Source organism: Tissierella simiarum (assembly GCF_018917865.1).
GTDB classification, from domain to species: domain Bacteria; phylum Bacillota; class Clostridia; order Tissierellales; family Tissierellaceae; genus Tissierella_C; species Tissierella_C simiarum.
This window is the reverse complement of the sequence record NZ_JAHLPM010000001.1, coordinates 57,672-115,342: the sequence shown is the minus strand read 5'-3', so window position 1 is coordinate 115,342 and position 57,671 is coordinate 57,672. Positions and strand designations below refer to the sequence as shown.

Sequence of the window (57,671 nt, the reverse complement as noted above, 5' to 3'; positions counted from 1 at the left end):
ATAGAAGAAAAGCTATTAGCTGAATTAATTCCGTATTATAGAGTTTATGTAAATAATATTAAAAAGACATCAATGGAAATAAATTCGATAAAACAATTAGGGGCTTTTAGTTTTGATAGTTTTTTACAAACGACATTGAGGATTAATAAAAATCTTTTTGTTATAAGCAGTACAGATAGTAAGGTTCAATTTTTTTATATAGATATTCCAGATAATTTTTCTGATTATAATCAACTTGAATTAGAGTGGAGTCCTCCTATTAAAGAAATAAAAGAGACAATTTCATTTATATATAAGTTGAATGATAAAGAAATTTTACTTTTAGGAGTAAGAGGAGGATGCTACCTACTCTCAAGCGATAATTTTAATAAGCTACCTAATGTTAATGAACAGATTAAAATAAAAAATATTAAAAAGAATTATGATTTTAATGGATTTGGAAGTTGCATAACAATTAATGATAATTTATTTGTAGTAGAAAAAGATGAAAACACCTTAACTCTGTTTGAAATAATAAAAGAAAATGATGAATATCGCTTGGTTTTTCATAAAGATATATATTGCACTATTCCAAATTGGACTGTATTGGAAAAAATAAATGATGATTATTTTGTAGTTGGAACAAAGATGGGAGAGTTATATTTTATTAAATATGAGAACAGACAATTTACTATTACAGAAAAATTTGATTTTCTAAATAATGAAATAAGACAAATTAGATGTTTAGAGGATGAAGATGGTAGTGAAAATTCCCTTATAGTAATAGGAAATAAAGGACAGCTTAAGATAATTTCTCTATATGAAGATATAAAAACAACAAAAATAGAATTGAATGAATTAAAAGGTAATTTATTTGACCTTCAGTCTAAAAAAGGCACAGCTATAGTTTTAAGTGAAGATGGAATTATATACTTACTTGAAGAAAATTTTGGAGATTGGTATCTAAATGAAGAGACGGTGATCAAAGATGTCTTTTTTACAAATATCTTGAAATTAGATATTTCAAAATATTTGATTATGGATATAGACGGTAAATTAAATCTGTTAGACATTGATCGAATTGATACACCAAAAGATTTATGGGATTTGCCATTGTATCAATAGGAGGGGATGAGTATATTTGACTTCGATGAACAAACTCTAATTGAAGAATCTAAAAAACATTGCGAAAAATTTTTGCAAAGAGAACAACGCTCATTAGCCACATTTACAGGAGATTCTAGTTTGATGTATATTCCTGATTCAAAATTACAAAGATTTCTATTAGATCCCTCCACAGGAGTTTTATACTTGCCCTTGGAAAGTTTTTTAGATAGAAAATTAGATGACAATCAAATCCTGTGGCATATCTACTATGAGCTTGCCTTATATCCTGATTGGAAGAAGCAAACTAAAAAATATCTGAACAGAAAAAAAGATTGGCAGAAAGAAATTGATCCCATGACGAGCTATATTCTAGCTAGGATAAAAAAAGAAGGACTGGAAAAAGACCCTGCATATCAGCTTAAAATTATTTCGAATTATGTAAGAAAAGAAGTTCTTGATTTGTTATATCTATTGGATAAGTATACATCTTTTCTGAGAGTTTTGCAGATGTGCCCCATATATAGAGATGAAGAAAATTTCGAGAGAATTGTTTCATATATGAAACAAACAGGTAAGACCATGGAGTCAATTTCTCAAATGCCTAGACATAGAGCTTTTGCAAACAGCTTTTTAATTATTGAATTATATAAAATTGAGCCTAAAATCGAAGAATGTGTTGAAAATCCCTTTGATAGAAAAATTTTCAATCAGCCTTTTTTTGACTTTATTCATTATCAATTAGTTAGACAGATAAATAATAATCAAGGAATTATAGAAAGAGATCCATTCATTCGTTCTTTCATCTTTCCAGTTTTTGAGGAATTGTGGAAAGAAGAAATTGATGAAATGGAGTTTTACAAATCAACAAAACAGAAGAAAGAGCAAGTCAAAGGAAGTGAAAATCCTTTTGAACAATCTAAAGGAGATGAAATACCAGATTCACTAGAATCTACTCAGGAAGAAGTGGAAAAAATTCTGGAAGAAATGCTAGATCAACAAGACCAAATAAGTACCAGCGTACAAAACATTATGCAAGGTAAGGTAGATTTAGAGCCTTATGGGATTAGCCAAACAGATCAACAATTGTTTCTATTTTATTCAAATAAAATGAAATCGGAAAGAGAACAAATGCGTCAATTTTGGAAAAAGTTGATAGGGGACGCAAAAAAAGAAGTAAGTGTAAAAAAAGATGGTCAGGTAAAGGGAAAACTAGATGTCGATAGCTTTATTAACTCTTATCCGGATTTTGTAGAAGCTGAAAAAAAGGGGAATTATAAGAATCTTCCAATCTTTAATAGATATTTATTAGATCCTCAGACAGATATATTGCCTGAAAGAATAGAGATTTCTTTTGTAATAGACAATTCAGGATCAATGAATGCATCAAAAATTGAGGCGGCAAGAAAAGCTTTGGCTGTGACCTTGCTCTCAATAGATGATTTTAATCGATATTTGAAAAGCAATGCAGAACAATTGAATCAAAAAGTAGAAGTTTTAAGCGAAACCTGGTTTTTTGGCAGTAAGTATTATAATGTTAAAGAATTTAACGATAAAAATGTGAAGGAAAAAGAAAAAAGCGACATAATTCGTTCAATTGTAAAGCTAGATGCAACAGATGGAGCAACTGACGATGCAAGTTGCCTTAGAGAAATATCTGATAGAATTACGTCCCTACAGGAAAGAGAACTCAAAAAAGGAAAACAAATAAAGATAGTCTTCGAAATTACAGACGGTGCATCAAGTTTTCCAGGATTAGCAAAAGAAGCTGTGCAAGAATTATTATCTAAAAATGTTGAAGTTTATGCATTTCAAATAGGAAAAAATAGCGAAACAAATGAAAAAATTTTTAACTTCGTATGGAATGAAGGATACAAACAACCACACGGAGTAATGATTGGTGAACAAGTAGAAAAACTACCAAAAGAACTGCTAAAAGCAGTAAGAAAAAATATGCAGTCTATTTTTAATAATTAACGAAATGAAGATCGGCATGGGTTTTAGTATAATCCAAATACTACAACCATTGAAAAATACACATTATAAAATAGGATAAATGTATAAAAGTCAAGTGGGAGTAAAAATCAGAAACCCTATAAGTCTTGAAATAACAAGGTTTATGGGGGTGATTCATTATTCGATATTTCTAAGTATAATAAAATCTATAAAACTTATTTTAAATCCGTAATCATTTCTCTTAATACTTTTTTGGTAATGTTGACATAAAAAACTCTCTTTTCTGGTTTTCATTTTATTTTGATTCTTGCCAGAAAAGAGAATTCTATTTTACAAAAGCACAGATTATTTTACACTACCTATTTATAAATTAAAATGAAATATAAATAGAATAAATATTTTCCTTGTATATGAAGAAAGATATTTAATAAATGTTTTTAGCCATCTTTATCCATTCATCACCACATTATTTTATAGTCTATGAACACAATAGTGCAATATATCCATATATTAAAACACTAATTTTTTCATTTTATTAATAAAATCCATATTAATAGTGTTTCTATTACGTTTATCAAACTTTTCCCCGATACTTAGTGATTGTCCTTTACAATAACTGATAATATCATCAACTAAATAGATACCGTCGTCTTTATAAAATGGAGTATCTCCTGGTAATATAAGTTTACATCTATCTCTTTTTTCCTTGTATTTAAAACTTTCCCATAACATCCATGCCCCTGTATAAAACATAAATTTATCGTTTCCATTATTTGAAGATAATGCCCATTTTAAATGCTTAGTAAAAATTTTCACTCCCTTTTTAGGATCAGTTATTGCAAAATATAATAATTGAATCCTCATGCTACTAAGATAAAAATCATCCTTATTTATAAGTCTATACATCTTTTCTCTATACTCTTTTGCTTCTTCCAACATATTATGATTGATATAATATTCAATAAAAAGTCCGTAAGTAAGCGGAAGAGCAGTAGTGCATTTTTTTTCACCTTTAAATATAGGATCAGCTAACTCTAATGCCTTCTCATAATTATTTAAAAACAATTCATATTCCACTTCAAACTTTATTTCACAAACCTCACAATCACTAATGTTATCTCGAGAACAGGATTTGAATTTTTTAAATGACTCTTTTACTCCTTCTACGTCTTCTAATTCCATATAATCACGGGTTATATATTGATAATATACTCTCAATGAATATCCATATTCTATACACCTTTTTTTGTACTCCTTTATTATTTCATTTAATTTTTCATACTCAACTTGATAGTAGTCATCACATACATACATCATTCTTTCTAATATACATATTATACAATATTGTACAAAATCTTTATTAAACTCTGAGTTCTTAAGATGTTCATCTCCTGTCCATAAAAACTTTGGAAATGTTAGTATAGCCTTAAGTCCATCACCATTAAATGTATCTATACGCATAATTTCCTTTCTTCCTATAAAAGAATAGAACATATTATTCTCCGAATCTGCTACCTTTGCTAATTCTTCACAAACTAAAAGCCTTTCTTTAGAATCTTCTGGTGATTTTTTCATCATGTCTATTAGTTTATCTAACTTTTCGCTCATTTGCTAAGTCCCCATTCTATCAAAGATTCTATGCCATTATTTAAAGTTTTCATTTCATTGTTTCTAAGAGGAAAGTGTCCTATTAAAAGGGCTTGTACATATATTAATTTTATACAGTTACTAAGAGCTATTTTATCTTCTAAAGATATAAGTTTATTTATTAAAGGATTATTTATATTAAAATATAGTTTAGCATAAGAGTTGTCTTCAAATTCTTCTATAAATCCATCTAAGATGCTTACAAAGCTGTTATCTACCTCTTCCTTGTCTTTTAATATATTTCTATATATCATAGCATCTTCGTCTATTGTATATAAAACTGGCAATTCTTGTGGGCTGAATTTTTTTATATCAACTTCACATTTAAATTCATTAAGGGTAATATTTGCAATCTTTAAAAGCATATATGCTCTTTCTTGTTCTTCAAAAGTTACATCTTCCATGATTTCATATAAATCCATACCTGTTATAAGTTCTACAGATACATCTTTAAATAAAATAGGCATCTTTTCTAGAAGTTCTTTATCATATATATATCCTGCATTTACAAGTAATTTATCCTGTGCTACAAATATACTAGACATCTGCCTAAATTCGTCAACAGAATAAGTATATATTACCTTTTCATAGGATGTCCTTAGTTCATATCCCGTTTTATTTCCTTTAGATGTAGGAAAAGTTAAGTAGTCTATAAACTCTTTATATACATTATCCTCCTCTACAGCCAAAGATTTAATAGCCAAACTATGTATATCTATAATATATGAAAGTTTTTTAGGTGCTATTTTAGATAATCTCGATAAATAATTAATTATACATTTTCCTAATTCTTCTTTAGTCTTTTCTAGAGTTTCATCTTCACAAAAACTCTCTCTAGAAGCTGTAGGGGTTAATTCATTTGCATTTAAAATACATTTAACAAAAAATGCCCAATTTGGAAGTAAATCTTGACCTTTTTCTGTAAGTAACATATTTTTCAAATATATTCTATGAGCTCTATTTTCACTACTCACTACTTTATGAGGTATAATATAAGCAAATCCCTTAACTCCTCCAGTCTTTGAGTATATTGGAATATAATCTAAAAATTCTTCTAAAAATATATCCTCTCCGAATTCTAGTATTTCTTGAGGTGATAAGGTCATATCATCCCAAGGGGGGATTTCAAGATTTAACTTTATATCTTTATCGTCTACATTTAAATAGATAGGTACTGGTAAAAGAAGTCCATAATATTTTACTAAACCAATAAGCTTATCCCTCGTGAAATATTTTTCACTTCCTTTCTTACATTTAAGATAAATTGTAGTTCCAGCTTCTATATTGGCCTCTAATTTATTTAAAGTATAAGTTCCATCTGGCTTTCCTTTCCAATGATATGAAATATTATCCTTTATAGACCTAGTTACAACATCTATTTCATCAGATACCATAAAACAAGATAATAGGCCTATTCCAAAACGCCCTATATAACTTTCATCTACTATACCATCCATTATATCTTTCTTGGAGGATTCTCCTATTATAGCAAGAAACTTATGTATCTCAGCTTCTGTAAGCCCTGTCCCGTTATCTTCAAATACAATAGTATTTGTATCCTTACCTTGTAGTAAACTAATACATACCTTTCCTTCAGTCCAATTTTTCTCTATTTGTTTTCTTTTGTTTATTGCATCTACACTATTTTGAAGTAATTCTCGAATAAATACATCTTGGCTACTATACAAATGGTTTCCTAATATATCAATCATTCCACCTAAGTTTACTTTAAAACGAAATATGTCTTCCATAATTCACCTCTGTCTTCTATGATTATAAATATAAGAGACAGTCTTATATTTATAATATTATTTCATATTTGTCACTGAAATCAATCTTTAATAATAAATTGATATTTTATCCAATATAATATATATCGGCATAGCCATCTATAATTACAGTCTAATACCATCCAAAAGATAGATATTTAAGATTGAAATAATATTCCTTCTGTAGTATAGATATTTTCCAGAAGTTTAGCACTTAAAAAAATTTTAAGAGCGATAGCTCATGAATTTATAGGAATTTGAAGGTAAGGGTTAGAGATATTATAAATTCCGATCTTTATTGGAAACTATAGAGAAAAAGTTTGCAAAATCATAACCATCCGTTTTGATCTGACCCCAGAAAGTTGGACACATTAAACTAAGCTAATAATAGGGATTGAGTTCTGTACTCTATAGGACTCAATCCTTTTAATTTGCTCTTAATTCTATATTGATTATACCATTCGATATAATCAATTAACTCTCTTTTAAAGTGATTAATATCATCAAAATTTTGAAGATATAGTAATTCTGATTTTAATAGACCGAAGAAATTTTTGGTTATATTCTTTAAAATACTTGATAATGATAATCATTATCTGTATAATAAAGAGAAAAGTTTTAATAGTATTTTAGTCGGTATATTAGAATAAGTAAATTTTTATATGAAAACAGTTAAGAGGATATTTTAAAATGTAAAAATAAGGAACAGTAATATGATTTAATAACAGATAAATTAACTCATAAATCGTAAATTGCAAATATTAATGGTAATTCTTATAAATTAAAAGAGGCTAAGTGCGACTAGAGAATTAATAAAAATTGATGAAATAGCAAAATGAAAGGATGCATGTGATATGGAAATACAACTCAATAGGCTAGTGGAGCATTTTGCAAGAACTTCTTTTCAAGTAAAAAATGTTTATCACTATAAGATAGAGCCAGGAACGACTGGATGTCAGAAATCAGCGCCGTTCCCCGGTTTTATCTTTCCATTGAGAGGAAAGGCACAGTTCCATTTTAACGGTACACCGTATCTGGCAGGCGTGGGTAATGTAATCCACGGCGGTGCAAATATGAGTCTTGATAAGCGTGTAGTAGGGAATTCGAAATGGGAATACATCACTGTATTGTATGACATTCACGGCCTTGAATCAGATGATATTTACATGCCTGATACACATTTTGAACTTACCGTCGGGCAAAGCCCACGTTTGATAGAGTTATTGCAACGTTTATTTAAGGCTTTTAATCAACCAGGTGCACTACCTGTGTTTCAAACGGAAACTCTGTTCCGCTGTATTTTAGAGGAAGTTTTTGTCTGCGGCTGTAATCAAGGGAATAATAGTACACAGGCTTTATTTGAGCATGTATCGTCCTATATTCATGATAACTATATGGACACGCTGACGATACGTGAATTGGCCGAGCAAAATGGCGTCAATGAAAATCGATTATACTATGTTTTCAACAAATATGCGGGCATGGGACCTGGTGATTACCTGATGGCGTATCGACTCAATCGGGCGAAAAAGTTGATAATTACTGGTGATGCACCAGTATATGAAGTGGCAAAAAACGTAGGTTATACCGATGCATTATATTTTAGTAGGATATTCAAGAAACGGTTTGGTCTTCCCCCAAGCACGTTTCGGGAAAAATTCAGGAATAATCCATATGGAGTTCAAGATTATTCTATTCCAATGTAGAAATTGTTTTGCTATACTAACTTTTATAAAGTTAGTCAAGGCAAACTATAATTTTAAACTATAATCTTAATTGGAGGAATGAATAATGAAAAAACTCATGGGACTAATTGTTTCTCTGGCACTTTTTATGGGATTGCTTGTCGGTTGCACCAATAGTACAAACACTCCGGAAAGTACGTCTACTGTAGGGGACACAAGCACGTCAGAGACAGTGCAGCCAAGTGGAACTTCGGAAGAAGAAGTTGGATGGCCGAGGACTATTAGGGATGCGGTGGGAAATGAAGTTCTTTTAGAAGAGCGACCTCAAAGAGTAGCGATTCTTCACTCATTGTATTTAGAATATTTCTTTGCTTTAGAAACGCCTCCTATTGCATCTACAGGTTCTTCAACGGGAAATGCTATGAAGGCTTTGGAAGAATGGGAGACGCTTAAACCATATGAAGGAACAGCCGATATTATAGACTTAGGTAGTTCTCGTGATTTGAATTTAGAGGCAATTTTAGAAGCAAATCCAGATGTTATTGTTACGTTCAAAGGACATGTAGATAAAATTTATGACCAGCTGGTTCAAATTGCTCCTGTAATCCAAGTGGATTTCGATGCCCCTTGGCAGGAACAGACAATATCTTGTGCTGAAATTATTGGGAAAGAAGCTTTTGCTCGAGACTTTATTGAAGAAACTGAGACAATTATTTCTTCAGCAAAGGATAAGTTAGGTAAATACAGTGATAAAACAATTGCACTTTTCCGTACAGACGGAAAATCATTTTTCTCACGTGGTAACAAGGGTTATTACGAAACATTTGGAATATCTAAGCCTAAAGGCTATCCGGATGATTATGGAACCATGTCCTTGGAGGCTGTTGCTGATATGAATCCAGATTATATAATTTTTCAGAACTTCATTGAAAATACACAAACGTTAGTGAAATCTCAGGAAGATTCTTTAGTATGGCAAAAACTTAATGCTGTAAAAAATGGACATATTTTTTATTTTGATGATTCTCTCAATACATTTGGGCCTCTTGCCATGCGACTTACGGCTGATAAACTAGTACAGATATTTTCAGAATGATGGCGTTGGTAAATGGCATTGCCTCCATATGGCTTAGGGATTTTTGAGGATTCGAGCCACATGGAGGCTTCTTGTATTTGAGATTCCCATTGGTATTATGTGGTGATTATCAATATACCGTATTTCTTATATATTTTGATAAAAAGCAAAGGATAATGAAAGGATGATGAATATGAACAGTATTGTGTACTTGAACCAATACGATATTCAGTACTTAACGATTGAGGAAAAGAAGCAGAAGGATGCATTAGGGGGGATGTACCAATGAAGAAAATTGCGATTTATGGCAAGGGTGGAATTGGTAAATCTACCACCGTATCCAATGTGTCGGCGGCCATGGCCGCTATGGGGATGACAGTTCTGCAAATTGGATGTGATCCCAAGGCTGATTCCACCCGCAACCTAACAGGAGGGAAAAATATTCCTACTGTGTTAGATACATTAAGAGAAAATGGAGATGCAGAACTTGAAGATCTTGTGGTGAAAAGTAGTACTGGTGTGCTATGTGTGGAATCCGGAGGACCTGTACCAGGGATAGGGTGTGCTGGACGTGGAATTATTACGGCTTTTGAAAAACTAGAGGAATTGGAAGCCTATGAAATTTACAAGCCGGACGTGGTGCTTTACGATGTATTGGGAGATGTAGTATGTGGAGGATTTGCAATGCCCATCCGAGGTGGATATGCTGATGAAGTATGTATTGTCACTTCTGGTGAGATGATGTCCCTCTATGCAGCGACAAATATTTCTTATGCAGTCAAGAGTTTTGGAAAACGTGGATATGCTTCACTGAGGGGACTGATTCTCAATGCAAAAAACATCGAGGGAGAAAACGAGCTTGTAGATAAGGCGGCAACGGAGATTGAAACAAGGGTCATTTATCGACTGCCTCGTGATCCGTTTGTACAACAAGCCGAGGCACAGGGTAAAACTGTGGTAGAAGCTTTCCCAGATTCTGATATGGCAATGCATTATAAGGCACTTGCAAAACTATTGATGGAGGGAGGAAAATGTCTTGAATGAGCTTAAACATTTGAAGCGACTGTCAATGGTTAAATCTAACACTGGCATAAAGTTTCTGACACCTGCTGTTTCTCCTGGTAATCATTGTCCTATGCGTATTGCGTCGGTGATTGTGGAGGATATCGAGGGGCTTTCATCCTTACTTGTGGGAATGCAGGAATGTACTACCCATTCGCGACTTTTCAGCCCTAAGCCAGAAGGAGAGCATGGTGAGCTACATTGGTTATATGTATTGGACTCCCATGAGGTAGTGTTTGGATGTCGAGATGGTCTAATAGACGCCCTCAGAAAAATGGATAAAGCTGGAGCAAAGGCAATCTTGTTGATTGTAACTTGCGTTCCAGAGTTGATTGGAGAGGACATTGAGGGGATTATCCATGAAGTGCAGCCTGAATTGTCTGCACCCATTACCTTCGTGATGCTAGGGCAGTTCAAGAATATTAGCTATCCTCCTGGTTCATGGAAAACCATGGAGGCGTTAGGTAGGTTGATGGATGTGAAGGAAAGGGATTCTAACTGTGTTAATGTGTTGGGGCGTGCACCAGAAGAAGAACATATCTCTATGCCATCTTTGTTACCTGCACTTGCAGAGAAAGGCATTTCTTTGCGTTATATTGCACCAGGTGCTTCTCTAACTGATTTTCAAAGTGCACCAGATGCCGCACTAAATTTGGTGGTGTCACCCTATACTCAGCCCCTTGCCGTTAAAATGGAGCGGGAATTTGACATACCGTATACTGCTCTGCATAATCTATATGATGTAGAGAGCATTGACAAAGCCTATGCAGGTCTTGCAGAACGTTTTGGATTTTCCTGGGATGATATATTTGAAGAAGAACGTCAGGAAGCTATTGCTTTGCAGAATCAAGTAAAGGAAATGGTAAATGGACTTCGATTTGTGTTATCTACTAGAATTGACATGCCTATTCCATTGTCCATCTATCTTTCCAAGCTTGGTATGGAGCCTCTGCTTTTGCATTTAGAGGAATATTATCCGGAGGACAGGATCAATGCTAAAGAACTTATTGCTATGGGTCATAATCCGTGGATTTGTAGAATGGTAAATGCTGAAGTTGATTTATCAGTTTTGGAAAAGTTAGCTCCAGATATATGTTTTGGGTATTTGTGGAGTACTAACAAGACCATTCCTTGTGTATCAGATATGTTTGATTTTTATGGACAAGTAGGTTATGGAAGAACAATTAGTTTATTAAGAAGAATTTTAGGCGTGTTAGATGAAATAGACGCGTCAAGGAAAGGAGGGATTGAACATGGGGCTACATCGATTTAAGCCGCTGCCTTCAGGACGCATGGGTATTTTTTGGACACTTGCTACAATCCGTGAAGCCGCTCTTGTAGAATTCGGATGCATGGGGCACATGTTATATAGCGGTGTAACGCTAAAACGTGCAGGTGTACATGATGCTTGCAAGCTTTACTCCACCCATATAGATGAAACGGATATCGCTCTTGGCGGCACAAGTAGACTTAATCATACTATTGCCAATGTAGTAAAGAATGATAATCCACGAGTGATTTTTCTGCTTCCTTCCTCTATCCCTGAGATGATCGGGACGGATATTCCAGCTCTCTGTGAGGAATTACAGCCGAAATATCCTGGAGTTCGCTTACTGCCTTTTGGGTATGGAGGTTTTGATGTTATTCAGCATCGTGGTGTACAGGAGGCTCTTTTACTGCTAGCAAAAACTTTACCGGTGGATACTGAAAAGACACCTCAACCAACCTTTAATATCATAGGCTCCTGTGCCGATCTATTCCGCTTTCAGTCCGATGCCAATGAACTAGTTCGTATTATGGAAGGTACCTTCGGCATGAAGCCACTGTGCGTAATGACTTCGGATACATCTGTTGAAGAAATTGAGAACATGGGAGGCGCACATATCAACCTTGTTATACGGCAAGAGGGCGAAGCTACAGCAAAGCATCTGCAAGAACGGTTTGGTACGCCTTATCTTTTGGGGAGGCCTTACGGTATTGAAGGAACTATACGATGGATTGAGGAAATTGCGGAAATATCCGGCATGACTGCCAATGTCGATTTCATCAAGGTAGAGCGGAGAATCTCTAGGAAACGGATTGCACCCGTAATGCCAAATTTCCAACATATTGTAAGATCACACGCGGATGAAGCCATATTATCTTTGGGAGGACATGCGGATGTGGTCAGGGGTATTCTTTCTTTTGGATGCAATGAACTTTCTCTTTTCAAAGGAACCTGTTGGTGTGACTGCCCTCATATGGGAAGTGAAGACATACCCTATTTTTCAGAAGACCAGTGGGTACCTGTAGTACAGGAACATAAGAAGGGCTATCTCATGGCCAGTGGTGAGGTACTGGAGTGGGCGGGACTCAATAGAGAACTTCAAATTTCAAATCCCGATACAAAATGGCACTTGCATCCCTATGAACCGCCTTTTATGGGATTTCGCGGTGCTGTTCACCTAGTAAATCTGTGGATCAACGAAGAGATTGATGATTGATAACAGGAGGACAGGTATTTTAAAAGAAAGAGCTAGTAAAGAGGGATAGAGGACAATTAAGAGATTGGATAAATTTACTATAACAATACCATCTTTAGTAGACATGCTGTGTAACCCCAAAAACTGCCGCTAATTTAGCATCCTAATTTTGTATTAACCTACAATATATTATATAATAAAAGTGTAAGAATATATTAAGCCTAATAATAAATCTATTGGGGGTACTCACTATGACTGAAGATAATATTATGAATATTGTGGATATGAGTCCAGATATTGCAAAACTTATTATAGATCATTTAGATGGTGTTGTTATAACTGATCCACAAGGTCGGTATGTATATGTAAATGAAGCCTGGTCTGAGATGATGGGTGGGATAAGGTTGGAAGATATAAAAGGTAAATTTGTTCGTGATATGATTCCTGAAACAAAGATTGATTTTGTACTTCAGTCAAAGAAACCAGTTACAGGACATGTTGTTATCTCAAAAGGACCTACTAAAACAGAATTATTTTCAACTTATATACCTATAATCAAGGATGGAGAATTAGTTGCAGGATTTATTCACGTTATCATAAGGGGTATGAAAGGTGCCGTAGATTTTTCTTCAAAAGTTAATAGCATGCTTAATCAGATTGAATATTACCAGGAAGAATTAAGAAAAATTAGGGGTGCAAAGTATTCAATAGACAATATTATTGGGAATAGTTTAGAGATTAAACAAATGAAAGATATTATAATCAATGCTGCAAGATCAAACTCTACTGTATTAATTGAAGGTGAAACAGGTAGTGGAAAAGAACTTGTTGCTCATTCTATACATGATTTGAGCATGAGATCTTCTGGACCTTTTGTGAAAGTAAACTGTGCAGCTATACCAATAGAGTTACTAGAATCTGAATTTTTCGGATATGATGATGGTGCTTTTACTGGAGCTAAAAAAGGTGGTAAAGAAGGTAGGTTTGAAATGGCAAATGGAGGAAGTTTATTTTTTGATGAAATTAATCAGATGCCATTAGTATTGCAGCCAAAGCTTCTGAGAGCTTTACAAGAAAGGGAAATAGAAAGAGTAGGAGGAAGAGGAAGTATTCCAATTAATGTTAGAATTATTGCAGCTTCCAATGTTCCTTTAGATAAAATGGTTAAAGAAGATAAATTTAGAAGTGATTTATTTTATAGACTAAATGTTATAAAAATAGTTATACCACCTCTTAGAAAGCGAAAAGAAGATATTCCATTAATAGTAGATAATTTATTGGATAAGTTAAATTTTGAATTAGGTATGAGTGTACCTAGCATATCTGATGAAGCTAAGAGTAAACTTATGGAGTATAATTGGCCAGGTAATATTAGAGAACTACAGAATGTAGTAGAAAGAGCTATGAATATGTCCTGGGGGGAGGCTTTAGAATGGAAACATTTTAGTGATTATTTTGAAAATAAGAAGCTTCATAAATATTCTAAAATAGAACAAAATACTGGATTTCTAATTAAAGATATGAAAGAAAAATTAGAAAAAGAAACGATAATTAAAGCTCTTAGTAGCTGTAAAAATAATAAGACTCAGGCAGCTAACATTCTTGGAATATCTAGAACTTTACTGTATAAGAAAATGGAAAAATACGACATATATAAAGGATAAGATGTAAACAATTATTTACGTAAACTTATGTTTACACATATATTAAACTTATGCTATTACAGTGATTGATAGATAAAAAATTAACAATCGTAAACAATTGTTTACAAATCGAAAATATGAAGTTTGGAATTATAGAGGTGAAGCCTTGTAATTCCAAGCTTCTTTTTTTATGAACAAATTGGCATGGTATTTGCAAACTTTATATTTGAGTAAATAATTCTAGCAAGGAGGAAAATATGAAAAATGCAGTTATAGTTTCTGCTGTCCGTACTCCAGTAGGAAAGTGTAGAGGAGTATTATCATCAGTAGAACCGTATAAAATGGGGGCAGAGGTAGTCAAAGAAGCTGTTAAAAGAGTTGGAATAAGTGTTGACTCAATAGACGAAGTTATATTTGGAAATCTAATGGGACACGATGTAAACAACATGGCGAGAATGGTTGCTCTTGAAGCAGGTATACCTATTGAAAAACCCGCTCTAACAGTAGATAGACAATGTGGTACTTCTCTTAATGCTATTGCATTAGGTGCAATGATGATTCAATTAGGAGAAGCAAAAGTAATACTTGCGGGAGGTGTTGAAAGCGATTCACGTAGACCTTATGTGATGTTAAAACCTGAAGTGGGATATTCTACAACTCCACCAAAGTTTTCTGAAGAATTAAGGCTTTCACCTGAGCATATTGGAAATCCTAATATGGGTATTACAGCAGAAAATCTTGCCCAAATGTATGATATTACAAGAGAAGAGCTGGATATGTTTTCTATTAATAGTCATAAAAAGGCTTCTGAAGCAGCTTCAGAAGGACGATTTGTAGAGCAGATATTACCTCTTGAAGTTGATTTAGGAAAGGGAAAGAAAATTATTGTATCAGAGGACGAGTCTATAAGAAAAAATGCTAATCTAGGATCTATGGCTAAATTGAAACCAGTGTTTAAGAAAGATGGAGTAGTAACAGCAGGCAATAGTTCTCCAATGAGTGATGGAGCTGGAGCGGTAGTTATTATGGAGGAAGAAATGGCAAAATCTCTTGGACTGGAGATCTTAGCTAGATACAAAGCTTTTACTGCCGTAGGTTGTGATCCAAATATTATGGGAATTGGTCCAGTACCTGCTACAAGAAAAATTCTTGAGAAAACCAATCTTAAATTAGAAGATATTGATTTAATTGAACTAAATGAAGCTTTTGCTGCACAAACTTTAGCCTGTGTAAAAGAACTAGGAATTGATGAAGATAAGTTAAATGTTAACGGAGGCGCTATAGCTCTTGGACATCCTTTGGCAGGAACAGGCGCTATATTGGTAACTAAAATGGTTTATGAAATGAAGCGTAGAGATGCTCATTTAGGATTAGTAACCTTCTGTTGTGGAGGTGGACAAGGAGTAGCTATGCTGCTAGAAAGAGATTAAAGTTTATAAAAGGAGGAGTAAAAATGGCAAAAACTATTATTACTGTTGCACCAACTGGTGCATGGCCTACAAAGAAAGATAACCCTAACGTTCCTATGACACCTAAAGAGATTGCAGAGGATGTATATGAATGTTATAAAGCGGGGGCTGCAATTGCACATCTTCATATGAGAGATGATGAAGGCAATGGCACTATGGATAAAGCAAAATTTGAGGAAACAGTAGCACTTATTAAAGAAAAATGTGATATTGTGATTAACTGCACAACTTCTGGTGATTTAAATGCTACAGATGAAACAAGACAAGCTCATTTAAAAACTATTAGACCAGAAATGGCATCGTATGATTGTGGATCTATGAATTGGCAACATAGTTCAGTATTTTTAAACACACCGAAGTTCCTAGAAGAATTAGGACTAACTATGCAAGAATACGGAGTTAAACCAGAAATTGAAATTTTTGATGCAGGTATGATTTATAATGCAGAGTACTATGTGAAAAAAGGTATATTAAAGGCACCTGTCCATTATCAGTTTGTTTTAGGAGCAGCGGGGGGAACGGCTGCCACTGTAGAAAATTTAGTTTATTTAAAGAGTTTAATACCAGAAGGATCAACTTGGTCTGCATTAGGTATTGGTAGGGGACATATGCCAATTATATTAGCTGCCATAGCGATGGGTGGACATATAAGAGTAGGTATGGAAGATAACATAATGTTTGCAAAAGGTCAATTAGCAGAATCAAATAAACAATTTGTTCTTCGTGCAGCAAATATCATAAGAGAAAGTGGCAATGAAGTAGCTACTCCAGATGAAGCAAGAGAAATATTAGGATTAAAAAAATAACTTTACAGAAGGAGAATGAATAATGAAAAAGATTATTGATTTAAGCATTTCACTAGAAAGTGATTTACCAAGTGATCCACCAAATCAAAGACCTCAAATAGTATATAATAATCATAAAGATACTGCTGAAGAAATGGCAAGTTTCTTTGGAAATGCGACAGTAGACGATTTGCCAGATGGAAATGGATGGGCAATTGAATTTGTAACATTATCAACTCACACTGGAACTCATATTGATGCACCATATCATTTTTATCCAACCATGAATAAAGGGGAAAGGGCATGGACCATTGATGAAGTACCTTTAGATTGGTTTTTTGGACATGGGGTTGTAGTAGACTTTAGGGATAAGCCAGATGGATATAAAGTAATGAGCAAAGATTTTATTGATTATTTTGCAAAGATTAATTATAAGTTAAAAAAAGGAGATATCGTTCTAATAATGACAGGTGCACCTCAATATTGGGGAACAGAAAGATTTTTAACTGCTGGTTGCGGAATGAGTAAGGAAGCTACTTTGTGGTTAATTGATCAAGGTGTCAGAGTTATGGGAACGGATGGATGGAGCTGGGATAGACCATTACCTCTAATTGGAGAGGAGTTTAATCGTACAGGAGACAGTTCAATTATTTGGGAAGGACATAGGGCTGGTATGGATGAAGCTTATCTTCATATAGAGAAACTTACAAATCTTGATAAACTACCAGTAACTGGATCTGAAATAATTTGTCTTCCAATAAAAATTAAGGATGCTAGTGCAGGGTGGATTAGGGCTGTTGGTATAGTAGAAGAATAATAAGGATATATAACACTTCAAATTTATACAATTAGTATTTAAAATAAAATCTAAGAGGTGGAATAAAAATGGATGTGCAAGTTATTTTTAGTATTTTATTTGTTATTTTTGCTCTAATAATGATTGGAGCAGGAGTTATTAGTAAAAAGTGGGTATCCGATGCTTCAGACTATATATTAGCAGGTAGGGAAGTAAGCCTATTAATAAATATTATGGGAGTAGCAGCTATAGGATTTGCTGGTACAACTGTATCTTTAGCACCAGGATACTCTGTTTTATATGGGATTAAAGGTTCTCTTACATGGGGAATTATATATTCTGCATTAGGTCTTATATTCTATGGATTAGTATTCTCTAAATTTATTAGAGTAAATGGAGCCCAAACACTTCCAGAGTACTTGGAAATGAGGTATGACAGTAAAGTAAGAAATGTAGTCGCTACTGGTACTATTATAGGCCTATGTGGAATCTTGGCTAATAATATTATGTCTGTAGTTGGTATAGTTTCTGGATTTGTAGGTTGGTCACAAGGAGTTGTTCTTGCAATAATCTTTGCTATAATTCTTGCATTTACCTATATTAGTGGCTTGTGGGCAGCAACAATAACAGACTTTTTCCAAGTATCCGTTGGTATAATAGTCGTTCCTTTATTCTTAACAATGGCTGTAAAAAAATATGGGGGAATAGAATTTCTACAATCTCATTGGGGAGGAGCCAATGTATTTACAGAAGGAATTACAGGTGGAAGTATGGAAATTATGTCTTTACAGTATCCCAGTGCATTGACTTTTATCTTACTTTTCGGAGCTGCTTTAGTTTGGGGTAATAACTACTACTGGATGAAAATTGCTTCTTGTAGAAATGAAAAGATTGCAAAGAGATCATTTGCTATAGCAGGGGTATTGTTAATTACAGTATTTATGATTCCTCTTGCTTTCATAGGTGCATATGCTGGAGCAGTAATGCCTGAATCCTTTACTCTTGGTGGAGGAAAAATGTTACCTACAGCAGCATATGGAGTATTTGCAAGTTTATTTCCACCCTTTATTTCATCATTTTTTATTATTGGTTCTGTAGCTGCATCTATCTCTACAGCATCCACAGCTGCAATAGGAGCATCATCAACTGCTACTAGAGATATTTATCAAAGGATGATTAATCCTAAAGCAGATGCTAAGACAACATTAAGGGCAAGCAAGATAATAATGTTACTTGTTGGAATATTAACATGGGCATTATGTTACTTCCCGGGAGGACCAACTTATTTATTTGCATTTGCCAATGCTTGGTTAGTACCACCTGCAGTATTACTTTGTTTCGGAGCTATTTGGCCTAAATTTAATTCAAATGGAGCATTATGGGGTGTTTTAGTAGGAATGTTAACAATGGCAGCTTTAACACTTACAGAATTATTAGGAATTTTTAGTGTTGGTAAATGGACTCACCTTGCAATTATAGGATTTGTAGTAACTGTTATAGTGGGTGTAATAGCTTCTGGAATGAAGCCTTCTAAGTATTATGGTCAAGCAGATTGGAATTTCAAGGTAAATAAAGGTAAGAGAGAAAAAGTTACATTAAATGAAACTGATATTTCTGTATTAGAGTTAATAAGAAATGGACATAAATATATGGCAGATATTACAGATGCATTAGGAGTAGATTCAAAGACTTCCAATTCATCTATTGAAAAATTAGACCGTGGTGGTTATATTGAAAGAGCTGGTCTTATAGGTAGTAAGTTTTATGAGTTTAATGTAACAGAAAAATCAAAGGATGTACTGCCACAATTAGATAAAAAAGAAGCAGAAATGAACGAAGATGGATTAAATAAGTTATATGTTGGGCTATTAAAGACAGCTGATGAATCATCAAAAAATGTAGGTCAATATATTAAAGATCAAAAATGGAAATCTTTAAAGGTATCAAGTGTTACTTCACATTTGACAAGACAAGGTTACATTATTGAAAAAGGATTGTTTAAGAGAAAAATTGTTGTAACACAAAAAGGTAGAGAAGCCATAAAAAAATATGCTTAATTTTATAATATTGAATAATTAAAATTACCAATAAAAAAAGTCGTCTATTTTCTAAGATTGTGTTAAGTATAACTAAAACGATCCCTGGAAAGGACGACTTTAATCATTAAGACTATAAAATTAATCTATTGAATGCTATAATCAATATGGATTAATTATTAAAATAATCTAGGCAAATTGTAAATTATAACTTCCTATACTATTATAATAAATAAGACAATACTGTTTGAGTTATATGTTAGATGTGAGTCTACTAAGAACAGCAATATATTTAGATATCTATATAAATGGGAAAGTAAGAGGGTTGGATTTTGCTAAATTGCTTAGAATTCTTATTGATACTTAAAAAAGGGGGGAGACTTAATTGTTAAATACATATGGTTTAGATCCTAATTTTCTTATATTTTAGGAGTTCCATAGCAACATTTATTAGATTTATATATTTATAATTTGTTTTTCTATAAAGTTATTTTCAATATTTTTTCTACTTTATTTTTTGTTCATAATACGGTATCTTCCAATGACCTTTCTATTTTTTTAGTAAAACTTGTAGATTATATTTCCACTATATATAAATTAATTTTATAATTTCTAAAATCATTATTTTCCTACGGTTATTTGAATTTTTATATAAATCATAAATATATTATTGAGTTAGACCAATATATAGTTGCTAGAATTATAGGCTTCAATGAAGCTGGAAAAGCACATTTATAAAAAGCTTTGTAAGATAACTTCTACTTATAAGAAGAAGTTTAGAATAATTTTAATAAGTCAAAGATAACTATTTGAGCAGATTTAAATTTACTATATTACATTAAATTTTATATTTCAAGATTATAGTTATCATTATAAAAAAATTACAGATTTAATTTTCAAGTTTAAATGTATTTTAACTTTAATGACTAGGTTTATAAGTATAAAATTATTTTATGTTATGATATAACTCCAAAGAAAAAGACTTAGGTTTGTAATAAGAAATTGGAAGAATTTGATAAGTTCTTTTTTATGATTATTATTCCAATTTTTTATTAAAAGATAATATAGGATTATAAAAAAGAAATAAGTTGGCTGACTGAGAAATTATAAACTTTATATTAAAAACAAGTAAAAATCAATAGATCATTTTAGTTATTTAACTTATATTTTCTTTAAATTGCGAAATGCATCTAAATATGAATGAAAAGTTGGATTAAAATAAAATGAAGAAGTATCTAATTCTTATATTTAAAGATAATGGAAAGGCGTTTAATTAAAATAAATTAGATACTATTAAAAATAAAAAATGATTAATTTCAATAAAAGAACAAATTAAGTTATTGAAAGTATATACTTTTCTAAAATAATCTGAAAGAGATTGAAATAATAATTAGAATATTAATGAAAGAGGGAGATTATTATAAATATTTTATTAATAGATGATCATGCATTATTTGCAAAAAGTTTAAAAATTGTATTAGAAAATCATCCTAAGATAACTACTTTTAATATAATAGATGATATAAACAAAGTAATATACTTTATTAAAGAAACAAAAATTGATATCGTATTGATTGATATTGATTTACGAAATATAAGTGACGAAGATGGGTTATTATTAACAAAAAAAATATTAACTGCGATGCCAGAAACAAAGATTGTAATATTGACAGGACATGATTTACCTGTATATAGAATGGAAGCAAAAAAAATAGGTGCAAAAGGATTTGTAAATAAGAATATAGAACCTAGTGATCTAGTTAGTATTCTTATTAAAATCAATAATGGAGATATTTATTTTCCATATGATGATATATTATTAGAGGAGCTTACTGATAGTGAAAAAAAAGTTTTACAAAAATTATGTAGTGGATATAAAAGAAAAGATATAGCGAATATGTTATATATAAGTGAACGAACAGTATCTAATCATATACAATGTATTTTTAATAAATTGAAAGTTAATTCGGCTATTGAAGCAATAACTAAAGGAATTCAACTTGGATATGTAAAACCTAGGTGGAATAAATTTAGAATATTATTATAGATATTATCTATGCTTGAAGTATGTTTGATTATCTTTATTTATATTAAGGAAAAATTACGTGAATTACTCATGCATTTTTTGGGATAATTTGATATTTTTATATTACATAAGTAAAGAAGGGGAATAAAGGAATAAAAGACAATATAGTATCAAATATGGATGGAAAGATTAATAAAATTTTTGGATAAAGTATTTATCTAATCCTAAAGGGGGAGCAAAACTCCCCCAAAGATGTAAGCTATTGTTGGAATACTATTGTACTTATTGATTATATTCTTATAAACATAATCAATAATATCCAGATCATTAGATTTAATAATTATATCATAAAATAATTGTTAAAGTTCTTGTATATCAGTTAACTTATTCAAAATCTACTAAAAGTAGATTCGGATGTAACTTTATTGAAAACATTAAAACTAAAATGATATCTAAAAATTGGGTTTTCTTCAAACTATAAGGTCATAGATCTTCAGTCTCCAAAATTACTAGATTTTTTAGAGTATTAGTAAGTTTTGGCACATCAATTTGAGAAGAATTAGTTCCAATTTAATCTCTTGCTGAAATTTCATGATATTCTCAAAAAATAAACATATTTGTCAAGTATATATTAAGTGGTTTCATTTTTTTGTATGATTTTAATGTGTAGTTAATTAATTTGATAAATTGGATGAAAATTATTTTCCATTTTGTGTAAAATTAAGTAAAATCAACAATTCTAAATTATGAAATTTGTTCAATTTAATAAAAATTGAAGGGAATTAAATATGTCTAACAAATACTACTGTATAAAACAATATGATATTACTGATTGTGGTGCAGCTTGTTTAGCAACTATATCGAAACAATATGGTTTGAAAATTTCAGTAACTAAAATCCGAGAAGTTGCAGGTACAGATAAGCAAGGCACAAATGCATATGGGGTTATTAAAGCGGCAGAACAACTAGGTTTTAGTGCAAAAGGAGTTAAAGGAAATAAAGAAGCTTTTTTTAGTGAGTTTCCATTACCTTGCATTGCGCATGTAATCGTTGATGGTGCTTTACTTCATTATGTTGTAATACATAAGATAACTAAAAAGCAGGTAATAATAGCTGATCCAGCAGAAGGTATAGTAAAGCTTACACCAGAAGAATTTTTTGGAGAGGTTAAGAAAGGTGAGGCCAAGTATCCTAAATATCAGTGGACGGGCATACTAATATTAATTATTCCTACTATATCTTTTGAAAAAGGAGATGAAACTAAAGGAATATTTCAGAGATTTTTTCATCTATTATTACCCCAGAAAAGGCTAATAATAAATGTATTTATAGCTTCATTACTATATACTCTTTTAGGGATATTGGGAGCATTTTATTTTAAAGTATTATTAGATGAAATTCTACCATCAAGTTTAGAAAAAACTTTACATATATTATCTGTAGGCATTATATTATTAAATTTATTCAAATTACTACTAAACTCATTTAGAACGCATTTATTATTATATCTGAGTCAGAAGTTAGATATAGCACTATTACTTGGATATTATAACCATATACTAGAATTACCAATGAGCTTTTTTGGGACAAGAAAGGTAGGAGAAATAGTATCAAGATTTAACGATGCTTCTAATGTAAGAGATGCTATATCTAGTGCAACTCTTACTATTATGATAGATACTCTTATGGCCATAGTAGGAGGTGCAATACTTTATTCACAAAATGCACATATGTTTGGTATAACTCTAATTATTGTACTACTATATTTAATAATCGTTTGGTCTTTTAATAAATGGTATAAAGACTTAAATAGAAATCAAATGGAGGATAATTCACAACTAACTTCATATTTAGTTGAATCTTTAAATGGAATACAAACAGTGAAAGCATATAATGCAGAGAGGAAAGCAAATTTGGAAACGGAAATTAAGTTTATTAAATTATTAAGGAGTATTTTCAAGTTGAGTTGGGTTAGCAATTTACAAGGTTCTTTAAATGGATTTATTGAATTAACTGGCGGTGTGGTTATTCTATGGGTTGGAGGCTACAATGTAATGAAAGGCAACCTTACAATTGGACAACTTATTGCATTTAATTCTTTATTAGCATATTTTTTAGATCCAGTTAAAAATCTCATAAATTTACAACCAATGATGCAGACCGCGATAGTAGCTGCTGATAGACTTGGAGAGATATTAGATTTAGAGCCAGAAAAATCTGAAAATGAAAGCAAAAAATTAAATCTTAAAAATCTTAATGGAGATATTGAGATAAGAGATGTATCTTTTAGATATGGAACAAGAAAACTTGTATTAGAGGATATAAACATATATATTAAACAAGGAGAAAAGGTTGCTTTTGTAGGAGAAAGTGGTTCAGGCAAAACAACTCTTGTGAAACTCTTATTGAATTTATATCAACCTGAAAAAGGAGATATTTTAATAAATGGAAACAATATAAAAGATATTCAAATTGAATGTCTAAGAGAAAAAATTGCATATATACCCCAAGAAACTTTCCTGTTCAGTGGAAGTATAATGAATAATTTAACTTTAGGTCTTGATGAGTCACAGCCAGAAAAAATAATTGAAGCATCTAAAATGGCACAGGCTCATGATTTTATAAATGATTTGCCATTAAGGTATGAAACGCGACTAGAAGAAAATGGATCTAATTTATCAGGAGGTCAAAGACAAAGACTAGCAATAACGAGAGCCATACTTAAAAAACCAGATATATTAATTCTTGATGAAGCAACTAGTAATCTAGACTCAATTACAGAAAGAGCAATTGAGAAAACCATAGATGAATATAGTAAAGGGATTACTACATTTATCATTGCTCATAGATTAAGCACAGTAAAAAGATGTGATAAAATATTTGTCATGGATAAGGGAAAAATTATTGAGTATGGAACTCATGACGAACTTGTTTTAGCAAGAGGGCAATATTATAAATTGATAAGTAATCAGTCGTTGGAAGAGTTGCAGGAGAGTGTTATATGAAACCAATAATTATTGATATGAAGGAGATGTCAGATAGCAAACAGGTATATGAATCAAGACCTAATCCTTTCTTTTCTATATTTATATATTCGGTACTTGTAATGCTATTCATTTCAATAGTGTGGATGTATTTTGGTGAGATAGATATTGTTATAAAAGCTCAGGGAATTATTAGACCAAATGAACATGTAAGTACTGTGCACAATCAAGTTTCAGGGGAGATTGTAGAAGTAAATGTGGAAGATGGTCAACATATAAAATATGGAGATATAATGTATATAATAGATCATTCACAACTAATAGCTGATAAAGAAGTTATAGAAGATGAACTTACTAAAACAAAAAATACAATAGAAAAATTACAGAAATATAAAAAGTCTGTAGAGAATGACAAAAATTATTTTGACAAAGATAATTTAGATGAAGAGGAATATTATATAAAATTCACTAGTTATTTATTAAACTACAAGAGCTTGGAGCACAATATCACATACGAAGGCAAGCAAATACTCCTAGAGTTAAACAACACTTTGTCAAAATTAAATGATATGAAAAAAGAAAAAGAGCTTATTTTAAAATTTGAAAAATCAATTAAAGAAGGTAAAAATCATTTTAAAAGTGATTCTGACAAAATATATTTCAATAAATATGAAAAATATATTGCTGATTATGAAGCCCTTGTAAGAGAGTATGATGATAGAAAAAAAGAAATTGAACTTAGTACATCAGAGAGGTTGTTGTTTAATTCTATTAAATATATAGAAGATAGTTTGAATGGATATAAAAAAATAATAAGTTCAGTGGAATTAGATAAAAATCTTTTTATTAATGAGAATATATATGAAAAACAGTATAGAGAATATGAAAATAAATTATGGGAATTAAAGCAGCTTTATTATCAAGCAAGAGAAATTTATGAAATAAATAAAGAGCTAGAGGATTATGGAATATCAAGACAAGAAGTAGAAAATTCAAGATTGTCAATGGAAAAGGCATTAAGTACTATTGAAGGGTATAAAATTTCATATACATTGAGTTTAGAACCTAAAATAATTGAATTAGAAAGACAGTTAGAAGAGCTTATGCTTAAAAAAGATAACTCTATAAGTAAAGAAGAATTGCTAGCACAGAATGAAGAACAGAGAGAGTTTTCAATAAATAAGTATAAGTTAGAAACTCAAGTTCAATTAGATAATCAATTAGAGCAATTAGAATTAAACATAACAAATTTAGAAGCTGTCTATAATAAATTAATGCTTGATAAGACCAAAAATTACAAGGTAGATTTTTTAGATAATAACGGAGAGAAAGAATTAGCTAGTATAGTTAATTATAAAATGACAGAGTTAAAAAATGTAATTGACAATTTAGAGAGTTATGAAAAAAATAAAGTTAGTCTAGAGAATAGTTTAAATAAAATAAATGTGGATATTGATAATGCAGTTGTTAAAGCTAAAATTAATGGAACTATCAATATGAATACTGAATTAGTTAAAGGAAATATGCTTATGAATGAGGTAAATGTTCTAACTATTATCCCAGAGGATGATACTCAATTCAAAGTTAGCATATATGTAAGTAATGATAATATTGGTAAGTTAAAAGAAGGAATGGAAGTTAAATATAATGTATATGCTTTTCCCACCAGTGAATATGGTGAAGTAATAGGCACTATAACTAAAATTTCTAAGGATATAAAAGTTGATCAAGACAATCCTACTGGATATTATTTAGTAGAAGGAAATGTTGAAAACAAGCCTTTATATGATTATAAAGGAAAGCAAGTTAATATGAAAATTGGGATGAGTTGTGAAGCACAGGTAATTACAGAAAGGAAAAAAATATTATTTTATGTATTAGAAAAGATAAATTTTTGGAGTTAATAGACATTTTATGCGTTAGGATACCAGTTAAGGAGCTTAATTATGAAGAAAAGACAATTATTTTGTTTTTTATTAATCATACCTATGATATTTAAAAGCATACCGTGCTTTGGAATTAATAATGTTGAATATAGAGACCATGAATTTGGTCAAGGTCATCATAGTATATATGCTGAAAGAACAACGTCTAAAAAAACTTTAGGTGAGCTGGTGGAATCTTTTAAGAGAAATAGTAGTAATTATCAGCAGATAGACATTAATTATGAATTAGAAGCATTGAATTACGATATATATTTACAACAGCTTGATATATTGAAAGATGAAGATTTTATACAAAGAATAGAGCTAGAACTAAAAAAAAATAATTCTAAATATTATAAGGAAAATAAAGAAGAATTAATAAATGACTCAAAAGATATCGCAGAGCTTGAATTCAAGAAAAAATGCCTATCCTTACTCATAAATGATAAAAGAATTGCTTATAGCAATGCAACAAAAAAATATTTAAAGAGTTTATTAGACATAGAAATAATTAAATTTAATAGAGGTTATACGACTAAAACAACTATAGATGATTTAAAAACTCAAATTGAGTCTATATCTTCAGAAATCAATTATTATAATAATATTAATGAACAAATATTAGCTGATATAAAATTAGAAACAGGTATTAAAGATGACTTTAGTATTGTATTTGAATATGAACATAAAAAATCTAGCTATGATAGAAATATAGTTCAAGCAAAACTTGCTAATAGGAATAACGAGACTACTATGATAAAAAATTCAATAGATGCATATGAAAAATATTTAATTGATTTAATTAATCTTTATGGTCCAGAAGACACATTAGTTCAACAAATAGAATTAAAAATAAAATCATTAAACCTTGATTTGGAAAAATCAAAAAATCAAATAAAAGTATATGCATTTCAAGTAGTTAATCAATATAACTATATATTTGATACTCTGCATGCCAAAGGTAAAGCCTTAGATGTATACAATAAAAAATATTTGGATTTATCTAAGCAATATAAAAAAGGGAAAATTCCGCTAATTGATGTATACAAGCTTTCAATGGAAAAAGAAAATATAGAGTTCGAATATTATAAGTTATACTGTGACCTTTTTATATATGATGAAATAATTACAAAAGGGATTTTAGGACAGAGTTTTGAATGAAAATAAACATATTCAAAGGATAAGTTAAATTATGCTAACTATTTTAGTATGAAAAAGTTTTGAACTGATAATATTATTAGTCTTAGGTATAAATTTTAATTAACTAGTATATATTCAAGTGGGATAGTTAATGGTGAAAATATATTAGATGTAGAAGTTTGATAGCTAATAAAAAATTAAATAGATATTAATAATCATTATGAATTCAAGAGTAAGATTAGAATAGAGAATAAACTAAATGTAAAGCTTTAAGAATATATTAGTAAGTTAAATAGCTAACTAGAATTGATAAATAATTATATTATAAATAATAGATATAGCGTAATTGTAAATATCAAATATTTTAGTAATCCAAGTATATTTAGATTTAAATCTAAGTTTTATTGCAGTAATTAGTTAAGAAAATAATTCTTTATTTTTATATATGTGTATATTATTATGAGCTTTAAAAATATTAAATGAATTGAACCGTAAGGTTTAATATAAAAATAATAAAAGGGGGATTTAATATGGAGTTAGCTTTAACAAATGATTTTCAAGAAATCACAATGGATGAAGCAATACTATTAGATGGAGGTGGTAAAATAAGTACAGCTGTTAGTACAATAAGTGGTGCTATTTCAGGAGCTAAAACAGTAGGGGCAATGGGTTCAGTAGCCGGTCCAGTAGGAACAATTATTGGGGGTGCTGCAGGTGCTATAATTGGTGGAGGTTTAAGTTATTCTGGAACTAAGATATTGGATGCATTGCCATAGATATTATTCAAAACATGAAGATTAAGAGAAAGTAAATTTTCTTAATAAGATTATTTTTACTAAAAAGGTATTATCAAAAATATTATCTTAATTTTTGATAATACCTTCTATAAATGGAGGAATTATTATGAAGAAAGTTAATAATACTGATAAGATAGAAAGTTTCAAAAAAATTTATTATAGAGATATCATTGGACATTTAATAGTATTAATTCTATTAAGTGTAATATATATATATGGATTTAAGATGAACTATATGGATTCAGTAAAAACAATAGGTGTATTATCTTTAGTTCCTTTAATTACAATGATAACTTATAAAATACTAAAAAATAAAGATAAAGATGAATTTAATAAGATTAAGATTTATACATTTATTTCTTCTTTTTCCCTATGGTTTGTCTCATCTACATATGTAAATTACATAGGTAGAGATAAAACTATGAGTTTTCAAAGGATAATAGTTTTAATAATATTTTCTTTGATTTTTTCAACTATTGTTACTAGTATATATGTTTATACAAGAACAAATTGGAATATTAAAGTAAAGAAATAACTATGACTATTACAATTTTTAGGAAAGCTGATGACCAAAGTTTCAAAAGAATTATCTATGGAACAAGAGGTATTTGTTGAGAAAGTAAAAGAAAATATAATGGGATGTAATATATTTAACTTAACTCGTTGTGCTAGTTAAAAATTACAATAATAGGGTGGAAACCCCACTTCTTCAGATAAGAAAATTAGATAGACAAAGACGAGCCAATAATTCTAATAAATATAATGAAGATGGTACTATTAAACGTGGAAATAGGGATAAATGGATTAAATCTAATAGATATATTGGAACTAGAAATAAACTAAGAGAAATACAAAGAAAACAAAGTCATGAAAAACTAGCAAATTATATATTAAGTTTAGGTAGTGAAATATATATTGAGAATATGAATTATAGAGGACTTCGGGCAAGAACAAAAGAAACGACTATAAATGAAAAGACTGGCAGATATAACAAAAAGAAAAGATTCGGTAAGAGTTTAGCAAACAAAGCACCAAGTATGCTTTTAACTATATTGGATAATAAGCTAAAATGGCATAATGAAGAATTGTTAAAAATAGATACTCATTCAATAAAAGCTAGTCAATATAATCATATAGAAGATAAATATATTAAAAAAGATTTAAATGAAAGATGGAATGATTTTGGAGAATATAAAATATAAAGAGATTTATATAGTGTATTTTTAATAATGAATGTTAAGGATAATTTAAAAGAGATAGATAGAGATTTGTGTATTGAAACATTTGACAGTTTTAAAGAATTGCATAACAAGGAAATAGAAAGAATTAAAAGTAGTAACGATAAATTAATAAATAGCATAGGAATATAAAAGTATAAATACAAAAGCGTCTTGAAACGGGTGTTATACTATCGCTAATGTGGTTATAGAGCTGCTTGATAGTGAAAGTTTTAGGGAATATAGGTAGTTTTAGTATGTTGTAGCTATATTAGATATATAGTGAGAGTATTAAAGAAATCTATACAGTACCTAAGAACCCCACTGCTTTAGCTGTGGGAGTTTCAGCACAAGATTCAGATACAATAATCGAAGAAAATGGTAAGAATTTATCTGGTGGTCAAAAACAACGCTTGGCTTTAGCAAGAGCAATTATACGTCAAGTTAAATTTATTATTATGGATGAAGGTACATCAGCATTAGATGATGAAAATGCAGTAGAAATTGAAAAAAACTTAGTATTAGCAGAAGATTTGTGTGTTATTTTTATTACGCATCACTTAAAAGATGTTATTAGAGAAAAATTGGATGATGTTTATCCAATGCAGTCAAAAGAGAAAGTAGTGTAAAAACTATTAGGATATATAGATCTAAATCAAAATCAAAAAGTTCAGGGTTAAAGTGTTAAAAATATTTTAATCTTGAACTTTTTTGTAACTTTTTATTCTTTTTTCCGAATAGATATTGGAGGGTGATGAAATGGAAATAAGAATACAAAATCTTAGCAAGAAATATAAGGATATAAAAGCTTTAAACAATATTAATTTAACTATAAATACCCCAGCTATGATTGGACTTATAGGTCCAAATGGAGCTGGGAAAAGTACATTAATGAAAATTTTAGTAGGACAACTCATACCTACAGAAGGAGATGTTTTGATAGACGGAATTTCATTAAGTAAGAGAGAAAAATATTTAAAAGAGAGGTTAGGGTATTTACCCCAAGACTTTGGATTATATGAAGAATTAAGAGTAGAGGAGTATTTAGACTATATGGCTTCTTTAAAAGGAATAAAAAGAAATAGAAAAGAAGTAATAAAAAGAGTTTTAATAACGACTAATCTTGAAGAAAAGAGCAGGATTAAAATAAAAACTCTTTCTGGAGGACAAAAACAAAGAGTTGGAATTGCCCAGGCAATACTAAATAGTCCAGAATTACTTATAGTTGATGAGCCTACAGTAGGACTTGATCCTGAAGAAAGGATAAAATTTAGAAATCTTTTTTCAGAAGACTCCATTGATAAAATAGTTATACTATCTACGCATATTATTGAAGATGTAGAATCTATATGTAATCTAATTATTGTTATAAATAAAGGAAAAGTACTTTTTATAGGGGAACCTAGCGAACTGGTAAAAAAAGCTATAGACCATGTTGGAGTTATAGAAGTTACAGGAAATAATAAAGAAAAGTTTTTAGAAAGAGAACTAAAAGGAGAATTTAAGATCACTTCTACCGTTATAACTCCTACTGGTACTAGATATAGAGTAGTATCTAGAAACTTATCTTCATCTTTTGAAAAAGTAGTTCCTTCCTTAGAAGATGCTTATATATACTGTATGTTGGAGGGGGGAGAAGATAAATATGTCTTTGTTTAAGAATGAAATTAAATTCATGTTTAAATCTAAGATTATTATATTCTTAATTATGGCTTCCTGTATCATTATGACTATAGGTATTAATTCCATAAACATGTCCAATGATTTTGATTTGTTTTATATAAGAGAATCTTCTTCAACGATTTCTTTTGGTTCAGCAAAATTTGGAGCTTCAATTTGTTCTTTATTGTTTGGCTTGTTTACCGTTTTAACTTTGGATAAGGACATGAGAAAGAGAAGTAAAGGAATTATAGAATCTAATATAAATTATTATAATTTAATGATGATTAGAATTTTAGCCATAGTTTTTTATGAAATCGTGGCGACTTTAATTGGAATGATAGTGGTAATTGCTATACAAAAGTCTTTATATACTATTCCAATTAATATTTCTTATTATTTATTTAATTATTGGATAGTACTTTTTCCGTCTCTTTTATTTTCTACATTAATAGTAAGTGGATTATATTTATTAACCAATAGTTTAGACATAAGTTTTATAACTTTAGGAGTAATTTTTATTAAAAGTTTAACTTCTCATAATTATTTACTTACATGGGTGCAGACAAATATAGATATTGTTTCAGATTTTGTAGGATTTGAACCAATAGGACATACCATTATTTATAATAGGATATTATGGATTTTTATTTGTATTTCAATATTTTGTTTAGGTCTGTTGTTTAAGAGAAGATATGGATTTAATCTAAGAAATTCATTTCTAACCAATGTAAAAAGTAAAGTACTGGTATTACTAGTTATAGCTGCCATATTGGGAAGTGGATTCATTTATATAAAAGAACCTTATACTATGGAATTAATGAGAAATTCTGAAACCATTATTGATGAAAAAGTTTATTTAAATGGTCTTAATCCTAAAATTATATTTAATAATAAAAAAAGAGAAATGAGCGGTGAGGTTTCATATAGTTTTATAAATAAAGGTTCAAATTTAATTAAATTTAATATAAATGAAGGATTAAAAATAGACTTTATAAAAGTTAATGGGAAAGAAATAGAATATAAAAAGACGAAGGATGAAAGTACCATTGAAGTGCCTGTACCTAATATAGAAAAAGTAGAAATAACTATTTCCTATGGAGGAAAAATAAAATCGGATAAAAATGGTGTGGGTAGAGGGATGCCGGGATATATTTCTAAAAATAGTATTTATCTACTTGAAAATTCCAACTGGATTTTTAGGCCTTTAGTTAAAGAAGGAGATTATATAAATATTTCGGGATATTATTCTGCACCAGATTATTTAACAATGGTAACGCCAGGAAAACTTATAGATGTAGAAACAAAAGGTGGTACGAGAAAATGGATGTTTGAATATGAATCCCATACTGCAGATATAGGAGCCTTTGGAGGTAAATATAAAAAGTCTGAGTTTACCTTTCAAAACATGACTGTAGAGTTTTATTATTCTCCTAAACATGAAGAATATGTAGAAAGTATGAAGATAGAAGAACATATAAAAAATATAATGAAATATTATACTGAAAATATTGGAGAGTATTATTCTGAAACGTATCCTTTAAAGATTGCCGAGGTTGCTTTGTATAAGCGAGGAGGACATTCATCAGAGAATGTTATAACTATTTCTGAGAATATGTTAAATCGTGATAAAGATATGTACTCATTAATAGATGATAATGGGAAGATTGAGCCTATGGACATAAGCATGAAGACAGATATTTTTGTAAAGGATATAAGTCTTATAGCTCATGAAATGGCACATCAGTGGTGGGGGACAGGAGTTAATGTAGTTGAGAGTAGTCCTTGGTCGAGTGAAGGACTTGCTCAATATTTTTCCTATAAATATATACAAAATGAATTTGGAGATATGGTATCAAATATGGAGCTAAGTAGATGGGAAAATCGTGTAAGAGAATTAAAAAATTATTACTATATAAACAATAGTGAAATGTTGGACAAAGTGAACGAGAAATATAGGAAATCTCTAGAAATGGAAAAGATTCAGAGTGAACTATATTATTTAATGCCTATTAAGTTATTAAAGGGAGAAGAAATTTTAGGAGAAAAAGGATTTTTAAATGAACTAGAAAAAGTATATAAAAAGTATCTATCTAAAGATTTAACTTATGAGGCGTTTCTAAGAGAAATGAATCTTTCCAAGGAGGATATAGAAATTGAATAATATTAATTTATTAAAGTATGAGATTAAAAAAATTATAATGTCAAAGAAATATTTTTATATGATTTTCTTAGTAATGGCATTGACTTATGATTCACTAACTAGATTGATAACAGGGGGATATTATGGGACTGCTCCATTTTCAGAATGGAGTTATACCTTTTTTATTCAATTAACTTCACCTTTAGTAATAAGTGTTATGATATTTATGATGACTAATATTTTTAATGAAAAAGAGTTAAGAGCAAGAAAAATATTGTTTTCAGCACCAATATCCCAAGGTAAGTATTATCTATTAAAATCTACTTCTATAATAGTCATGTTTATAATAACAGCATTGATTCCTATTATTATGAGTTTTATATATTATAAAGTTCTATTCAATTATAATGAATTTTCAACATTCATAAGACCTATTGCATTGTTTTTTATACCTTCTTTTATATTCTTTTTAGGATTAAGTATGACTTTGGGAAAAATAAATATAAAATTATTATATGGATTAATTCCTATTACTTTTTTATTAGGGACTATAGATACAACAAATATTTTGCCACAATGGTTAGATATATTTGGAGCCCATTTTTTAAAAATATCCACGTTTGCAGAGCTTTTTGGAAGAGAGAAGGAAGTCATGTCTCTAAATATACCAAACTCTTTTATTTATAGCAGACTTACATTTATATCTTTAGGTATTTTATTTTTAATATATACATGTATAAAAACTGAAAAAGAATAAAATGGGATTTGCTTATACAATTAAAAATATAGAAATACAGGAGGTGAAAAAGTGGATGAACAGTTACAATTATTAAAGGATGGAAATGAAGAGGCTTTTGAAGAATTTGTTCTTAAATATAGAAAAGAAGCTGTGAACTTTGCATTGAATATACTCAAAGATTATTATGCAGCGGAAGATATTGTTCAAGATAGTTTTGCCATCTTTTATGTATATAGAGAAAGACTGAAAAATTATAGTACATTGAAATCTTATTTATTCTCTATTATACACAATAAGTCTGTAGATTACATTAGAAAAAATAATAGAAATATTTACACCAATTATGATACTTCTTCCACTATTTCTCCTGAAGAAATTGTTATAAACAAAGAAAAAGAAGAAAATTTTATGAAGAGTTTTAATAAATTAGATGAAAATCAAAAAAACATACTTTATTTATATGCATTTCAGCAAATGTCTTATAAGGAGATTTCAGAGGTGTTGGAAATGAGTTTAGCTAAAGTGAAGATCACTATTTTTAGGGCAAGAAAAAAATTAAAAGCCTTATATGCTGAAAAATGAAATTAAAAGGAGGCAGAATTTATGAGACCTTGTGAAGATAATCGGCAATATTTAAATGAAGTATGGAGAAAAGTAAGAATACAGGAGTATGATAGATATCAATTAGAAAAAATAAAACAAAACAAAAGAATATTAAGAAAGATAGAAATAAGGCTATTTTGCTTAATATTTGGAAGTTTAGCTTTTATAAGCTTGATACTATACTTTATATTAGGATTAAGTATGGAATGGTTAAGTATATGTGTACCAGCATTTTTATTAGGAGCTCAAGTATATGAATATTGGAGTATCAAAGAAACTAAAAGGAGGATTTACTGTGAAAATTGAAATTAGAGAATTGATAAAAGACTATGAATCTTATAGAGCTTTAGAAAATATAAATCTTACCTTTGATGAAGGGATACATGGGCTTTTAGGACCTAATGGAGCTGGAAAGACAACTCTTATTAGAATTTTATCCACATTATTACCTAAGACATCTGGAGAAGTCTATTATGATAGTATAAGAGTGGAAAATAAAGAGGAAATACGAAAGATAATAGGATATCTTCCACAAGAATTTTCCTTTTATCCAAATTTCACGGTTTATGAAACACTAGATTACTTTGCTTCTCTATCCAATATAAGATTAAATAGAAGAGAAATATTAGATAGATTAGAAATGGTACATCTACAAGACTTATGGAAGGTAAAGACAAAGGCACTTTCAGGAGGAATGAAAAGAAGACTAGGTATTGCTGTAGCAATAGTAGGAGATCCAGAAGTATTGATTGTAGATGAGCCTACGGCAGGTCTTGATCCAGAGGAAAGAATAAGGGTTAGGAATATGCTTTCTGAATTTGGAAAGACAAAAACTGTACTATTATCAACCCATATTGTTGAAGATATTGCTTTAAGTTGTAAAAGTCTTTCTATTCTCAATAAAGGAAAGGTTATTTATAATGGAACAGTAAAAGATGTAATAAAAAACGCTGATGGATATGTATGGAATCTAACTGCGGATGTAGAAGAATTTCATCAATTTATGGACAAGTACAATGTTATTTCATCCATAATAGATGAGGATAAAATTTCCTTAAGAATATTATCAAAGGAGAAACCCTCTCTAAATGCTATTAATATTTCTCCAACTTTAGAAGATGCATATATGAAACTTATAAAGGAGGTGTAGGAATAGAGTGTTTAGAAAAATATTTTTAAAGCAAATAAAGGAACAAACTAAAAGTCTAAGTATATTGATTCTAATAGTATCTATATTCCTGTTTTATTATACTCAATTTATAGGAGATATAAAAAGAGATGGTATAAAGCCCATGCCTCCTAGGTTTAAATATAGTGTTGCTAATGATTTAGTTATAAAGGGAGTTACATTAGAAGATCATATTGAATATGCCTATAATACTATGAAGGCTGATTATGATTCAGGTGATACTCTAAGAATTAAGGGAATAAATATGTTCTATGAAAAAATAAACGAAGAACAAATGCAATTTCTAAAAGAAACAATAAAAGAAATGGAAAGTATAAGTTTTCAAACTAATGATGAATATGATGTATTTATAGATAAAGTAGATAAAGCTTTAGGTGGAAATACGGTATATAGTAATGAAAATAATTTTTCGTCTATTATTCGTAGTAGATATTATGATGAAGATATAGAGCTATATAATGCTATACTTAAAGAAGATAAGGTGACTAATGCCTATGGAAGACTCTTTGCAGATTATATAGGAATTGCTATAAGTTTTTTTACTGTATTTATAACTGCTTTTACTCTTATAAAAGACAGAAGATACAATACTAATGAGCTTATATATACTACTAGAGTTTCATCCTATAAATATATTATAGGAAAATATTTAGGAGATATAACAGCTGCAATTTTAATAGTATTTTTAGTAGCAGGTCATGCAACATGGATGTTTCATGATTTTTCAAAGGTAACAGGAGATCCTATTTCTTATACAGCATTTTTTAAATATTCTATACTATGGATTTTCCCTACTATTATGTTTGTAACTTCTTTAAGTTATGTACTTCAACTTATATTTGATAATGGGATAGTCCCTATTATAGCTCAGTTTTTTTACTGGATGTACAGTATGACTCCACTAACACCAGAAGGAGTTCAGCCTACAAAATATTTTATAAGGTTTAATAGAGCTGTTTCTTACTCTCAATTTCAGCCTCTTATTAAGGATATATATTTAAATAGAACTCTATTTATTATATTTTCTTTAGTATTGTTATTTTTAGCTATAAAAATATGGGAGAGAAAGAGAGGGAATATAAATAGTGGATTTAAAGTTGGAAAAAAAGGTATTTTACAATAATATAAGAATAGTTTCATTTAATATTATAGCTTTAGCTCTAGTATATATAGGAGCTATTTATTTAATGGTCGATAAAATCAGCCTATCAGAAGATGGTGTAATCTTTATTGGAGAACAACTTCTATCCCCTCTTGGAATAGCTATATTTGTTAGAATTGCTTTAATTGAGCATGAGTATGGAGTAGATGAAATAGTTTATTCAAAGATATATTCTTATTGGAAAACTGTTCTTTATAGAATTGTTATTATATCAATACAATTACTTTTAGTATTAGTTATTGCATTTATTCCATTAAAATTTATTGGAGTAGATTTTAAGATTGTTACTATTCTATTTGGAAGCTATGTAACTTCCTTTTACCTAGGAACTATTGGAATGATATCAGCCTATATAACTAAGCAAATATCTGTTGGTGTCCTAATTCCATTTCTCTATTATTTCTTTGAAATGTTTTCAAAAGGAAGGTTTACAAAGAGTTTTTATTTATTCGGAATGATGAAGGAAAACTATACAAGTAAAATCAAACTGTTTTTTATAGCCATAATTCTTATAGGTCTATGTCTTTGGATTATAGAAAAAGAAAGTTAAATAAATAGGATACATTTAAAAAATGGTTATCTGATATAATTAATAGAAAAGAATGAAGAGTGAATTAGTAAAATAATTAGCACTAGATGGGAAGATATAGTAAATATGAAAGTAATGATGTAATGATAAAAAAAGGAGTAAAGTTCTCAACTTTCATTTAAGTTGATAAGGTGAAATTTCTTTGTAGTTGTAAAAAAATATTAAGTGAGTCGAAGAATTTTCCTCGACTCACTATTTTCTGAAAGAATTTAATAATCTTATATAATGGTTAGCCTCTCTTAAAACATGATCCCCAAGAAGAGGAACCATAATGGACCTAATCTTACACTGGATTAGACCTTCAGTTCCAGCTGCTTTAAAATCCTTTATACCTAGAGTTGCTTTTAAACTTTTCTCAACAATATTTTTTTCATTATCTTTAATTGATTCTTCAATGATTTTCTTAAATAATTCGGCAAAATCATTTGCAGTTTTTATAAGCTTATCTTCAGTTGGATCTAATAATCCCCTTATAAATAAAGCATGCTCTTTCATAATTACATTCCAAAAGTCTGTATCTTCAATAATGTTATCATTTGGAATAGTTTTCTTTTGAAGAGATTTTAGTGTTTCTAAATAGAGCCTTGCTTCTCTTAAAATATGATCAATAAGAAGTGGATAAAGATAAGTAAACATCTTACAATCTAATACACGACTTAAGACGTCTTCTTTAAAATTTATAACTTCTTTTACTAAATTTATAGCTCTTTCATTAATGCTGTAAACTTTTGATTCTAACCATTCAGTATAGTCAAATTTGGGATCTGATGTTAATTTAAGCTCAGCTAAAGTTATATTAGTGTTTATACAGGAACCTGAAAGATTTTGAGTAATTTGTTCAGCTCTTAAAGTAAAACGCGTCACTATCTCATCTGATTTTAAAACTTTATTACTTACTGCACCATTGGCAAAAATAACTGTTTCGCTTAGCAACTCTTCAAAGCTTCTTTTTAACTGATTAGCGTCTATTATATATTCACTATCTATTACTGGAAAAGCAGTTTCCATAAATATCATATGTTCTTTCATTATCCTTTGAAAAAATAAGTTTACTTCTAGAGACATCTTTATAAAGTCTTTTCTAGACAACAAAACAATTCCCCCTCTTGACAGTAGTATCTAATATATAATATTAAATAAATATGAATTTATGATTGTTTTCTAGTTAAAATTTTATTTGTTATTAAAAAATATATAAGTGATAATTAAAAAATCTGACGGAGAATTTTCTCCGTCAGATTTTTTATAGTGATATACTCATTAATCTAAAATGCAATAATGGAAATCTTTACCATTCAATGGAAATCATAGACTCATCTATAGATGATAAATCTTTAGCACCAGTCAATATCATGGCTTGAAGTAGTTGGTTCTTCATGTCTTCAATTATTAATGAAACTCCTTCCTTATATCCGCCAAAAGCGCCAAAAATTATAGGTCTGCCTACTAAAACAGCGTCTGCTCCTAAAGCAATCATCTTAAATACATCTACTCCTGAACGGATTCCACCGTCTACAAGAACCATAATCTTGCCTTTAACAGACTTACTTATTTCAGGCAGTACCTTTGCTGTAGATTGGCAATGGTCTAATATTCTGCCACCATGATTTGAGACAACTATGGCTTTTGCCCCGACTTCTACTGCTAAAAGAGCTTCTTCTTTTGTCATTACACCTTTTAATATAAAAGGTAAATTAGTAGAAGAAATAATTTCTTTTAACTCTTCTACAGTTTTTGGACCAACGGGAGTACCTTTTAAAGCCATTGTAATTAGTCCGGCACCGTCAATATCCATTCCTACAGCAATAGTTTTTGTTTCCTCTGCTTTTTTTATGGATTCAATAACAACTTCATTTTCTTTAGGTTTAAGAATAGCTACACCTTTTCCATTTACTTTTTTAAGAGCTTCAAGTCCGCTTTCATATAGAGTTGGATCGGCAGAATCTCCTATCATAGCTATAGTACCAGCATCTAAACTTCCGTTTACTGCACTATCTATATATTCTTCCTCAGTTAATGCACCACCCATATTAAAGGCACTGCCAGTTATTGGAGCAGCAATTATAGGAATATCTAATTTTGTATTGAAAAAATCAAAGGTCAAATCTGGATTCTTTGCATTATGAATAGTCTTTAATTTTAATTTAACCTTACTTAAATCTTCTACATTACTCTTAAAACTAGATCCCGTTAAGGAACCACCCATACCAGGAACTTCTCCTGCACAAGCTATTCCATTACATACTGGGCATACTCTGCAATAACCTTTCATCTTTTCTCTAGCTACATTTTTGACTTCCTTTAAGTTCATTTTATTTGCACCTCTATCATTTTTCTTTTATATAACCATACTTATTCCATTATACAAGAGAATAGTGGCAATTTAAAGGGTTAAAAGGCAATTTATAGAATATAAAACAATGAATCAAAGACCAAGTCTTTGATTCATTGTTTCTCTTATACTATCGTTAATTTTATTACCATTCTTACCTAATTCTCCTCTAAATTCTTTTATTATATCGGCAAAATAAGAATAACTATATTCATTAACTACTTCGTTGAATTGGTCTAATACTTCTTTTTTCATTACATTAGTTTCATAGTTAAAATGAGGATCATGGTTATCTCCGTAAAGGAAAACGAATATATAATTTTTATAAAGCTCATCTACTTTAGACAATAAGCTTGAATAAGGATAAATCATTTTATAGTTTTCAAGACTTATAATTCTTTCTGCTAATTTTTCTAAAGAAATAGTTAAAGCTCCATCATTTAAATAAGGTAAATTTGTATCAAGAGCTAGAATTTTTAAATAATCAACATATTCATTGGTAATTTTCTTTCCAAAGGTATCTATAAATTTTTGGTTATCAATTACAAAGTAATACATGCCTTCAGAAGATGCTAATTTATAGCCTAAAGTAATATTGTTTATTAGATATTGTTTTAGTTCTGGTTCATCTATTAAGATTTTTTCTCTTTTTAAGTATTCAATATCGTTAAACTTGTTTAATGTTAGACCATATTTTTTTGTTAGATAATCATAATTATTGACTTTATCATATTTAGCAAATAAATTTTCCAATTCCGTATTTTTATCTGAAAGCATATTTTCAAGCTTAGAAATATAAGCTTGAAGAAGTTCAGTATTGTCAAGCTTAGATAATTTATCTTGGCTTTCAAAGATATAATTGAAGGATTCAAGTAAATTACTATCCATTAAATTTTTAGCTTGTTGAAATACATCTTTATCTGAAGGAATAGTAGATAAATCTTTTCTTTCAAAATCTACTATAGTGCCTCCATCTTTGCCATCCCATTTATACCAAAGCGTAATTTTATCTGAGCCAACAGAACTTGAATCTTCAGTTTCTGGGTCTATAATATATATACTAAATTCTAGAATTCCATCATTATCTATATCTTTTATTTCATTACTTGTATAAACAGATATTAAAGGGAGTTTTTTTTCATTCAATATTTCTTTAAGCTTTCCATCTTTAAGTATGAATCCATAGGTTATTCCGGAATGAGCTCCTACTTGGTTATTAAGTAATAGTCCATTTTGATTTTTAGCAATTTTACCAATGACTATTTGATAATTGGTGTTATCATAGTTCATGGCAATCTTGTCTATAATTTTATATTTTTCTCCATTGAACTTATAAATTTCAAGAGAACCTTCGTCGTTAACATCATCTGGATTCCTTTGTTTAAATACGGCTAGCTCAGGAATAGTATCTCCATCTAAATCTCCAATAGCGTAATGAGTTTCTTCAAAAGTATTATTTGGAGTTAATTCTTTACCTAGTTTGTTCATATGTTCCATATATCCTTGGTCTTTCAGAAAATTATATCCATTGCCTTTAGATGTAATTATTTCTTTAATTGATTGCTCTAAAGTTAAATTGGAAGGAAGACTTTTTTTCTTTGTACAACTTATTATTAAGATTCCTATTATTAAAACTAATATAACAAAAGTTGTTTTTCTTCTCATTAAACCTACTCCTTTCTAAATATATTATAGCTATTAAATGGAAGAAATAGGTGACAAACAAGTTACAAACAGTTAACAAAGTAAAGTTTTTTTAGAATTTAAGTCATTAAAATCACAAACAATATAAAAAAGATAAAAAAATCTTTTAATTGTTTATTATATAGTGAACAATATATAAAAACAATGATAAATAACCCTTGACTTATATAAACTATATTGATAATATTTAATTAGAAAATACAGTTGTAGCTCATATATTTCCCATAATAGGGTTGGGAAGTTTCTACTAAATGACCGTGAATCATTTAACTATGAGTGGAAGTGTACCTAGGGTTCCGAAGGATTATCCTTGCTGGTCCAAGCGGTACAGATATTGCATTTAGCAGTATTACACCGAAGGGATAAAAACCCAGTCGGGTAGGTTTCGCTTTGCCTACCTGACTGGGTTTTATTTAATTTGAAGGAGGGTTTATTTTGCAATATAAAAGGGTGTTTATTGAAAAGAAAGAAGATTTCAACGTAGAAGGTCAATTACTTTTAAAAGAGTTTAAAGATTATTTAGGAATAGATAATTTAACTAAAGTAAGAGTAGTAAATGTATACGATTTAATAAATATATCCGAAAAAGATTTTCATAATGCAGTAGATAAAATACTTTCAGAACAAGCTATAGATTATGTATATGAAAATAACCTTCCAGTAGATGAAAAAGAAAAACTATTTAGAGTAGAGTATTTACCAGGACAATATAATCAAAGAGAAGATTCTTTGAGAGAATTGCTAACAGTTTTAACAAATAATGAAGAAATAAAAGTTAAAAACTCAAAAATAATAATCCTTGAAAATATTGAAGAAAGAGATCTAGAAACTATTAAAAGTTATTATATAAACTCTATAGAAATGAGAGAAATATCTTTTGAAAGTTTTACTTATGAAGAGGAAGATGGAGAAAGGAATAAAGTTGAAATAATTGAAGGCTTTATTAGTATGACGAAAGAAGAATTAAAATTATTTAAGTCAAAGTACGGAATTGGTATGGATATGGAAGATGTTTTGTTTTGTCAGGACTACTTTAAAGAGGAAGAAAGAAGAGATCCAACTATAACAGAATTAAAAGTAATAGATACTTATTGGTCAGATCATTGTAGACATACTACTTTCATGACAGAGATAGTTAATGTAGATATTGAAGAAAGCAAATATAAAGAAATAATCGAAGAAACTTTTAAAGAGTATCTAAATTCCAGGAACTATGTTTATGGAGAAAAAGAAAAACCTTTATGTTTAATGGATTTAGCTACAATCAATATGAAGGAAATAAAGAAGAAAGGGTTACTAGAAGATAAAGAAGAGTCTGAGGAAGTAAATGCAGCAAGTATTGAAATAGATGTGGATATAGATGGAAAAGCGGAAAAATGGCTGCTAATGTTTAAAAATGAAACCCATAACCATCCTACAGAAATGGAACCTTTTGGTGGAGCATCTACTTGCTTAGGAGGAGGTATCAGAGATCCTTTGTCTGGCAGATCTTATGTATACCAAGCTATGAGAATAACTGGAGCCGCAGATCCAAGACAAAAATATGAAGAAACTTTAGCAGGTAAATTACCTCAAAGAAAGATTACTCAAAGAGCTATGGAAGGATACAGCTCCTATGGAAATCAAATTGGTGCTCCTGCAGGTTTAGTAAAAGAAATTTACCATGAAGGATATGTAGCAAAGAGAATGGAAGTAGGAGCATTGGTAGCAGCTGCTCCCAAGAGTTGGGTAGTTAGAGGAAAATCTGAACCTGGAGATTTAGTAATATTAGTAGGCGGCAGAACTGGTAGAGATGGATTGGGCGGTGCCGTTGGTTCATCTAAGGAACATACTGAAGATTCATTAAACACCAGTGGAGCAGAAGTCCAAAAAGGAAATCCACCTTTAGAAAGAAAAATAGTTAGATTGTTTAGAAAAGAAGAAGTAAGTAAGATGATTAAAAAATGTAACGATTTTGGTGCTGGAGGAGTTTCTGTTGCTATAGGGGAGTTAGCTGATGGACTGAATATTAATTTAGACAAAGTACCTTTAAAGTATTCAGGATTAGATGGAACAGAAATCGCTTTATCTGAATCTCAAGAAAGAATGGCTGTAGTAATAGATAAAGAAAATTTAGATAGATTTTTAAAATATGTTGAAGAAGAGGATTTAGAAGGGACAGTAGTTGCTACAGTAAGTTCAGAAAAAAGGCTTCATATGACTTGGAAAGATGATACTATTGTTAATATAAGCAGAGCGTTTTTAGATACTAACGGAATTAGGAAAAAAACTAAAGTAAGTGTAGGTAAACCAGAAAAAGAAGAATATTTAAATCAAAATCCTTCTTATATAAAAGGTAAGAATATAAAAGAGGATTGGATTAAAAACATGAGTCAACTTAATATTAGCAATCAAAAATGTCTTATAGAAAAATTTGATCATACAGTGGGAAGTGGAACAGTTTTAATGCCTCTAGGAGGAAAACATAAACTAACTCCAGCAGAAGGGATGGCAGCAAAAATTCCAGTGCTACATGGAGAAACAAAAACTTGCTCTTTAATGACTTACGGTTTTGATCCAGAACTTTCAAAATGGAGCCCTTTTCATGGAGGTTACTATGCAGTAATTGAGTCTATAGCTAAGAGTGTTGCTATGGGTGGAGATTATAGAAAACTTAGATTAACCTTCCAAGAGTATTTTGAAAGATTAGGAGAAGATGAAATTAAATGGGGGAAACCTTTTAGTGCCTTACTTGGGGCATATTTAGTAGAAAAAGAGTTAGATATTCCAAGTATAGGCGGTAAGGATAGTATGAGTGGAACTTTTGAGGAAATTCATGTACCTCCAACTCTAATTAGCTTTGCTGTAGGAGTAGATAAGGTGGACAATATTATATCTCCTGAATTTAAAGCTATAGACAATGAAATAGTGTTGATACCACTAAACATTAATGAACAAGGTATGGTAGATTTAAATCAATTAAAAATTAACTATGAAAGAATAAAGGAATTAATTGATAAAAAAATAATACTATCAGCTTCAACGGTAAAATTTGGAGGAATTGGAAGAAGCATTAGTGAAATGGCCTTTGGAAATAAAATAGGATTTAAGTTTATAGAAGATATAAATAAAGATAAGTTGTTCACACCTATGTATGGTTCTTTAATAGTTGAATTACAAAATGGAGTAAAGGCTGAAGAAGTTTTAGAATCTATTGAATATAAAATTCTAGGTAAAACGATAAAAGACGAATTTATCCAAATAGATAAGGATTTTATAGATTTAAATCAATTGATTTCAGAATGGGAGAGTCCTTTACAAGATATATTTCCTGAAAAAGAAGATATAAAAGAAAATATTGAAAATATTGAATACACTACAGGAAATAAGATATATAAAGGTATTAAAGTAGCAAAACCAAAAGTGTTTATTCCAATATTTACAGGAACTCACGGGGAATACGATATGGAAAGAGCCTTTAAAGAAGCTGGTGGAGAAGTAGAAACCTTTGTATTTAAAACTTTATCTCTAGGAAATATTGAAGACTCTTTTAAAGAGATGGCGAAGAAAATTAGAGAATGTCAAATAATAGGATTACCAAATGGAGCTGTTTTAGGTGATGAACCTGAAACAGGAGGAAAGCTTATAAAAGTTATATTTAATAATCCTTATATAAAGGAAGCTGTAAATAACCATTTATATGAAAAAGATGGATTGATTTTAGGTATAGGTAATGGATTCCAAGGATTAATTAAATCAGGGCTTATAGAAAGTGGACAAATAACGGACTTAAAAGAGGACTCAGTTTATGTAGCTTACAATAAGTTAGGTCAGCATATATCTACTTTAGTAAATATAAAGGTTACTTCTAATTTATCACCTTGGTTTAATGAAATGAATGTAGGAGAAATATATACTGCACCATTATCAACAAAAGAAGGTAGAATAATTGGTGATAGTAATAGAATAAAAAACTTAATTTCAAAAGGACAGGTATCGAGTCAGTATGTGGACTTAGAAGGAAGACCAACATATAATGGCAGTTTTAATCCAACAGGTTCTAACTTAGCTATAGAGTCTATGACTAGCCCTGATGGTAGGGTATTAGGAACTTGTGCTTCTATAGATAGATTAGGAAAAAGCTTATATAAAAATGGTAAAATTCAAGGCAGCCATAAAATATTTGAATCAGGTATAAAATATTTTGATTAGGAGGATATAAATGAAAGTTAGTATAGTCATGGGAAGTATTTCGGATAAGGAAATAGCTAATAAGGCTGTTAAAATTCTAGATAAGTTTGGTATAGACTGGGAAACTAGAGTGATTTCAGCTCATAGGACTCCTTTTAAAGCTATAGAATTTGCTAAAACAGCAGAAGAAAAGGGAATAGAAGTTATAATTGCTATAGCTGGTAAAGCAGCTCATCTAGCAGGAGTATTAGCAGGAGTAAGTACACTGCCTATTATAGGAATACCGGCAAAATCTTCAACTATGGATGGATTAGATTCTCTACTTTCGGTAGTACAAATGCCCAAGGGAGTACCTGTAGCGACAGTGGCTATAGATGGAGGAGAAAATGGAGGATTGTTAGCAGTTCAAATTCTTTCACTAAAATATCCTGAGTTAAGAGAAAAGCTTAAAGAATATAAGCTAGAAATGGCTGAGGAAGTAGAAAAAATGGATAAGGAAGTTCTAAATTTGAAATAGTTGAGAGAAGGTGAAAAGTTGAGTGGAGTTATAGGGGCTTACAGTAAAGATGGGAGAGATATTTCTAAGATAATCTACTATGGATTATATGCTTTACAACATAGAGGTCAAGTCAGTTCAGGAATAGCAGTTAATAATAATGGATTTGTAGATTATTTTAGAGACTTAGGCTTGGTTCATGAAGTCTTTCCTAAGGAGACTATGGAAAGACTTCGTGGAAATATTGGCATAGGTCATATTAGATATGCTACTACTGGTGAAAGTACCATAGTAAATGCTCAGCCTTTAGTAGTAGGGTATAAAAGAGGAGCATTAGCTTTAGCTCATGATGGAAGTATTGTTAACTTTTTAAAAATAAGAAATCAACTAGAGGATAACGGAACCATATTTCAATCAGATTTAGATACAGAAGTTATAGCAAACTTAATTGCAAGATACCACAAAGATAATATAGAAGATGCAGTATTGAAAGCTTTAGAAGATGTAAAGGGTTCTTATGGATTAGTAATAATGACTACTGACAGACTTATAGGTGCAAGAGATTCCTACGGAATAAAGCCTCTTTCCCTAGGAAAATTAGGAAACGACTATATATTAGCTTCTGAAACCTGTGCATTTGATACCATTGGAGCAGATTTTATAAGAGATATAGAACCAGGAGAAATTGTTGTTATAGATGAAGATGGAATAAAATCTATTAAGCAAGGAGAAAAGGATAAAAAGCTTTGTTTATTTGAAATAATATATTTTGCAAGACCTGATAGCAAAGTAGATGGAAAAAGTATTTATCTTTCAAGGATTGAAGCAGGTAGACAACTGGCAAGGGAGTCTAATATTGAAGGAGATATAGTAATGGGTGCTCCAGATTCTGGAACTGTGGCAGCCATAGGATATGCCCAAGAGTCAAAGATTCCCTATGCTGAAGGACTGATTAAAAATAGATATGTAGGAAGAACTTTTATTCAACCTACTCAAGAATTAAGGGAGCAAGGAGTTAAAATTAAATTAAACGTATTAAAAGAGAACGTAGAAGGAAAGAGAGTTATATTAGTAGATGATTCTATAGTTAGAGGAACTACTATTAAAAGAACGGTAGAAATGATTAGAAAAGCTGGTGCAAGAGAAGTTCATGTTAGGATCAGTGCTCCTCCTGTAATATATTCCTGCCACTTAGGAATGGATACACCAAATAGAGAAAATCTAATTGCAGCCGAAACAAGTGTTAAAGCAATAGAAGGAACTATTGGTGCAGATTCTCTATATTATCTTTCCCTAGAAGGTCTTATTAAGGCAGCTGGAGGAGAAAAAATGTTTTGTACAGGATGCTTTAGTGGAAATTATCCTATCGAAAAGGATCAATAAAAGGAGGAGCTTATGACTTTAACTTATAAAGATGCAGGTGTAGATAAGGAAGCAGGCTATAAGGAAGTTCAACTTATTAAGAGTTTAATTAAAAAAACTCATATTCCAGGGGTTTTATCAGATATAGGAGGATTTTCAGGTCTGTTCCAGCTTGATATAAAATCTTATAAAGAACCAGTTTTAGTTTCTGGTACTGATGGAGTTGGGACAAAACTAAGAATTGCCTTTATGATGGATAAACATAATACTATAGGAGAAGATTGTGTAGCCATGTGTGCCAATGATATACTTTGTCAAGGTGCTAAACCTTTATTTTTCCTAGACTATATAGCTACAGGTAAGCTAGTGCCAGAAAAAATGGCTAGCATAGTTGAAGGTATATCCAATGGTTGTATCAAGGCTGGTTGTGGATTAATTGGTGGAGAAACTGCAGAAATGCCTGGATTCTATAAGGAAGATGAATATGATGTAGCAGGGTTTTGTGTAGGAGTAGTAGATAAAGAAAATATTATTAATGGTTCTAAAATAAAAGAAGGAGACTATATAATCGGACTTCCATCTAGTGGAATCCATAGTAACGGTTACTCTCTTGTTAGAAAAATAGTATTTGAAAAGAAAAATATGACTGTTGATGAATTTATACCAGAATTAAATTCTACTTTAGGAGAAGAACTTCTCAAGCCTACTAGAATATATACCAATCCAGTATATAAAATAGTAGAAAAGTTTAATGTAAAAGGTATAAGCCATATAACAGGAGGAGGATTCTATGAAAATATTCCTAGGATGCTTCCTGAAGGATTAACAGCTTTTATAGATACTTATAAAATAAATACCCCTAAGATATTTACTCTGTTACAAAAATGGGGGAATATTGAACTAGATGAAATGTACTCAACTTTTAACATGGGTATAGGAATGGTTTTAGTTATTGATAAAACTGAAGTAGGTAAAGTGACTGATTTCTTAAAAGAAGAAGGAGAAGAGTTTGTTTTATTAGGAGAAATTAAAAAAGGAAGTAAAGGAGTAGTATTATGTCATCAGTAAAAATTGGTGTATTAATTTCTGGTGGAGGTACTAATCTTCAAAGTATTATAGATAATGTAAAGCTGGGAAATATTAATGGAGAAATAGGTATAGTAATATCTAATAAAAAGGATGCCTACGGTTTAAATAGAGCAAAGATGGCAGGAATTGAAACTCTATATATTGATAGAAAAAATTTCTCTAATGATGAAGAATTTAATATGGAAATAATAAAGGAATTAAAAAAGAGAAATATAGACCTAGTAGTATTGGCAGGATATTTAAAGGTTTTAAGTAAGGACTTTATCTGTGAATTTAGGGGAAGAGTAATGAACATCCATCCTTCGTTGATTCCTAGTTTTTGCGGTAAGGGATGCTTCGGTGAAAGGGTTCATCAAATGGTATTAGAATATGGAGTAAAGGTAACGGGAGCAACAGTACATTTTGTAGATGAAGGTACGGACACAGGGCCTATAATTCTCCAAAAGACAGTATTTATAGACCAGAATGATACTGTAAGTACTTTAAAGGAAAAAGTATTATGTATAGAACATGAAATATTAGTAGAAGCAGTAAAACTATACTGTGAAGGAAAGTTATCTTTACAAGGAAGAAAGGTAATCATTGATTAGGAGTGATTAAATGAAAAGAGCTTTAATTAGTGTTTATGATAAAGAAGGAATAGTGGAATTTGCTTTAGAATTAAATAAATTAGGATGGGAAATTATATCTACAGGTGGGACAAGTAAAATTTTAAAAGAAGCTGGAATAGATGTTTTAGAAGTTGAAGAAGTAACTAATTTTCCCGAAATACTAGATGGAAGGGTTAAGACATTAAATCCTTATATTCATGGAGGACTATTATATAGGAGGGATGATAAAAACCATGTAAAAACCGTTGAGAAGATAGGAATTAATCCTATTGATATGGTAGTTAACAATCTTTATCCCTTTGAAGAAACTATTAAAAAACCTAATGTAAGCCATGAGGAAATTATTGAAAACATAGATATAGGTGGACCATCTATGATTAGGGCGGCTGCTAAAAATTATGAGTACGTAACAGTTATAGTAGACCCAAAGGATTATATAAAGGTTTTAGAAGAATTAGAAAACAATGGTGAAACTAGTCTTTCCACAAGACAATATTTAGCGAGAAAGGTATTCAATTATACAGCTTACTATGACACATTAATATCTAATTATTTTAATCATATAGAAGAAGTAGAATTTCCAGAAAAGTTAACTTTGGCTTATAAAGGTAGAAAAGAATTAAGATATGGAGAAAATCCTCACCAAAAAGCAGCTTTTTATGAGGAAACAGGTAAAGTTGAAGGTACTGTAGCTGGGGCGACGCAACTTCATGGAAAAGAACTTTCCTTTAACAACATAAATGATGCTAATGGAGCATTGGAGATTTTAAAGGAGTTTCAAGATCCTACAGTAGTGGCAGTGAAGCATACCAATCCTTGCGGCATTGGAAGTGGTGAAACTTTATTACAGGCTTATGAAAAAGCCTATGAATCCGATAAAATTTCTATATTTGGAGGTATAATTGCTGCTAATAGACAAGTAGATGAAGATGTAGCACGTAGAATCAATGAAATATTTGTAGAAATAGTAATGGCACCTTTCTTCACAGAAAAAGCTTTAGAAATATTATCTGAAAAGAAGAATATAAGAATCCTTCAAATACCAGATATAATGAATAATGATTATAGAACAATGGATATTAAAAAAGTTTTGGGAGGTATTTTAGTACAGGAAAGAGATAATATTATTTTAAAAGAAGAGCTTAAAATTGTAACTGATAGAAAACCTACTGAAAAAGAAATAGAAGACTTACTATTTGGATGGAATGCAGTAAAAAATATAAAGTCTAATGCCGTAGTTTTAGTAAAAGATAAGGGAACGATAGGAATAGGTATGGGAGAAGTAAACAGAGTATGGGCTGTAAAAAATGCTATTAGTCGTAGTGAAGAAAAGGTTAAAGGTAGTGTTTTAGCATCAGATGGATTTTTCCCTTTTAAAGACTCAGTAGAAGCTTTAGCAAAGGCAGGAGTAACAGCTATAATTCAACCAGGCGGCTCTCTAAGAGACGAAGAATCTATTATTGAAGCCAATAAAAATGGCATTACTATGATTTTTACAGGAATAAGACATTTTAAACACTAATGTCTAGGAGGTTAGAATATGAAAATATTAGTAATAGGCAGTGGTGGGAGAGAACATGCTTTATGCTTTAAAATAGCTCAAAGCAAAAAAGTTACAAAGATTTACTGTGCTCCAGGTAATGGCGGTACTCATAATATAGCTGAAAATGTAGATATTAAACCTAATGAAGTAGACAAATTATTGGATTTTGCCTTAGAAAATTCTATTGATCTAACCATAGTAGGACCAGAAGAGCCTTTGGTTTTAGGTATAGCAGATAAATTTCAAGAAAAAGGTTTGAGAATATTTGGTGTAAATAAAGAATGCGCTAGGTTAGAAGGAAGTAAGGATTTTTCAAAAAGGTTTATGGAAAAATATAATATTCCTACAGCTAAATATAACAGCTATACAGATTTGGAAAAGGCTATAGAAGGGCTAAAAGACTATAACTATCCAGTGGTTATAAAAGCTGATGGATTATGTTTAGGTAAAGGTGTAGTTATATGTAATAGTGAAGGAGAAGCTATAACTACTTTAAATAATATTTTAAAGAATAGAATCTTTGGCTCTGAAGGAGAAAAGGTAATAATAGAAGAGTTTTTAGATGGAGTTGAAGCTTCCTTATTATGCTTTGTCACTGAAGGAAAGATAATTCCTATGGAAAGTGCTAAGGATTATAAAAAAATCTTTGATGGAGATAAAGGACTAAATACTGGAGGAGTAGGATGTTTTTCGCCAAGCCCTTTATTTAACAAAGAATTAGATAAAAAGATTGAAAAGAATATTTTAAATAAAATTAGCTTTGGTCTAGAAGATGAACATATGGATTTTAGGGGAATACTATTTATAGGATTTATGATAGTAGATAATGAACCTAAAGTTTTAGAGTTCAATGTAAGATTTGGAGATCCTGAAACAGAAGTTTTAATACCTAGACTTAAATCAGACATAGTAGATTTATTTCAGAAAACTATAGATGGTGATTTGAAAAAAGAAGATTTAACTTGGACAGAAGAAAAATGTGTTACTGTGGTAGTTACATCTAAAGGATATCCTGGAGACTATGAAAAAGGTTTTGAAATAAAAGGGACAGACACTTTAGATGAAAATATTATTCTATTCCATAATGGTACAAAATATCATGATGGAAAATTAGTTACCAATGGAGGTAGAGTAATGTCTATTACTAGTCTAGGAAATTCTTTAGATCAAGCGAGAGAAACTATTTACAATAATATTAATAGAATCCATTTTAATGGAATTTATTATAGAAAAGACATAGGAAAAATTAATTAACAGGGAGGAATTATCCAATGGAAAATTTTTTCAAACTAAAGGAACATAAGACAAATGTAAAAACAGAAGTATTGGCTGGAATAACTACTTTTATGACCATGGCTTACATTTTAATAGTAAATCCAGACATATTGTCTCAAGCTGGTATGGATAAAGGTGGAGTATTTACTGCAACAGCATTATCTGCTGTAATTGCAACTCTTGTAATGGCCTTATATGCAAAACTTCCTTTCGCATTAGCACCAGGCATGGGACTTAACGCTTTCTTTACTTTTTCAGTAGTACTTGGACCTATGCAGAAATCATGGCAATTTGCTTTAACGGCAGTTTTAATTGAAGGTATTATATTTATATTATTATCCTTTGTAAAAGCTAGAGAAGCTATATTTGACGCTATTCCAATGAATTTAAAAAATGCAGTTTCTGTAGGAATTGGTTTATTTATTTCTTTTATTGGACTTTCAGGAGCAGGTATAGTTAGAGCTGGAGGAGCCATTGTAGAATTGGGGGATCTAACAGCTAGTGCGCCATTATTAGCTATCATTGGAATTATTATTACAGGAATTTTATTGGCTAAGAATGTAAAAGGAGCCTTGTTAATAGGAATAGTACTTACAACTTTAATAGGTATCCCTATGGGGGTAACTGTATTACCAGAAGGATTTAAATATATTTTTGGTTTACCACCATCTTTAAAAGATGTAGCATTTAAATTTGTTTCTATTGAAGAAATTTTTTCTTTTGAAATGATAGTTGTAGTATTTACTTTTTTATTTGTAGATATATTTGACACTGTAGGAACCTTAGTAGGAGTAGCTTCTAAGGCAGATATGTTAGATGAAGAAGGAAGATTACCAGGAGTAAGCAAAGCCTTAATGTCTGATGCAGTAGGTACTATTGCAGGAGCTTGTTTAGGAACTAGTACAGTTACAACTTTTGTTGAAAGTGCCTCAGGAGTAGCTGAAGGAGGAAGAACAGGTTTAACTTCTTTAGTAACTGCAGGAATGTTTGGATTAGCTTTATTCTTTGCACCATTATTTACAATTGTACCATCTGCAGCTACAGCACCAGCTTTGGTTATAGTAGGATTATTTATGATGAGTCCTATTAAAAAAATTGATTTAGATGATTATACAGAAGCAATCCCTGCATTTTTAACTATAATAGCTATGCCTTTTGCTTACAGTATAGCTGAAGGAATAGTGTTTGGTATGGTATCATATGTTTTATTAAAGACTCTTACTGGAAAATGGAAAGATGTATCCTGGGTAATGTATGTATTATCAGTTCTATTTGTACTAAGATTTATATTTATGTAGAGAACAGGGAGAGATCCCTGTTTTTTTAATAAAGAGATTCCCAAAAGTGCTAGTTTCTGTTATAATACTATATAGTTATAATAGTTTACATCGAAACTTAATTAAACTATAATATCGACTATTTTTCTATGAATAATTAATTTTTCTTAGTATAAAATAAAAAACAGGATATAATCTAATATATTTGAACTTTTCCTATATTATTTTCATCAATAATTATAAATAAAATAATTTAAAAAAGGGAGGAAATAATATGAAAACCGATGTCCAAATTGCACAAGAAGCTAAGATGCTTCCAATATCAGAGGTAGCTGAAAAACTTGGCTTAAATGAGGAGCGTTTAGAGCATTATGGAAAGTATAAAGCTAAAGTTTCATTAGATGTATTAGAGGAACTAAAAGATAAGCCTAATGGAAAGTTGGTTTTAGTGACGGCAATCAATCCAACACCAGCAGGAGAAGGAAAGACTACTGTAAATATTGGACTTAGTATGGCATTAAATAGAATTGGGAAAACTGCTATTACGGCAGTTAGAGAACCTTCATTAGGACCTAGTTTTGGAGTAAAGGGCGGAGCTGCAGGTGGTGGATATGCTCAAGTTGTTCCTATGGAAGATATTAATTTGCATTTTACAGGAGACTTCCATGCAATTACTACAGCCCACAACTTAATATCAGCATTAATAGACAACCATATTCATCATGGAAATCAATTAAATATAGATCCTAGAAGAATAGTATGGAAACGTGTCTTAGATATGAATGATAGAGCGTTGAGACAAATTGTTATCGGACTAGGTGGAAAAACTAATGGAGTACCTAGAGAGAACGGTTTTGATATTACAGTAGCTTCAGAAATAATGGCAATTTTCTGCTTGGCTGAGAATCTAGAGGATTTAAAAGCAAGAGTTGGTGACATAATTGTAGCATATAGCTATGATGGTAATCCTATTTTTGCTAAAGATTTAAATGCACAGGGAGCAGTAGCACTACTTATGAGAGATGCTGTAAATCCAAACATAGTTCAAACATTAGAAAATACACCTGCATTGATTCATGGTGGTCCATTTGCAAATATTGCTCATGGATGTAACTCTATATTAGCTACAAAGCTGTCTTTAAAACTTGCTGATTATACAATAACAGAAGCTGGATTTGGTGGAGATTTGGGAGCAGAAAAATTCTTCGATATTAAATGTAGATTTGCAGGATTGGAACCAAATGCTGCTGTAATAGTAGCTACCGTTAGAGCATTAAAACATCATGGTGGAGTTAAAAAGGATCAATTAAGTAATGAGAATCTTGATGCATTAGCTAGAGGCTTTGAGAATTTAGAAAAGCATATTGAAAATATTAAAAAATTTGGTGTGCCAGCTATAGTTGCAATAAATAAATTCCCAACAGATACAGAAACAGAACTTAATTATGTAATTGAAAAATGTAAGTCTCTAGGAGCAGAAGCTGTATTAACAGAAGTATGGGGTAAAGGTGGAGAAGGCGGAGAAGCTTTAGCTAAAAAAGTAGTAGAAGTTGTAGAAAGTAAACCGTCCAACTTTAAACCTTTATATGATGAGAATGAATCTATAAAAGCTAAAATAGAAAAAATAGCTACTGAAATATATGGAGCAACTGGAGTAGAGTTTACTAAAGGTTGTGAGAAGCAAATAGCTGAAATAGAAAAACTTGGTTTTGATAAGATGCCAATTTGTATGGCAAAAACTCAGTATTCTTTTTCAGATGATCCAACTTTACTAGGCAGACCTAGAGGATTTAACATTACCGTGAGAGATATAAAAATATCTAATGGTGCAGGCTTCTTAGTAGCATTAACAGGAGATATTATGACAATGCCAGGTCTTCCAAAGGTTCCAGCGGCTAATAATATAGACATTTTACCTAATGGAGAAATAGTAGGATTGTTCTAAAATAAGGGCTGGGAAATTCCCAGCCTTTACTATACTTAAAATCCTTGCATGCTTTAACATATAAGTGTACAATAAGTTATTGGAGGAGGTGTTAATATGGAATACAATTCAAGAATAAAAAGTGGTCAAGTGGATGGATTCTTTGAAGCTATTTTACAGCTTGAAACAATGGAAGAATGTTATAGATTCTTTGAAGATATATGTACTGTAAAAGAAATTCAATCTATTGCTCAAAGATTGGAAGTTGCAAAGCTATTAAAGCTAAACAGAACCTATAATGAAATTGAAAATGAAACTGGAGCAAGTACAGCGACTATAAGTAGAATAAACAGATCTTTAAACTACGGAGCTGATGGATACAATATTGTTTTAAAAAGACTAGGCTACCTTGATAATGAAGAATAAAAGATTTCTCCGATAAGGGGAAATCTTTATTTTAAAAAAGAATCTTTTATAAATAAGGGGGGATGTAGATGAAATTAGATTATAAAAAGACCTTTATTTTAGGTTTGGGTTTCTTTGCAATAAGTATTCTATGGCCTGTTTATAATGCTTTTGTACCAATAATGTTGGAACAATATACTAAAAAAGCTACAGTTATTGGAATGATTATGACAATTGATAATCTATTTGCAGTAGCTTTTCAGCCAATTTTTGGAGCCATGAGTGATAGAACCAACAATAGATTTGGTCGAAGGATGCCCTATATACTTATAGGGGTACCTATATCTGCTTTACTATTTTCAATAATACCTTATACTACCAGTCTAATAACTTTGATGTTAACTATAATAATCATGAATTTTACTATGAGTATTTATAGAGCACCAACAGTGGCTTTAATGCCAGATGTAACCCCCAGTCCTTTAAGAAGTAAAGCCAATGGAGTAATTAATTTTATGGGCGGATTAGCAGCTGCTGTAGCTTACGCCATTGGTGGAATTTTATATAGAATGAACCCATCTTATCCTTTTCATATGTCCTCAATTATTATGGTAATTGCACTAATAATTTTATATACTTTTATAAAAGAACCTAGAGATTTTAGGATAGAAGAAAAGAAAAAAATTGAAAAAGTTAAGGATATAGAAAAAAATAAAAGCTTAATATTTATATTATTTGCTATATTCTTTTGGTTTACAGGATTTAATGCAGTAGAAACCTTTTTTTCCTTATATGGACAATATGTTTTAAATATTGATCCAGGAAGAGCTAGTATAGTGTTATCTTTATTTTCAGTATCATTTTTATTATTTGCTATACCAGCTGGTTTTATTGGGACAAAATTAGGTAGAAAAAAGACTATATTTACAGGAATTATTGGAGCTTTGATATTCTTTATCCCCTTAATCTTTGTAAGAAATGCTGTATTAGTTTCTATACTGCTAGTAGCAGGAGGGATATTCTGGGCATTAATAAATATTAATTCCTATCCAATGGTGGTAGAGATGGCACCAAAAGGTGGAGTTGGTACTTATACTGGCTATTATTACTTTTTTTCAGCCAGCTCAGCTGTAGCTAGTCCTATTTTATTTGGATTTATTAAAGATATTGTCGGTAGCTATGAGTCCCTATTTTTATATTCCTGCATAGCTTTTCTTGCTGCGCTGCTTTGTATGTTTTATGTTAAACATGGAGATGTATCAGTAGAAAATTACGATGAAGAAAAAAGGCTAGCAATTGAAGAAAATTATGGAGATTAGTTTATAGATATTAGAATCTGCTTTTTCAAATATTTCAATAACATTTATTAAAGGCGAACTGTATATGCAGTTCGCCTTTAATAAATGTTTTAAACAATAACTTATTATTTAAAAATAATAGCTAATTTTGTTGTACAAGAAGATAAAACATAATATTATGGGTATATAAAGCTGGTAATCCATTGACCATATATTTATAATTAGGGGTGAAAAAATGTTTCTTAAAAGTAATAAAAAGGAATACGAAAAAGCATTAGGGACCATATTAGATGGACACTTTGATATAGAACCTAATAAAAAAGACAGTGTTATTGAAAAAATATTGATTTTATGCAATGATTTGAAATTAAATAAAAAAGATGTAAAGGAATTAATATGCGGTATATTAAATATTGCAGTTGAAATGAGTAGTTTTGATTTAAAGTTAAAATTTTATTCTAATGAGATTATGAAAGAAACTAATAGAGTTGAAGAATTAAATCAAACTGTTCAAACAGTTTTTGAAGAAATAAGTGCTAGTATA

The 57,671-nt window shown here is 30.4% G+C and carries 46 protein-coding genes, 1 pseudogene and 1 riboswitch (2 of these 48 cut by a window edge); of the genes and pseudogenes, 41 read left to right on the top strand and 6 right to left on the bottom strand.

Translation table 11 applies throughout. From position 1 onward, the window contains the following. Both KQI42_RS00565 and KQI42_RS00560 read left to right on the top strand, forming a co-directional pair. Positions 1–1,104 carry the 3' portion of a hypothetical protein gene (locus tag KQI42_RS00565; protein WP_216515716.1) on the top strand. Its footprint begins 135 nt before the window's first position, so only the last 1,104 of its 1,239 coding nucleotides appear in the window; its start codon lies off the left edge, out of view; its stop codon occupies positions 1,102–1,104. 6 nt (positions 1,105–1,110) lie between these two features. After that, complete coding sequence (locus KQI42_RS00560) at positions 1,111–3,060, top strand: vWA domain-containing protein (protein ID WP_216515713.1); 1,950 nt, start codon at positions 1,111–1,113, stop codon at positions 3,058–3,060. 489 nt (positions 3,061–3,549) lie between these two features. Here the strand turns inward: KQI42_RS00560 and KQI42_RS00555 are convergent, their stop codons facing one another. The 3 genes and pseudogenes from KQI42_RS00555 to KQI42_RS00545 all read right to left on the bottom strand — a co-directional run. Next, positions 3,550–4,647, bottom strand: a complete 1,098-nt coding sequence (locus tag KQI42_RS00555; protein ID WP_216515711.1) for a hypothetical protein — start codon at positions 4,645–4,647, stop codon at positions 3,550–3,552. Continuing rightward, a complete protein-coding gene (locus KQI42_RS00550) occupies positions 4,644–6,437 on the bottom strand; it encodes an HSP90 family protein (protein WP_216515709.1) in 1,794 nt (597 codons plus the stop codon). Before KQI42_RS00550 ends, KQI42_RS00555 begins: the two co-directional genes overlap by 4 nt. A gap of 394 nt (positions 6,438–6,831) precedes the next feature. Continuing rightward, positions 6,832–7,017, bottom strand: a pseudogene (locus KQI42_RS00545) (IS3 family transposase); the annotation flags it as partial. 292 nt (positions 7,018–7,309) lie between these two features. Between KQI42_RS00545 and KQI42_RS00540 the strand changes: the two are divergent. From KQI42_RS00540 to KQI42_RS00415, 27 genes are all read left to right on the top strand, one after another. After that, positions 7,310–8,161: a helix-turn-helix domain-containing protein gene (locus KQI42_RS00540; protein WP_216515707.1), complete on the top strand. Its 852-nt coding sequence runs from the start codon at positions 7,310–7,312 to the stop codon at positions 8,159–8,161. An 85-nt stretch (positions 8,162–8,246) separates the two neighbouring features. After that, a complete protein-coding gene (locus KQI42_RS00535; protein ID WP_216515705.1) occupies positions 8,247–9,236 on the top strand; it encodes an ABC transporter substrate-binding protein in 990 nt (329 codons plus the stop codon). 264 nt (positions 9,237–9,500) lie between these two features. Next, positions 9,501–10,259 (top strand): nucleotide-binding protein, encoded by a 759-nt coding sequence (locus tag KQI42_RS00530; protein WP_216515703.1) that lies wholly within the window; start codon positions 9,501–9,503, stop codon positions 10,257–10,259. Next, positions 10,252–11,550: a nitrogenase component 1 gene (locus tag KQI42_RS00525; RefSeq protein WP_216515701.1), complete on the top strand. Its 1,299-nt coding sequence runs from the start codon at positions 10,252–10,254 to the stop codon at positions 11,548–11,550. The genes KQI42_RS00530 and KQI42_RS00525 overlap by 8 nt, the downstream gene beginning before the upstream one ends. Next, a complete protein-coding gene (locus KQI42_RS00520; protein ID WP_216515700.1) occupies positions 11,531–12,760 on the top strand; it encodes a nitrogenase component 1 in 1,230 nt (409 codons plus the stop codon). Before KQI42_RS00525 ends, KQI42_RS00520 begins: the two co-directional genes overlap by 20 nt. A 230-nt stretch (positions 12,761–12,990) precedes the next feature. Further along, a complete protein-coding gene (locus KQI42_RS00515; protein WP_216515699.1) occupies positions 12,991–14,403 on the top strand; it encodes a sigma-54 interaction domain-containing protein in 1,413 nt (470 codons plus the stop codon). A 236-nt stretch (positions 14,404–14,639) separates the two neighbouring features. Further along, on the top strand, positions 14,640–15,812 hold the full coding sequence (locus tag KQI42_RS00510) for a thiolase family protein (RefSeq protein ID WP_216515698.1): 1,173 nt from the start codon (positions 14,640–14,642) through the stop codon (positions 15,810–15,812). A 23-nt stretch (positions 15,813–15,835) separates the two neighbouring features. Further along, positions 15,836–16,657, top strand: a complete 822-nt coding sequence (locus KQI42_RS00505; RefSeq protein WP_216515697.1) for a beta-keto acid cleavage family enzyme — start codon at positions 15,836–15,838, stop codon at positions 16,655–16,657. A gap of 22 nt (positions 16,658–16,679) precedes the next feature. Beyond that, complete coding sequence (locus tag KQI42_RS00500) at positions 16,680–17,453, top strand: cyclase family protein (protein WP_216515696.1); 774 nt, start codon at positions 16,680–16,682, stop codon at positions 17,451–17,453. 68 nt (positions 17,454–17,521) lie between these two features. Next, positions 17,522–19,489, top strand: coding sequence for a sodium:solute symporter family protein (locus tag KQI42_RS00495; protein WP_216515694.1), 1,968 nt, complete (start codon positions 17,522–17,524; stop codon positions 19,487–19,489). Between the two features lie 1,393 nt (positions 19,490–20,882). Next, positions 20,883–21,515: a response regulator transcription factor gene (locus tag KQI42_RS21140; RefSeq protein WP_343231632.1), complete on the top strand. Its 633-nt coding sequence runs from the start codon at positions 20,883–20,885 to the stop codon at positions 21,513–21,515. 767 nt (positions 21,516–22,282) lie between these two features. Continuing rightward, positions 22,283–24,499, top strand: a complete 2,217-nt coding sequence (locus KQI42_RS00485; protein ID WP_216515690.1) for a peptidase domain-containing ABC transporter — start codon at positions 22,283–22,285, stop codon at positions 24,497–24,499. Next, positions 24,496–26,382, top strand: coding sequence for a beta-barrel domain-containing protein (locus KQI42_RS00480; RefSeq protein WP_216515687.1), 1,887 nt, complete (start codon positions 24,496–24,498; stop codon positions 26,380–26,382). Before KQI42_RS00485 ends, KQI42_RS00480 begins: the two co-directional genes overlap by 4 nt. A gap of 42 nt (positions 26,383–26,424) precedes the next feature. Next, positions 26,425–27,564, top strand: a complete 1,140-nt coding sequence (locus KQI42_RS00475; protein WP_216515685.1) for a TolC family protein — start codon at positions 26,425–26,427, stop codon at positions 27,562–27,564. A gap of 509 nt (positions 27,565–28,073) precedes the next feature. Next, a complete protein-coding gene (locus KQI42_RS00470; protein WP_216515683.1) occupies positions 28,074–28,319 on the top strand; it encodes a Blp family class II bacteriocin in 246 nt (81 codons plus the stop codon). A gap of 127 nt (positions 28,320–28,446) precedes the next feature. Next, positions 28,447–28,875 carry a hypothetical protein gene (locus tag KQI42_RS00465; RefSeq protein ID WP_216515680.1) on the top strand — a complete coding sequence of 143 codons (429 nt, stop codon included), beginning with the start codon at positions 28,447–28,449 and terminating at the stop codon, positions 28,873–28,875. A 130-nt stretch (positions 28,876–29,005) separates the two neighbouring features. After that, complete coding sequence (locus KQI42_RS00460) at positions 29,006–29,542, top strand: hypothetical protein (RefSeq protein ID WP_246565983.1); 537 nt, start codon at positions 29,006–29,008, stop codon at positions 29,540–29,542. Positions 29,543–29,569: 27 nt separating this feature from the next. Beyond that, positions 29,570–29,710: a hypothetical protein gene (locus tag KQI42_RS20775; RefSeq protein ID WP_246565982.1), complete on the top strand. Its 141-nt coding sequence runs from the start codon at positions 29,570–29,572 to the stop codon at positions 29,708–29,710. 182 nt (positions 29,711–29,892) lie between these two features. Beyond that, the gene (locus tag KQI42_RS00455) at positions 29,893–30,186 is read left to right on the top strand and encodes an ATP-binding cassette domain-containing protein (RefSeq protein WP_216515678.1); all 294 of its coding nucleotides are present in this window, start codon (positions 29,893–29,895) and stop codon (positions 30,184–30,186) included. Between the two features lie 130 nt (positions 30,187–30,316). After that, positions 30,317–31,216: an ABC transporter ATP-binding protein gene (locus KQI42_RS00450; protein ID WP_216515676.1), complete on the top strand. Its 900-nt coding sequence runs from the start codon at positions 30,317–30,319 to the stop codon at positions 31,214–31,216. After that, on the top strand, positions 31,203–33,380 hold the full coding sequence (locus KQI42_RS00445; RefSeq protein ID WP_216515674.1) for a M1 family aminopeptidase: 2,178 nt from the start codon (positions 31,203–31,205) through the stop codon (positions 33,378–33,380). Before KQI42_RS00450 ends, KQI42_RS00445 begins: the two co-directional genes overlap by 14 nt. After that, complete coding sequence (locus tag KQI42_RS00440; protein WP_216515672.1) at positions 33,373–34,116, top strand: hypothetical protein; 744 nt, start codon at positions 33,373–33,375, stop codon at positions 34,114–34,116. Before KQI42_RS00445 ends, KQI42_RS00440 begins: the two co-directional genes overlap by 8 nt. Before the next feature lie 51 nt (positions 34,117–34,167). Further along, a complete protein-coding gene (locus KQI42_RS00435) occupies positions 34,168–34,680 on the top strand; it encodes an RNA polymerase sigma factor (RefSeq protein ID WP_216515671.1) in 513 nt (170 codons plus the stop codon). A 21-nt stretch (positions 34,681–34,701) separates the two neighbouring features. Next, positions 34,702–35,007 (top strand): hypothetical protein, encoded by a 306-nt coding sequence (locus KQI42_RS00430; protein ID WP_216515670.1) that lies wholly within the window; start codon positions 34,702–34,704, stop codon positions 35,005–35,007. Continuing rightward, entirely contained in the window at positions 34,997–35,851 is an 855-nt protein-coding gene (locus tag KQI42_RS00425; RefSeq protein WP_216515669.1) for an ABC transporter ATP-binding protein, read from the top strand. The genes KQI42_RS00430 and KQI42_RS00425 overlap by 11 nt, the downstream gene beginning before the upstream one ends. Before the next feature lie 7 nt (positions 35,852–35,858). Next, entirely contained in the window at positions 35,859–37,013 is a 1,155-nt protein-coding gene (locus tag KQI42_RS00420; protein WP_216515668.1) for an ABC transporter permease, read from the top strand. Continuing rightward, entirely contained in the window at positions 36,976–37,602 is a 627-nt protein-coding gene (locus tag KQI42_RS00415; RefSeq protein ID WP_216515667.1) for a hypothetical protein, read from the top strand. Before KQI42_RS00420 ends, KQI42_RS00415 begins: the two co-directional genes overlap by 38 nt. A 231-nt stretch (positions 37,603–37,833) precedes the next feature. Here KQI42_RS00415 and KQI42_RS00410 read toward each other — a convergent pair whose 3' ends face one another. The 3 genes from KQI42_RS00410 to KQI42_RS00400 all read right to left on the bottom strand — a co-directional run bounded on the left by KQI42_RS00410 (position 37,834) and on the right by KQI42_RS00400 (position 41,638). Beyond that, positions 37,834–38,733 carry a DUF2935 domain-containing protein gene (locus KQI42_RS00410; RefSeq protein ID WP_216515665.1) on the bottom strand — a complete coding sequence of 300 codons (900 nt, stop codon included), beginning with the start codon at positions 38,731–38,733 and terminating at the stop codon, positions 37,834–37,836. A 196-nt stretch (positions 38,734–38,929) separates the two neighbouring features. After that, the gene (locus KQI42_RS00405) at positions 38,930–39,952 is read right to left on the bottom strand and encodes an alpha-hydroxy-acid oxidizing protein (RefSeq protein WP_216515663.1); all 1,023 of its coding nucleotides are present in this window, start codon (positions 39,950–39,952) and stop codon (positions 38,930–38,932) included. 114 nt (positions 39,953–40,066) lie between these two features. Continuing rightward, complete coding sequence (locus KQI42_RS00400) at positions 40,067–41,638, bottom strand: hypothetical protein (protein ID WP_216515661.1); 1,572 nt, start codon at positions 41,636–41,638, stop codon at positions 40,067–40,069. 230 nt (positions 41,639–41,868) lie between these two features. Beyond that, a riboswitch (purine riboswitch) is annotated at positions 41,869–41,970 on the top strand. A 142-nt stretch (positions 41,971–42,112) separates the two neighbouring features. Here KQI42_RS00400 and KQI42_RS00395 point away from each other — a divergent pair. The 12 genes from KQI42_RS00395 to KQI42_RS00340 form a co-directional block, all read left to right on the top strand. Beyond that, positions 42,113–45,868, top strand: coding sequence for a phosphoribosylformylglycinamidine synthase (locus KQI42_RS00395; protein WP_216515659.1), 3,756 nt, complete (start codon positions 42,113–42,115; stop codon positions 45,866–45,868). A gap of 10 nt (positions 45,869–45,878) precedes the next feature. Further along, entirely contained in the window at positions 45,879–46,364 is a 486-nt protein-coding gene (purE, locus tag KQI42_RS00390; RefSeq protein ID WP_216515656.1) for a 5-(carboxyamino)imidazole ribonucleotide mutase, read from the top strand. An 18-nt stretch (positions 46,365–46,382) separates the two neighbouring features. Continuing rightward, positions 46,383–47,726, top strand: coding sequence for an amidophosphoribosyltransferase (gene purF, locus KQI42_RS00385; protein WP_216515654.1), 1,344 nt, complete (start codon positions 46,383–46,385; stop codon positions 47,724–47,726). Positions 47,727–47,738: 12 nt separating this feature from the next. Beyond that, positions 47,739–48,773 (top strand): phosphoribosylformylglycinamidine cyclo-ligase, encoded by a 1,035-nt coding sequence (gene purM, locus KQI42_RS00380; RefSeq protein ID WP_216515652.1) that lies wholly within the window; start codon positions 47,739–47,741, stop codon positions 48,771–48,773. Further along, the gene (gene purN / locus KQI42_RS00375; RefSeq protein ID WP_216515651.1) at positions 48,761–49,384 is read left to right on the top strand and encodes a phosphoribosylglycinamide formyltransferase; all 624 of its coding nucleotides are present in this window, start codon (positions 48,761–48,763) and stop codon (positions 49,382–49,384) included. Before purM ends, purN begins: the two co-directional genes overlap by 13 nt. Positions 49,385–49,394: 10 nt before the next feature. Continuing rightward, positions 49,395–50,927: a bifunctional phosphoribosylaminoimidazolecarboxamide formyltransferase/IMP cyclohydrolase gene (gene purH / locus KQI42_RS00370; RefSeq protein WP_216515650.1), complete on the top strand. Its 1,533-nt coding sequence runs from the start codon at positions 49,395–49,397 to the stop codon at positions 50,925–50,927. 18 nt (positions 50,928–50,945) lie between these two features. After that, on the top strand, positions 50,946–52,202 hold the full coding sequence (gene purD / locus KQI42_RS00365) for a phosphoribosylamine--glycine ligase (protein ID WP_216515649.1): 1,257 nt from the start codon (positions 50,946–50,948) through the stop codon (positions 52,200–52,202). 17 nt (positions 52,203–52,219) lie between these two features. After that, complete coding sequence (locus KQI42_RS00360) at positions 52,220–53,521, top strand: NCS2 family permease (RefSeq protein WP_216515648.1); 1,302 nt, start codon at positions 52,220–52,222, stop codon at positions 53,519–53,521. A 253-nt stretch (positions 53,522–53,774) separates the two neighbouring features. Further along, positions 53,775–55,445 (top strand): formate--tetrahydrofolate ligase, encoded by a 1,671-nt coding sequence (locus KQI42_RS00355; RefSeq protein ID WP_216515647.1) that lies wholly within the window; start codon positions 53,775–53,777, stop codon positions 55,443–55,445. 96 nt (positions 55,446–55,541) lie between these two features. Continuing rightward, positions 55,542–55,850: a YerC/YecD family TrpR-related protein gene (locus KQI42_RS00350; RefSeq protein WP_216515646.1), complete on the top strand. Its 309-nt coding sequence runs from the start codon at positions 55,542–55,544 to the stop codon at positions 55,848–55,850. 68 nt (positions 55,851–55,918) lie between these two features. Then, positions 55,919–57,148, top strand: a complete 1,230-nt coding sequence (locus KQI42_RS00345; protein ID WP_216515644.1) for an MFS transporter — start codon at positions 55,919–55,921, stop codon at positions 57,146–57,148. 214 nt (positions 57,149–57,362) lie between these two features. Further along, positions 57,363–57,671 carry the beginning of a methyl-accepting chemotaxis protein gene (locus tag KQI42_RS00340; protein WP_216515642.1) on the top strand. It continues 1,140 nt past the right edge of the window, so only the first 309 of its 1,449 coding nucleotides appear in the window; the start codon lies at positions 57,363–57,365; its stop codon lies beyond the right edge, outside the window.

Bases quoted from the DNA above. Each gene is read 5' to 3' on its own strand.
- KQI42_RS00560 (WP_216515713.1), top strand. From the start codon at position 1,111: ATGAGTATATTTGACTTCGATGAACAAACTCTAATTGAAGAATCTAAA.
- KQI42_RS00555 (WP_216515711.1), bottom strand. From the start codon at position 4,647: ATGAGCGAAAAGTTAGATAAACTAATAGACATGATGAAAAAATCACCA.
- KQI42_RS00550 (WP_216515709.1), bottom strand. From the start codon at position 6,437: ATGGAAGACATATTTCGTTTTAAAGTAAACTTAGGTGGAATGATTGAT.
- KQI42_RS00540 (WP_216515707.1), top strand. From the start codon at position 7,310: ATGGAAATACAACTCAATAGGCTAGTGGAGCATTTTGCAAGAACTTCT.
- KQI42_RS00535 (WP_216515705.1), top strand. From the start codon at position 8,247: ATGAAAAAACTCATGGGACTAATTGTTTCTCTGGCACTTTTTATGGGA.
- KQI42_RS00530 (WP_216515703.1), top strand. From the start codon at position 9,501: ATGAAGAAAATTGCGATTTATGGCAAGGGTGGAATTGGTAAATCTACC.
- KQI42_RS00520 (WP_216515700.1), top strand. From the start codon at position 11,531: ATGGGGCTACATCGATTTAAGCCGCTGCCTTCAGGACGCATGGGTATT.
- KQI42_RS00515 (WP_216515699.1), top strand. From the start codon at position 12,991: ATGACTGAAGATAATATTATGAATATTGTGGATATGAGTCCAGATATT.
- KQI42_RS00510 (WP_216515698.1), top strand. From the start codon at position 14,640: ATGAAAAATGCAGTTATAGTTTCTGCTGTCCGTACTCCAGTAGGAAAG.
- KQI42_RS00505 (WP_216515697.1), top strand. From the start codon at position 15,836: ATGGCAAAAACTATTATTACTGTTGCACCAACTGGTGCATGGCCTACA.
- KQI42_RS00500 (WP_216515696.1), top strand. From the start codon at position 16,680: ATGAAAAAGATTATTGATTTAAGCATTTCACTAGAAAGTGATTTACCA.
- KQI42_RS00495 (WP_216515694.1), top strand. From the start codon at position 17,522: ATGGATGTGCAAGTTATTTTTAGTATTTTATTTGTTATTTTTGCTCTA.
- KQI42_RS00485 (WP_216515690.1), top strand. From the start codon at position 22,283: ATGTCTAACAAATACTACTGTATAAAACAATATGATATTACTGATTGT.
- KQI42_RS00480 (WP_216515687.1), top strand. From the start codon at position 24,496: ATGAAACCAATAATTATTGATATGAAGGAGATGTCAGATAGCAAACAG.
- KQI42_RS00475 (WP_216515685.1), top strand. From the start codon at position 26,425: ATGAAGAAAAGACAATTATTTTGTTTTTTATTAATCATACCTATGATA.
- KQI42_RS00470 (WP_216515683.1), top strand. From the start codon at position 28,074: ATGGAGTTAGCTTTAACAAATGATTTTCAAGAAATCACAATGGATGAA.
- KQI42_RS00465 (WP_216515680.1), top strand. From the start codon at position 28,447: ATGAAGAAAGTTAATAATACTGATAAGATAGAAAGTTTCAAAAAAATT.
- KQI42_RS20775 (WP_246565982.1), top strand. From the start codon at position 29,570: ATGAATGTTAAGGATAATTTAAAAGAGATAGATAGAGATTTGTGTATT.
- KQI42_RS00450 (WP_216515676.1), top strand. From the start codon at position 30,317: ATGGAAATAAGAATACAAAATCTTAGCAAGAAATATAAGGATATAAAA.
- KQI42_RS00445 (WP_216515674.1), top strand. From the start codon at position 31,203: ATGTCTTTGTTTAAGAATGAAATTAAATTCATGTTTAAATCTAAGATT.
- KQI42_RS00430 (WP_216515670.1), top strand. From the start codon at position 34,702: ATGAGACCTTGTGAAGATAATCGGCAATATTTAAATGAAGTATGGAGA.
- KQI42_RS00405 (WP_216515663.1), bottom strand. From the start codon at position 39,952: ATGAACTTAAAGGAAGTCAAAAATGTAGCTAGAGAAAAGATGAAAGGT.
- KQI42_RS00400 (WP_216515661.1), bottom strand. From the start codon at position 41,638: ATGAGAAGAAAAACAACTTTTGTTATATTAGTTTTAATAATAGGAATC.
- purE (WP_216515656.1), top strand. From the start codon at position 45,879: ATGAAAGTTAGTATAGTCATGGGAAGTATTTCGGATAAGGAAATAGCT.
- purM (WP_216515652.1), top strand. From the start codon at position 47,739: ATGACTTTAACTTATAAAGATGCAGGTGTAGATAAGGAAGCAGGCTAT.
- purN (WP_216515651.1), top strand. From the start codon at position 48,761: ATGTCATCAGTAAAAATTGGTGTATTAATTTCTGGTGGAGGTACTAAT.
- purH (WP_216515650.1), top strand. From the start codon at position 49,395: ATGAAAAGAGCTTTAATTAGTGTTTATGATAAAGAAGGAATAGTGGAA.
- purD (WP_216515649.1), top strand. From the start codon at position 50,946: ATGAAAATATTAGTAATAGGCAGTGGTGGGAGAGAACATGCTTTATGC.
- KQI42_RS00360 (WP_216515648.1), top strand. From the start codon at position 52,220: ATGGAAAATTTTTTCAAACTAAAGGAACATAAGACAAATGTAAAAACA.
- KQI42_RS00355 (WP_216515647.1), top strand. From the start codon at position 53,775: ATGAAAACCGATGTCCAAATTGCACAAGAAGCTAAGATGCTTCCAATA.
- KQI42_RS00350 (WP_216515646.1), top strand. From the start codon at position 55,542: ATGGAATACAATTCAAGAATAAAAAGTGGTCAAGTGGATGGATTCTTT.
- KQI42_RS00345 (WP_216515644.1), top strand. From the start codon at position 55,919: ATGAAATTAGATTATAAAAAGACCTTTATTTTAGGTTTGGGTTTCTTT.